This is a genomic window from Mesorhizobium monacense (genome assembly GCF_056781675.1).
Map to the genome: position 1 here is coordinate 4,333,127 of NZ_CM165567.1, position 56,615 is coordinate 4,389,741.

Genomic DNA, 56,615 nt, shown 5'->3' on the forward strand with positions numbered 1-56,615 from the left:
GCATCGGGTACGGATCTTGCCGGCTTCGATGCGCAGCTTGCATCGACGGCGATGTTCTTCGAGCCGGCCAAGGCGGTCGCTTTCACCAACGGCGCCGAACTGCCCAAAACCATGGATCTGGTCCGCAACTTCCTGTTCAGCCACGGCATCCTCGGCACCAATGCGCCGAGTGTCGACATGATCGGCATGAGCTTCCCTGACGGGTCCACGCTGGGCGACGCCAACAACGTCAAATTGCGTTTCGATCCGGCCTACATGGCCCTGGCGGCGGCTGGAACGCTCTAGGGGCGCGACATGCTGGCCAGAGGAACCGGCACCATGAATGCTGTGCCCGAGGCGGGGGCCGAAGTCGCGCGCCCGCCCCCGCGCAGGCGGAAAGCGCGGCTTCGCCTGATCAACGCGACGGTCTCGCGAGGCGGAGCCCTTTTCCTTGGTGCCTTGCCGTTTGCCGCCGTGGCGATCGCCTATCTCTTCGCGTCGGCGCAAAGACTGGCCGTCAATCCCAGCGACAAGTTGCTGCCCTCCCCGGCACAGATGTGGTCGGCCTTCTTCGATCTGGCGACGGTGCCGGACAAGCGGTCCGGCGACCTGATCCTGTGGGCCGACACTTTTGCCAGCCTGGTCAGGCTGTTCGCCGGCGTCGGCGTGGCCACGCTTGCCGCGCTCTGCCTTGGCGTCGCCATCGGCTTCATCCCCCGCGTCAGGGCTTTTCTGCTGCCCTTCGTCACCGTGGTCTGCGTCATCCCGCCACTGGCGCTGCTGCCGATCCTGTTCATCGCACTCGGCCTCGGCGAAACGGCCAAGATTACCTTGATCGCTCTCGGTGTCGCCCCGGTCATGGTGCGCGACATCGCCAACCGGGTGATGGAGCTGCCGCCCGAACTCGTCGCCAAGGCGCAGACGCTCGGCGCCAACAGCTGGACCATGGTGCTGCGGCTGGTGCTGCCGCAGGTCACGCCGCGCCTCATCACCTGCGTGCGGCTGGCACTCGGACCGGCCTGGCTGTTCCTGATCGCGGCGGAAGCCATCGCCTCGACCGAGGGGCTGGGCTACCGCATCTTCCTCGTCCGCCGCTATCTGTCGATGGACGTCATCCTGCCCTATGTCGCCTGGATCACGCTGCTTGCCGTCATCACCGACTGGCTGCTGGTGCGGCTCTCACACGCTATCTCGCCCTGGGCTCATCCGGTGCAGGGCAGATGAGCCGCATCGTCGTCCACGGACTGGAGAAAAGCTACGGCGACGTCCGCGTGCTGGAGCGGGTCAACGTCACCGCCGAGCCGGGCGAATTCCTGTCGCTGGTCGGCGCCAGCGGCTGCGGAAAATCGACCTTCCTGCGCATCCTGCTCGGCCAGGAACAGCAGAGCGGCGGCAAGGTCGTTGTCGGCGACCAGCCGATCGTGCCGGAGCCGACGCCGCAGCGCGGCATCGTCTTTCAGCGCTATTCGGTGTTTCCGCATCTGACCGCCCTGCAGAACCTGCTGCTGGTCGAGGATTTTCGCTCTGGCGGGCCGTTTGGCCGCGTCTTCGGCGCCAGTCGCAGGAGCGCCAGGCAAGAGGCCGAAACCATGCTGGAACGCGTCGGGCTCGCCCATGCCCGCGACCTATATCCCGCTTCGCTCTCGGGCGGCATGCAGCAGCGGCTGGCGATCGCGCAGACTTTGCTCGGCCGGCCGCAGATCCTGCTTCTCGACGAGCCGTTCGGCGCGCTCGATCCCGGCATTCGCGTCGAGATGCATGAGCTGCTCACCGAACTCTGGAACGAGCACGGCATGACCGTCGTCATGGTCACCCACGATATCGGCGAGGCCTTCAAGCTCGGCACCCGTGTGCTTGTCTTCGACAAGGTCCGGCACGACCCGCAGTTCCCGTCCGCCTATGGCGCGACGATCACCTACGATCTGAAGCTCGATCGCAAGAACCGGGCTTCCGCACGAGACGTGGCCAAAGTGGCCGCGATGGTCGGGACGACCCGACTGGATAGCGCAATAGCGACGACGGCGTCGTGAAGGAGGTTTTCATGCACACAGACAGTCCAGAACGCCGGCATCGCCGCGCCGGGCTCACCGACCGCCAGCCACGCCAGCGCTTCCACCATCCGAACTTCGAGATCCGCGACATGCAGGGCTGGAAATCGATCGAGGCGGAAGGAAAGCTGCCCGAGGATGGCTGGCGCAAGGAACAGAAATGGGCGCTGGATATGGGCCTGCCGGGATCGGATTCGATCATCGACAAGTCGATCCCGACATTCGCGCGCGGCGAGCTGCCGCATTTCGCCGGCATCAACACCTTCCTCAAGGCGCCCTATGTCGAGAACGTCCGCGACGTCGGCAGGTATGACGCGGCCGTCATGGGCATTCCTTTCGACAGCGGCACCACCTACCGGCCGGGAACCCGCTTCGGTCCGCAAGGTATCCGTCGTATCTCGGCGCTCTACACGCCTTACAATTACGAGCTCGGTGTCGACCTGCGCGAGCAGATGACGCTGTGCGACGCCGGCGACGTTTTCACGATTCCGGCCAATCTCGAAAAGAGCTTCGACCAGATCACCAAGGGCGTCAGCCACGTCGCCTCTTCCGGCGCGCTGCCGATCATGCTGGGCGGCGACCATTCGATTGGATTCCCCTGCGTACGCGGCATCGCCGACGTCACCTCCAAGCGCATCGGCATCATCCATTTCGATCGCCACATCGACATCCAGGAGAAGGATCTCGACGAGCGCATGCACACGACGCCCTGGTATTGGGCGACCAACCTGCCGAACGTCTCCGCCACCAATCTGGTGCAGCTCGGCATCGGCGGCTGGCAGGTGCCCCGCTACGGCGTTGCCGAGGCAAGGAAGCGCGGAACGAACGTGCTGACGATTTCCGACATCGAACAGATGGGGCTGGAGAAGGCGGCGGAGATCGCGCTCGAGCTCGCATGGAAGGACACCGACGCGGTCTACATCTCCTTCGATGTCGACAGCATCGATTGCGGTTTCGTGCCCGGCACGGGCTGGCCGGAGCCTGGCGGCTTCCTGCCGCGCGAAGCACTCAAGTTGCTTGGGCTTGTCTCGGCGCCCGGCATCTGCGGTCTGGAGGTGGTCGAAGTTTCGCCGCCCTACGACACTTCGGACATCACCGCGCTGTTCGGCGTACGCGTTGTCGTCGAGGCGCTCGGCTCGATGGTCGCCCACGGCAATCTCGGCAAGCACAAATCCATCATCGACAAGCCGACGAGCTTTTGACCATGCACGACGATCATCATCACCACGGCCATGACCATGGCGAGAGCCATCACCATCACGGGCCGAATGGTCACCACCACCATCCGCACCCTGTCGGCCACAACGGGCCGGCCGGCAAGCCGTTGCAATGGCAGACGCCGCATCTGCCGCACGACCATGCTCCCGAACCCACCGACCCGCGGACGACAGATCTCGATCTAGTGGAAGTCGCCTTTCTCGAAAGCTTTGCGCGGGCGCCAGATCCCTCCAGTTTCCTGCGACTGGCAGGAATTCCGTTCGTCGGCGAAACCGCCGAAGGCTTGCGGCTGCATCTGCTGCGTGTCGAGACGCAGGACATGGTCGATGTCGGCGCTGTCATGCCGCTGATCGGCGGTGCCGGTGTGACCTATCACCCGCTGCCCGCGAAACTGACATCGCACCGGCGCCGCCTGGCCTTCGTCTATCATGACGGCAAGGGACAAAGGCCCCTCGACTTCGGCGCGGCGCGGCTTTTGGCCGACAGATCCGGGGCCGCGCAAATCGCCATGCCTGGCTCCGGACAATGAGCATCACCCGTGAACCCATCACACTCCGTTTAAACAGGTCCAGAACGATGAACAGAACGTTTTCGCTTTTCGGTGGCCTTTCCCTGACAGCCACCGCAGTCCTCGCGCCGTCCTTGGCTTTCGCCCATAGCGGCGGCCTTCATGTCCACGGCTTTCTGAGCGGCGTTGAACACCCGCTCGCCGATATCGACCATCTGCTTGCCATGATGGCCGTCGGCACGATCGCCGCCCGGACAGGCGGCAGAGCCATCGTCTTCGTGCCATCGTGTTTTGTCGCGGCGATGATCGCCGGCGCACTGCTCGGCATCGCCGGGATCGGCTTGCCGTCGCTGGAGTCCGGCATCGCTTTGTCGCTGGTGGTCTTCGGCGCCATGACGGCGCTTGCCAGACCTTTGCCGCTTGCTGTCGCAGCTTTGCTGACTGCTCTCTTCGGGCTCTTCCACGGCAATGCCCACGGCCTCGAAATTCCCGAGACGGCGAGCGGCATCGCCTACGCGATCGGCTTCGTGGTCGCCACTTCGACACTGCATGCGACCGGCGTGCTCGCCGCCCTGACGCTTCGGCGCTGGCCGAGAGCCATCCGCACGGCAGGCGTCGGCACGTCGTTGGTCGGCGTGGCATTGGCGGCACAGGTCATCTGAGCGCCAGCCGACGCATCGGAGATGGAACAGGAGGCTAAGGCATGATCAAGCGTCTGACCGTTTGGCAGCGCATTCGAAGCATGCTGTACCAGATCCTGAAGGTGCGGGCTGAACGGCTCTGATCGCATCCGCTCGAGATCAAACCCGCGACCGGCTTCGTGCCGGCCGCGGATGTTCCTATGCGAACGGAGGCTCGCTTGGCCACAACGCTCGGCGACGCTGTCGCCACTATAGCAAAGAGCGGCCGCCGTGCGCAGGAAGCGGCCTAAGGAAGAACAGCGTATAAACCGCAGTCCTGTGCGCGTCCCGCAACAGTGGACGATTGTCGCGCGCAGGACGGAGGATCCCAACGGCCAAAAGTCATGCTGTTCGATGAGCCGACCTCGGCACTCGATCCCGAGCTTGTCGGCGAAGTCTTGCGCGTCATGCGTGCACTTGCCGAAGAAGGCAGGACGATGCTGGTGGTAACCCACGAGATGGGTTTCGCCAGGGATGTCTCCAGCAAGGTCGTATTCCTGCATAAGGGGCTGGTCGAGGATGAAGGACCGCCAGACGAACTCTTTACCGCCAGCCGATCGGACCGCTTCCGTCAGTTTCTGGCCGGCAGCAGCGGCTAGGCTAGCTAGACTTAGGTCAGTCGTGCTCGGGTCGTACGCGGCGTGGCCAGGAGCAGGCTCGTTTCGCTGCCCGTTATGCCGGCTATGAGTCGGATGCGGCGCAGCACAGCATCGAAATCTGTCAGTGAGGCGGTTCCGAGTTCGACCACCAGGTCCCAGCGGCCATTGGTGGTATGGATGGTCGAGACTTCCGGGAAGCCGCCCAGTGCCCGGACCACGCGGTCGGCGGCATGGCCCTCAATCTCAATTAGCATGATACCGCGGATGCGCTGATCGACGGCGTCGGCGCGCAGCACCACCGTGTAGCCGATGATGTCGCCGGACCGTTCCAGCCGCTCCATACGTGCCCGGACCGTGGCGCGCGAGACGCCGAGATCGACGGCGAGGTCCGACACGCTGCGACGCGCATCATGCCGCAGCAAGGTCACGAGCCGTTCGTCCAGTGCATCCATCGATGGGTTACCATTTTGGTCAATTTTGCTGCCATTACGATAGACAATGCTTTTCGGATTGCCAATTCTTTCTGTTCATATCGCCGGCTCGCCATGGTCCCCTCGCGGTCATTCGAACTTGGTCAGCGGGAAAAACAATGCGTTGCAGAATCGTCGGGGCGCCGGTGCAGGATGGCGCTGGCAGAATGGGATGCGAGATGGGGCCGAGTGCGCTGAGGACCGCCGGACTTGTTGAGGTGCTGTCCGGCCTCGGCCACGCTGTCGAGGATATGGGCGCCGTCCAGGCAATTCCGGCGAGGCGCGTCGTGCATGGCAACCTGGCGCTGAAGGCTCTGCCCGAGGTATCGGCCTGGACATTCGCCATTGCCGAAGCCGCCTACGCGGCGAGCGAGGACGCCATGCCGATCTTTCTCGGCGGCGACCATTCGATCTCGGCCGGGACCGTGTCCGGCATCGCCCGCCGCGCCACAGAGGCCAGGCGTCCGCTGTTTGTGCTTTGGCTCGACGCCCATCCGGACTTCCACACCCTCGACACCACCGCCAGCGGCAATCTGCACGGCGTTCCGCTCGCTTACGCCAGCGGGCAGCCCGGTTTTAGTGGCTATTTTCCGGACCTGCCGGCAGCGGTCGATCCGACGCGTATCTGCACCATGGGCCTGCGCAGTGTCGACCCGGCCGAGCGCAGCGCGCTCAACCAGGCGGGCGTGACGGTGCACGACATGCGCGCTATCGACGAGCATGGCATCGCGCCGCTGCTGCGTGCCTTCTTGGCGCGTGTGTCGGCGGAAGACGGGCTGCTGCATGTCAGCCTCGACGTCGACTTCCTTGACCCTTCCATTGCGCCGGCTGTCGGCACCACGGTTCCCGGTGGTGCGACGTTCCGCGAGGCGCATCTGGTGATGGAGATGCTGTCCGATAGTGGCCTCGTCTCCAGCCTCGACCTGGTCGAGTTGAACCCGTTCCTCGACGAGCGCGGCCGAACCGCGACGCTGATGGTCGACCTGACGGCGAGCCTGATGGGCCGCCGCATCATGGACCGCCCCACAAGGAGCTTTTGATCATGACCACAGCAAAGCTGAACATCGTCCCCTTCGTCAGCGTCGACCGCATGATGAAGCTGGTGAATGTCATCGGTGTCGAGCGCTTCCTGACCGAGCTCGCCGGCTACATCGAGGATGACTTCCGTCGCTGGGATCTGTTCGACAAGACGCCGCGCATCGCCTCGCATAGCCATGACGGCGTCATCGAGCTTATGCCGACGAGCGATGGGCGCCTCTATGGCTTCAAATATGTCAACGGCCACCCAAAGAACATGCGCCAGGGTTTGCAGACGGTAACGGCCTTCGGCGTGCTCGCCGATGTCGGCAGCGGCTACCCGATGCTGCTCACGGAGATGACCATCCTGACGGCGCTGCGCACCGCCGCCACATCCGCTGTCGCGGCCAAATATCTTGCGCCGAGCGGCGCGCGCACCATGGCCATCATCGGCAATGGCGCCCAATCGGAATTCCAGGCGATCGCTTTCAAGGCGCTGACCGGCGTCGATCGGCTCAGGCTCTACGACATCGACCGGTCAGCCTCACGGAAATGCGCGAAGAACTTGGCCGGCATGGGGTTCGACATCACCATCTGCGAAACCGGGCAGGAAGCGGTTGAAGGTGCCGGGATCATCACGACCGTCACCGCCGACAAGCAGTGCGCCACCATTCTCACCGACAACATGGTCGGCTCCGGCGTCCACATCAACGCCGTCGGCGGCGATTGCCCCGGCAAGACCGAACTCCACAAGGACATCCTGCTGCGCTCCGACATTTTTGTCGAGTTTCCGCCACAGACACGCATTGAAGGCGAGATCCAGCAGCTGGACCCCAACCATCCAGTGACCGAGCTCTGGCAAGTGATCGCCGCCAAGACCCAAGGCCGCCGGGACGCCAAGCAGATCACGCTGTTCGATTCAGTCGGCTTCGCGATCGAGGATTTTTCGGCGCTGCGATATGTGCGCGACCAGCTGCAAGCCACCGGCCTGTATGAGGAACTCGACTTACTCGCCGATCCCGACGAGCCACGCGACCTGTTCGGCATGCTGCTGAGGGCGGCCATGCAGCCGGCAGCGTGAAGAAGTGCGCCCTAAAAGCAGCTTCTCGTGTGCAAATCTACTGTCCTGGCCCAGTCGCTTTGCACCCTCAGCCACGCCTTCCCATCAATCAAGGGCACAGGCGCTATCGTAAGCCAAATGTCCGGATCGCGCCAGGAGCGGCTGTTTCGGACGCGGTCCCTTGAATGACCGTAGTGGGGCCGCGAGCTGACGGTCAGCTTCTAGGCTGAAGTCATCAGCAAGCGGACGTTCCGCTGGCGACCTCGTTGCGGACCTGAACAGCACAAACATTCTCTGTTGGCGGATGGCTCAAAGCCTAGCAGTCTGGCATCGCGTTGCTCGCCAACAGTGACGATCCGGTGTCTCCGTCGAGCGCAAAACGCTCGCAGCGCTCGCCGTCGGACTCATCGATGAAGCTCTCGATATGTTTGAAACCGAGCTTCGCCAATATCCGCAGCGACGCGAAATTGCGCACCGCCGCCTCGGCCGTCACCTGTTCAAGCGCCAGAGTTTCAAAGGCGTAGCGGAGGACTTCGCGCGCCGCCTCGCTGCCCAGTCCGCGCCCCCAATGCGCACGGGCTCTGGCCGAATTCCGCCTTACGCATTGAACTGAGGACTTCCCAGCCGACGTCGTTGAATCCGCCGATGATCGCCGCCATGATCACCATGCTGAAGCTGGCCATGGTCGCTTGGTCGGCTCGGGCCCGGCGGATCTTGTCGCAGCCAAGCTGGTGTTTTCTTCGCTGTGAGCACGTCGTAGCCGTGACTTATCCGGAATGCTCAGGCTGCTCCTGGATTAGATGTCAGTGGCTTTGGGACGGCCTTGATGCCGTTTTCCTGAAATGCCTGGTGTACGGCGAGCAAAACGGCGCGGCGGATCATGAAGTGTTTGCCCGCTTTCGCCATGAATTTGGCCCGGATAACCAGCGTGCCGTCCTCAACCTCGGCAATTCCCTGGCTCTTGAACGGGGCGAGCAGATCTCCAGCAAGTTCCGGGTCGGCCGAAATATCCTGGCCGATCTTCTTGAAAATCTTGCGGACTTTTTCGACATCGGTGTTGAATGCAACGCGAAAGGTCAGTTTCTCGATCATCCAGTCGCGGCTGAAATTCTGGATCTTGCCAATCTCGCCATAGGGAATTGTCGCCAAGGCACCGCGCTGATGGCGCAGGGAAACCGAGCGGACCGAGATTTTTTCTACGGTCCCCTTGGCGCCTGACGTTTCGATATATTCGCCGAAGCGGAATGCATCGTCGATCAGGAAAAACAGCCCGGAGACTAGGTCCTTCACCAGCGTCTGCGAGCCGAAGCCGATGGCCAGCCCGAACACACTCAAGCCGGCGATCAGCGGCCAGACATTGACCCCGATCGACACCAGAATCGAGAGAAGCGCCAAGGCCACAATGCTCGATTTGCCGACCGCGCTGATCAGCGGCACCAGCGTGCCCAGCCGTGAACGCGGCGCACCGAGCGCCTCCTCGTCACCACCTACGGCGGGTAACTCGGCGCGCAAGGCGCGAGTCGTACCCGTGCCGACCACGTTCCACAGAAACGCCGCCCCCAACATGATCAGCGCCAAACCGGATGCGCCCTTGGCGACCTCTCGCAGATCTATGCCGAACCCGGCAGCCAGCGGTGTCGCCCATAGCGTTCCCAGCATGGCAATCATGATCGCCACGACGGTGAAGCGGGCGGTCTGTCGCCCTGCCGCTGCCAAGATCGAGATGTCAGGAGACTCCAATCCGCGCTGCGCCCAGTTCCCGATCATCGCATCGAGATGCGGCGCGGCGAGAAACATCAACGCGGTCAGCAGAACGGCCGACCCACGAAGCGATGCTCCCAGGGTCAGCGCGGCCTGAGTGCTGAGAAAGGTGATTATCAGGAACGCGATCACGATTGCCGGCCACATTTTGGCGAGACGGGTGCGCCAGCGGCTTCTGGGGCGCGGACCCGCGACGGCGGCTGCCATTGTGCGTCTGTGCCGCCATACCGCCCATACAAACAGAAGGTAGATCGGAATTCCCAAGCCTGTTCGCAGCAGATCCCCCAAGGCGGGCCCGACGCTCCAGAGCCGCAACGTCGCGAACAGCGCAACGCCGATGATCGCCAATCCAATAGCAAGCGAGAGGTCGCGCACGAGCGCCGCCAGATGGACGGAGCGCTCCGCGAACTCGGTTCGCCGCGATGCCATCAAGAGTGATCTGACGGCGGCGAGGATGATGAGGCCGAGCACGGTCGCTACCGTCCAAAGGCGAAGGGTTTGCAAAGGCACGCCAGAACCGGCCAGCAGCCGCGCAGCAATGAAACCGATCACCAGCGCCACCACACTAGCCGCCACGCCCGCGAAGAATCTGCGCCATGCACTGCTTTTGGCACTCGCCTTCTTGAGCCACCGGGCGAGCAGGATGAACACGCCCGCGACGAGCGCGACAACCAACACAATCTCGAACAGGAGCACAAGGAGAGATGTTCCCCCGGCCGCAAGCGAGGCCTTCAGGTTTTCAAGCTCGACGGGGACGCTGGTCAAAGCGGCAAACCGCGCGAACAGTCCGGAGACGAAACGATCGGCGAGCTGTTCGAAGCCCCCAATCAACGAAGTAACGTCCGTTTCCGCCGTCGTGTCCACGATTTCCCCCTTCAGCGCCTCGGAAGCCAGTTCCGGCGGTCGCTCGTCGGCCGCTGTCTCGCTATCCAGCGCCCGACCGTCGAACAATTCAAGCTTTTTTGCCCGGCCCTTTGCCCCGCGCGGGTCCGAGCGCACTGAACTTGTCGGCCCGAGCGCAACGACCGCGCCGATGTCGTAGGTCTGATTTCCGCTGCCTATCAGGCGTTTTCTATGGCTTTCTTCTGCTCGACTTTGGGAAAGCCAACATCTCCTTCAGCTCTCTATTTGAACGCCTCAACGTAAGCAAGTACGCTGCCAAACGACAATGGCCCATTCGACGGTAGTGGTTTCATCGTAGCAGAGTGGGAGTGTTGAGAAAGTTTGCACGACATGCCATCGCTAGCTGGGAGGTATCGCAACCAGGAAGCCACTGGCCAGCAGATATTCATAAAGATGCCGTAGCGGGGGTGCTGGGCGCAACTGATCGGCAGTTATCCATTGCCGGCTACTGTCAACCTCCCATCCGCGTCCCAGCTCAGTTTCGAGCAGGGGAAGCAACTCCTCGCGAGGGCATGGATAGGCCAGCACACGTACGTTGGAGCCGAAAAGCCGCGCGATACCCTCGAGCAGGCGGCCTTCCAGTTGCTGGTATCTCACATCGTCGAAAATCCGTATTAACGCAGGCAGCGGCACGGCAAAACGCAACGGAGCCTGCGTATATCGACGCACAAATGTGGTGGCGCGGTACAACTGGCGATGCCGTGTCTTGATGGCCTGCACGATGCGATCGATTCCTCGACAGGGCATCTCCCATATTTCTCGCGCGGCATCGGTCCCGTATCTGCGAACCAATTGGTGCAACTCCAGTTCGCTGTCCGGGGGTCAAGAACCCGGCACTGCGGCCCGAAGAGCTTCCGCCAACAATGTTCTTTTCGATCAGCACGACGCTGAACCCCTTTTGCAGGAATTCCACCGCCGCACTTATGCCGCTCATCCCTCCGCCAACGATCAACACGTCGCACTTGATCGACCGATTTAGCGGCGGGCAATATTTGAACTGCTTGGTCAGTAAGGTCGTGAACCACCAGTTCTGGTTGATCATGAAATGGCCTCCGGCAGCGAGGTCGGAACTGGCGACAGGACGTTCGGTTTCAAATTGAGGCTAGTTGTTCAGTCCCGAGGTCAAGTGGATTGGATCGCGTCTAAACCGGTCTGGCTGTTTGGCCCATGCCGTGCAGATGGCTTCGTAAGATGTGAGGCCGTGAAGGGTCTTGAGGCGCCTGGCGAAGTTGTATCCGTCGAGGAAGGCAGCTAGGTGATTTTCGAGTTGGCGGTGGGTATCGTAGTGATACCGCCGGACGGTTGCCTCCTTCAGCGTTCGGTTCATCCGTTCGACCTGACCGTTGGTCCATGGGTGGTTGGGCTTGGTAAGACGGTGTTCGATGCCATGCCCCCAGCAGGCCCGGTCGAATGGATGGCCGCGCCAGCGCGCGGTAGGGCCATCCCGGTTCTTGGGCAGGTCAGCGAACTGGATGCCGTTGTCGGTGAGCACGGTGTGGATTTTGTAAGGGACTGCTTCGACCAATTCGTCGAGGAAAGCTCTGGCGGTGACAGTGGTCGCCTTCTGCATCAGCCGAGCGAATGCAAACTTCGAGGTCCGGTCCACCGCCACGAATAGGTAGAGCTTACCCTCTTCGGTTCGGACCTCGGCGATGTCGATGTGGAAATAGCCGATCGGGTAGCGCTTGAAGGGCTGTTTGGCTGGCTTGTCGCCGGCGACCTCGGGCAGGCGGCTGATCCCGTGGCGCTGAAAGCAACGGTGCAAGGACGACCGCGTCAAGTGCGGGATCGTCGCTTGCAGCGCATAGAGACAGTCATCCAGAGGCAGCAGCGTGTGCTTGCGGAAAGCGACGGCCATTGCCTCTTCCTCAGCCGTCAGAACGGTGGAGCGTACAGTCTTCGGGCCCATCGGCGCGTCGTGGACGAAGGTCCGCTTGCGCCACTTGGCGACGGTCTTCTGATTTAGGCCGTGCTGCGTGGCGAGTTCCTTGAGCGGAGCCTTCGATCGCTGTATCGCTGCTCGGATGGCGTACGTGGTCGTGGCGCTGCCGTGGAGTATCTGTCCCATAGCCTATCCCTCAATGAAGGATCAGCTTGACTGATTCCCCCACACTCTGGGACTAGACAGCTAGTCGCCTGTCAGCTGCCATTTGTCACCAGGATTGAATCGCTTTATGGCGCCAGCCACAGCTTCCGTTTTCGGGCCCAGGTCGGCCTCATAGACAATGCCTTGGTGATTGACCGCGAAGGTTTTGACGCCCGTCTCAGCATATTTCACAGGCCAGGCCAGAAGCGCGAAACCGGCGATCATGTTGCCGTTGATGACATAGTTATAGGCGCCGCCGGCGATATTCTTGCCCTGGCCGGTCAGGATGCGGAAGCGATAGCCAAAATAGCCATCGCCTTTCTTCGCCTTGTCGAGAGCTGCCTGGTTGATGAAGTCGCCTGCCGGACTGACGCCATGGGCTTCGTCGGACGGCCAGTATAGTCCGTCGGCCCGGCCCTCGCTGCTGGACAGCTTCTGCGCGTACTCCAGGACGCCATCGCCGTCGCGGTCTTCCGCGGCGTAATCACGCTGAGCGTCCACATAGGCGCGGACCGTTTCGATTGCAGCGATCTCATTTTCGCCGACGCGGCGGTTGATGATCTCTTCGATGCCAGCATAGGTATCGAACGCCCATTTGCCGTCTTTGCCCTTGGTGATAGGGAATGGCAGCGTCCATAGCTTGTCACCAATATTGAGTTCCTTGCGGTCGCCGAGATCGCGCACGATGACCGTCTTGGCAGCGCCCTGCTTGATCTGCGCGTAGGTATCCATCACGCCTTCGCTTGTCCGCAACTTCGCGGCATCCAGCCCAAGCAATGCCGCCAGTCCATCGAAATCGTCCTTCGCCAGGACCGCTTTGAACGCTTCCACCGCCGCTGAGGCATCATCGAAAACCGGTGGATCTTTTTCGGCCACATAGTCCGACAGGCTTTGCACCTCCTGCGCGCTGACAAAATTTGTAGAACCTGCGCCAATGCTCAAGATCATTCCGGCACCGAGCAGCGAACGCAGAACAAGACTCCGGACGCACGTTTTCATGGTCGGTTTCCTCTCGCCAAAGTTTTAACGCCTGCCACCGCCGCGCCCGCCACCGCCGCGCCCGCCACCGCCGCGCCCGCCACCGCCCTGCCTGCCACCGCTCGGCCTGACCATCTTGTGGCCGCCGCCGCCGCCGCCGCTGCGAATTCCGCCTCCCATGCTCCTCGCACCGCGGTTGGAGGCAACCTGCTGGCGTTTTCCGGAGCTGACGTTGCCAAGGCCCGAAGGCTTCCTCGGCCTGTTGTCCGCTCTCATTGCCGGCTTCGGCTTGCCAACCGGGCGATTGATTTTCCCTGACGCCTTGGCGGCAGGGCGGTCATTCTTTCGTGCCGAAGCAATTGGCTTGGTGTTGGTTGGCTTTTTGAAATCCGGCCTTGACCCCGGCGGCCGGTTTTTCAAACCCTCTCTGATTTCGCGTTGGCGAACGTCCTTCACCTTGCCGGACTTTCCGGCCAGTGTGCTCATCCGGTCCTTTTTGAGATCGGACGCCTTGTTGCGCATACTGTTGCGATCGTTCGTTTTGACCCGGTCGCGCATGCTCGTTTTGTCGAAGTTGGCGAACTGGTTCCTGTCGAAGTTTAGTTTCGAGCGGTCGACGTTCTTCCAATCGACGTCGTTGAGATTGATTTTGCCGTTTATGTTGTTGTTGAAGCAATTGTTGCAGTCGATATCGATATCGTTGCCGTCCCAGCGGCCGCCCCAAACACCCCAGTCGTCCCAATCCACTGCCGCGGCCCAGATTGCGCCAGTGACGACGCCCGCAAAATAGGGCGCGTTGGGATAGTAGTAGCTCGGGTAGGGGTCGGGATAATAGGAGATCGGAGCAACCGGATAATCGGTAGCATAGAGCATTTCCGGCTCATACCGTGGAACATAGATCGTGTCGGCGCTGGCGGATCGGATGACGACATTGTCGTTCTCCTCGACAACCTTGATCTTGTCGTCGGACTTGATCACGCCTTTGGCGACAGCCGTGTCGCGCAACTGCTGGATGGCGACCAGCACGTCTTTTTGCTGATATGTCAGTGCGTCGCCAAGCGCCTGGGTCCACTCCAGATCGTCGCTCATCATTTTGACGATTTCGGGATAGTTGAGCAGTGAGACGACGCTGCCGTCCCAACTTTCCTTCGGCTTCAAGCTTGCGTTCTTGGCGACCTGATCCAAGAACCGGCTCGCCTCCACGATCTGCAGTGGATAGAGCGACGCTTCGGAAATTACTGCGACAAGCTCGTCGGGGTAGAGTGCGATACGCGCTACCAGGACTTCAAGCTCATCCTCGTCGAGCGGTTCGGGAGCTTGGGTTGCCGCCGCGCCATCGGTGGCAGCGGCCTGATCCTGAGCAACCGCGAAAGAGGTCTGACCGGAGCACATCAAGATCGCGATCATCGCCACGGCGCCAGCATGCCAGCGCGGAAACTTGATCTCCATTGTCATCCTCCCAGGTTGCATCAACCCGGTTGTCAGCGACGTCTTGTCGCCGAGTCCAGGGCGATGTTCTTGCCTTGGTGCTATGTTGGCGCATTGCCTGCCGATGCGGAAGGTAAGTAACTGTATGCTACGCGCAGAACCGAGAGACCCTGCCAGCAGATCAGTCGACGTCGAGGCCATCTTTCGGATCGAATGTTCCCGTCAAACAGCAGTGTTCGAGGGCGCGGCGCAGACACCGGCTGGACCCGAACCGTGAGATTTCCTTGGGCGTCGAAGCAAAGCATCCGACCGGCGATTTCGACGGCGATCGGCTAGGCTTGTGCTCGGCTGCTTCGGCGAAGCCCGAGCGGTCACGGGCCTTCATGACAGTATCCTGTCTTCAGCGCTTCGCCTCGGTCCTGGCCAAAGCAACGCCGCCATGAAGATCGTATAGGCGATGGCCACCAGTATGTAGTTGACCCGCGTGGCAAAAGACTCCGCTGCCGATCCCGGAAGCGGCGAGACGCCCGTTCCGAACAGGATGAGGAAGATTGTAAGCGCGCCCGCGTAGAGCTTGGCGGCAGGGTTGCTCAGCGCGGCGCGGCCGCCAAACACCAAGCCGGCGAGCAGCACCAGCACAAACAGCGAGGGGGTGGTGGGACGAACCTGCAGCAATGCGAACGCAAAGGATGCAACCACGCCACCGAGGAGATTGACCACAACGAGGCCGAACGCCGCCCTTGCGCTCGCGATGACATCGAGCTGCGACAACAACGATGCAACGGTGATCGGAATGACGATTGCCGTGGCGAGGCCGTCCCGCGTCAGGCAAGCGAGCACGGCGATCAGCAGGATGGCGGTGTTGGCGACAGCGAAGCGCGTAGCGCGAGGGTTTGCAGCTGGAGCCGGGGCCTGAATATCGGCGCTGCCTCGGTCGGGTATGATCGCATGGGCGATCCACATCAGGATCGCGCCCGTGACCACACCCTGTACAAAGATCGACAGGATGGAATCGCCGAGATCGCGGTTGAGCACGGTCAGCAGCGGCACCATCACGCCGACCACCAGGACAAGAAAGATCGCCCCGCCGCCCTTGCCGTTCGCCTGCAGGTAGAAACAGACGAAATAGACGAGCCCGAGCAGAAGCAAAAGGACTGGTGGCCGATCACCTGTCAGTACCGCGACGGCCTGCAGAAGCGCGCCGGCGACAACAATGAGGATCGCCATTCCCAAGGCCTGTTTCAGCGGCAGCGGGCGGGAACTGGAGATCAGGAACTGAGCCGCGAACAATGGTCCCAGAAAGGGGATGATCGCCCCCGACAAAACCGACCACGTGAAGCCGACGGCTACGGCCAGCGCGATGCGCAGGCCCTTGCGCCTGGCATTGGCGTGCGCAAGCTCGCCATCAGCTGACATAGGTCAGGACCGACAACACGCGCATCCAGATGCGGCCGATCGCGTTCGTCACCGGATTGTCGCCGGTATAGATCACCACGTTCGCCTGCGAGCCGTAGCGCACGCCCTTCGGCCTGCCTTCGTCGAGGACCAGGCGGACCGGAAAGCTCTGTGGCGTTCTCACCCATCCGCTTTCGGTGGTAATCTTCGGCAGCCCCGTCTTGGGGTCGACACTTCCCTGGGCCACGCCCATCCCGACGCTCTCGACCGTCGCGCCGAAAACCTGGCCGGGCAAGAGGTCGAACAACACGTCCGCGTGGTTCCCGGCTGCGACGTTCTCGAGGCTGTTCTCCTTGAACGCCGCGGTGATCCACACCGTGCCGACGTCGATGAAGGTCATGGCACTCTGGCCGGCGCCGACCACGCCTCCGACGGAAAGCTGCAGGTTGGTGACGACGCCCTCGGCCGGCGCCAGAACCGTGGTGCGCAAGAGATCAAGCTGCGCGCGTTCAAGCGCGGCTAGCGACTCCTTCAGCTGCGGATTGTCGGCGCCGGCGGGCCCAAGCTCTTCCTGCGCCTCCTTGAGGTCCGCTTCCGCGGCGACGACCGAGGCATTTGCCTGGTCCACCGCCGCCTTCGCCTCGTCATACTTCGCCATGGCATAGACGCCGCGCTTGACCAACTCCATGGCCCGGTTGGCCTGCTCCTGGACGTTGTCGCGAACTGCCCTTGCTTCCACAAGGCGTGCCTGGACGGCATCGACGGAGGCTGTCGAAGCGCCGATCGTCTGGCCTACCCGGGCAAGCCGAGCTTCAGCCTCGGCGACGGCCAGTTGGTATTGCTGCGGATCGATGCGAAACAGCATCTGGCCGGGCATCACGCCGCTGTTATCGGCCACGCCCACTTCAATGACCCTTCCGGTGACCTCCGGCGCGATGCCGACGACATAGGCGCTGACGGTCGCCTGCGATGAAATAGGCGTGCGCCTTTCCATGAAGACCGCTACCACGAGCAGCAGGCAAGCCAGCAGCAGCACGGTAAGGGCAACCCTGCGCAGCGGGTTGCCCTTCGTCGCCTGCGTGTCAGTGCCGTCGGCAGCGTTGCCTTGAGAGGTCCCGGTTGCGTCGGACGCCATGGCATCTTCTCTCTGTCAGACTAAGCGGGCATCGCGCCGCCGACGGAATTTGCTTCCTAGTCAGTCTTCGGCCCAGGGGGGAACCCGGCGCACAGGCACGAGCAATCATGACCCTTACCACGCGGCCTGGTTTTCATTGGCGTAAGTGACCCCGCACCGTGCCTACACTATACACCTCTTTTGACGGTTCCAGCCAACTGGGGTGTTATTTACGTGGTAGCGCCGGCCAAATTCTCATGACAAGCAGACAAGCGATTTTCTGGATTGGAGACAGCCGCGAGGAGCTGAGCGGGCGCTGGCGCCGTGCAATGTAGGGCGGTTTGATAGGAGGCATCCCAGCGCGTTTGTTGGGTGGTCCGGCGCTTGTCTTGGCGGCGGCAGAATTTTCCCGATTCGCTAGACAATCCGTTTCGGATAGTCGACAGTTATTCAAGGCAGCGTTGGGGAGAATTTCCGATGGATTTCACAGTCATTGATGCCGCTCTCGTGACAAAACTTCTCCTGCTCCTGCTGATTGGCATGGGACCGAAGATCGCGCTGGTGCCATTTCTGGAAATGACCCAGAAGTTCGATGCCGAGACGAAGGTCTCGATAGGCCGCCAGATGGTTTTGACGGCTCTTGTCACGGCTCTGATCCTTCTTGCCACGGGCGCACTGCTGATGCGGCTGCTGCACATCACGGGCGGTGCGGTGGCGGTCGGCGGCGGCATCATCCTGGCGCTCCTCGCGATCAAGATGGCGTCTGGACCGACCGAAAAGCACAACGAGGATGATCTCGGATTGCCGGTAGACGTGGCAAAGATGGCCGTCTTTCCCCTTGCTGTCCCCTATCTGCTGAATCCCGTCGGCATCACGGTCATTATCATTGCCTCTGGCGAAGTCGTCTCGGTTGCCAGTGCTGCGCTGGTTGCGGGGCTCATCCTGCTCATCGCCGCATTTGACTATCTGGTGTTCACCAATATCGACGCGCTGGCGAAGCGAATGAAGCCGGCCAGTCTTATCGTCTCGGAGGTTGTCTTCGGCATTCTGCTGACCGCGGTTGCCGTCCAACTGGTCGTTAGCGGATTGGTCAATCTTGGGATCATCACCGCGAGCGCCGCACACTGAGTTGGCGCCTTCAAACGTCCGCGCGGGTACACCATAGGTTGGCGGCTTGCTCGATCTCGCAATGCCGCGGAAGCGCGCCCTCGGCATGAAGAGCTTCAACCTGCATCCTGCGCGCCGGCCGAATGCGTCGCGGACCTTTCGGTCGTGGCATGCTGGACCGCGGCGATGAACAGGGCCGTGGTAACCCCGAACATCATCAGCCCATTGGCGGCCTGAAGCGGCGCAAGTAGTCGCATGCGGCCGGTGAGAACCACGTCGCCATAGCCAAGCGAGGTGAAGGTGACGCCCGAAAAATATACCGCCGTTTCAAAGTCCTCGAAGGCACCCAGAGACCTGTAGAGCAGCGCCCAGAACACGACCTGGACGACGTTGCCGATCATAAGCACGATCATCAGTATCGAGAATTGCAGGAAGATCGACCGCCACGGATTGGGACCCAGCGGTTGTTTGGTGGCCCTGGCGAAGTAGCGTGCGGCGAACATCGATGCCAGAGCCTGCAGTGCAAGGCATACCGACATCGCCAGCAAGCCGACCACAAGAACCGTAATCACGGCGCCGGACCCTCAATCTGTGGCTCGCCTTCGACCGGGGGCTGGCTCAGCCATTCATTGAGCAGCACATAGCCAACGGCCAACAGCACCGGGCCCACAAACAGGCCGAGCAGGCCGTCGACGAGCATGCCGCCGATGACACCAATCAGAATTACCGGCATCGGCGCTTCCAGTCCGCGGCCGAGCATCAATGGCTTGAGGATATTGTCGCTGAGCCCGGCGAAAAGGCTCCAGACCGCAAAGATGATCGCAGGCGTGGTTGCTTCCGTCGAGAAGACATAAACCATGACAGGCAGGATCAGCAGCACCGCCGGCACCTGCACAATGGCCAGCAGAAGCGTTGCGAACGTCAAAAGTCCGGCTCCCGGAATGCCAATGGCGAAGAAGCCGATGCCGACGAGCAGCGCCTGGATCACCGCCACGCCGACCACGCCGAGTGCCACGCCGCGGATCGTGGCGGCGGTCAGCGTAACCAGGTGGGCCCCGCGCGCCGTGCTGCCGGTGACACGTTCCAACAGGCGCCTGGCGAATTCGGCGGCACCCTTGCCGTAGGCTATGAGCACCGCGGCGATCGCGAACGAAAGAATAAACGATAGCTCACCGGCAGCCAGTCCGCCGGCGAACGACATCAGCGATGCCGCAGGCCCGCTCAACATGTGGCCGTATTTGGCAAGTGCGGCCGGCATGTTGGCGGCGACGAGCGCCCAGGTCTCCGTCAGTTTCTGGCCGACCAGCGGGAGATCGGCGAGCCATGGCGGCGGCGGCGGCACCGTCAGGCTGTGGTTCTGCAAGCCCGAGACGAGCGAGAATATGGAAGACCCAAGCGACGTCACCACCGTGACCAACGGCACCAGCATCACCACAACGCTGACCAGTCCGATCAACAGCGCCGACCATCGATTGCCCAGCCGGACGGTCAGGCGGAGATGCAGTGGATTCAGCATTACCGCCAGGATCACCGACCACAACAGGATGCCGGCAAACGGCAATATGATCCGGCTGCAGGCGTAAACCAGCAAGGCCAACAGTCCGATTTGAAGTGCAGCATCGAGCATGGTCGAACGCGGATGCGCGTGATCGGAGTTAGGCTCGTTCAGGTTCATTATCTATGCCTCTCACTATCTATGCCTCGTTGCCTAGTCGTATATTGTCGCCAATTCCCGTCGCTGGAGCGATCACACGAGAATCCGACCCGAGCCTATCAGATGGGCTCAACCGATTTGACAGCGCCGTCCGTATCCACGAGGCAACTTGTCTTCTTGCCGCCGGCATCGAGCTCGACCTGATAGGTCTTGGAATCGATCTTGCTCGAGGAGACCGGAAGGATCTTGGCGCTGTCGACGCCGCTCGCCTTGGCGACCGCGCTGGCGCAAAGAAGCTGCAGATCCGCCGGAGCCGTCTCAACCTGCGTCCTCGACATCTGCTCCGGAGCAGGCGGCGGCGTGCTGACGCAAGCGCTCAAGCTCTGTGCCATGAATCCAAGAGCTACAACCAGGACCGATCTTCTCACTGCACGTTTTGCCGACATTGCTTGTCCCTCTCCGAATACCGCCTCACACGCCCTTGTAGAGGGCCGCCCCCTGCATGAGCACGATGACCTTGGCGCCGACCTTGACGCGGGCAGCGAAGTCGGTGATGTCGTCGTTCCGCATCCGGATACACCCTGATGACACGTCGAGTCCGATCGTCCAGGGCTCCGGTGTGCCGTGTATCCGGTAGATCGTGTCCTGATCGCCCTCGTAGAGGTAGAGCGCCCTGGCGCCGAGCGGATTGTCGGGGCCTCCCGGCATGCCCGCCGCATATTTGACCGCGTTCGGATCACGGGCGACCATTTCGGCAGGCGGTGTCCAGGTCGGCCATTCCGCCATGCGGCCGACGCGCACGATACCGGCCCATCCAAACCCTTCCCGACCGACGCCGATGCCGTAGCGCATGGCCTGCTGACCTGACTGCACAAGGTAGAGAAAATGCTTGTTGCCATCGATGATGATCGTGCCGGGGACCTCCGCGGTGCGGAACTTGACCATCTGCGGACGAAATGCCTCGGGCACCTCCTTGTGGGCGGCGTAGTATTTTCGCGCTTTCTTCTTGTCGTAATCGACCCACTTGTGGGTCTGCGGATCGAATACCTGCGTTTGAGCGGCATACGCCAGTGTCACGCCGATCGCGGTCAGGATGAGCGCTGCGCCAAGAACCAGGCGGCGACCAGCCATTCTGCGATTATTGCTTTTCGGAGTGATGGACCGGTTTGCGAGCGAAAGGGTCATGTTCGTCCCTATCCCTATTTCGACCAGGCGTTCAGCCGGTCTTGATGGTTTGCAACCCAGGCCTGCGCGTACTTGGCGGGATCCTGCCGATCAACCTGCAATGCGTAGCTCATCTCGGTGACCTCCTCTGGTGTGAAGTCGACATGGGAGAGGAAGGCCGCCACTTTCGGCAGGCGCTTCGCCGTCGATGACGCGAACCCGATGTAGAAATGCGATGCGTCCCACGCCACCGGTGCCTCCGATTTCGACAGCCAGTCAGGGTCGTCGCTCGGCATCACGATGTGCCACTTGGCGGGATCGTATTTCGGCTCGGTCAACTGAACGATATCATGGAGCTCGAAAATGTGATGCGGACTGTAGCAGTAGAATGCGATCGGTTGCCCGGTTGCCGCGGCCGCATCGACAGCGGCCATTGCCATGTCTTCCGGCATTTGAAGGAGCGTCATCGTTTTTTCGTAGCCGTAGCTCTTTGCCCGGATCTTCTCGATGCTCGTCGACGACCAGCCTAGTGCACCGATCCACATTTCGCCCATGCCATCGCCGTCGGTATCGAACACGGTCGCCTTTTTCGGATCGGCCAGATCTGAGATGTCCCTGATGCCGTATTTGTCAGCCGTCTCGCGCGTGACGCAGATGCCCTGCGTGGCCGACACACCCTTGGGGCTGAGGTCCACGGACTTGCGCCCGTCGACGTATTTCTTGACCAGTGAATCGAGATTGGGAAGCCAGACTTCCGGATAGACGTCGACCTCACCGGTATCCATTCCGGCGAATGCGGTCATGGAGCCCATCTCGCGCACGTCGGCGTCCAGATTGAGTTTTTCCTTTATGCCGTACTTGATGATGTTGGCCGCCGCTTGGCCCGACGGCCAGTTCGGCATTGCAATGAGGAGATCCGCCGCAAAGACCGGTGTATGGAGCGCGAGCATCGTCAATGCTGCTAGCGACACTTTCAGCATATGCTGCCGAAATCGACTGTCCATTTTCTCCCCCTTGCGTCGGGATTGAAATCAACCGCGGCGGCAACGAGAAAAACTCCCGATCTGCCGCGGCAAGCACCAGCCTGTAAAACCAAACGTCGTCAAAGACGACAAACTGCAGAACTGGCGCACCGCCGCCAAGACCGCTTTTGTGTGCCAGCCGACGGCGTTCCGTCCCGTTGTTGGTTCTTGTTGTCCCCGAGACTAGCGGACCGAACCGGCGGCGGAACGTAAGTTACGTGGAGGGCAGGGTAACTTTCTGACTGCAAGGCCGTTCGACGGCGGGTGGAATCTCGTCGCGGATGGCCATGCAAGGCTGGACGCCATCGGCGGCTCAATATCGAGCTGTGTCGACCAAAATCGGTCCAAAGGCGCCGCTGCCCGCGACGACGATCGCTAGTAACAATTGCCGGAATCCGCTTCCCTGGGCGAGCATGGGCGATAGGACCTGTTTGAGTGATACCTATACCTATTGCCGTAATAGCGGTCGCCATAATACCGGTCGCGGTAATACGGATCGACATAGTACCGGTCGCGGTAATAGGGATCGCCGTAGTAGGGTCCGCCGTAATACGGATCGTCGTAGAAGCCGCTTCCGTAATACCCGCCGTAGTAGCCGTTGTTGTTGGCGATCACGCTGCCGAGCAGCGCCCCGGCGACAAATGCACCGCCGGGGACCCAGAAGTCGTTGTGCCGGTGGTAGTTGCGGTGGCCGCGATAGCCCCTGTACCAGCCATCCCGAACCTGGATGACATCGGACTGCGCGCCTTGTGCCCTGGGCACGAAAATCGGCGCGGCATCAACCGGAACAGTGCTCGTAAGTGCAAAGGTTGCGACCAGGGAGGTCGCTATGCCTGACAGGAACCTCATGATCGAGTCCTCGCTGGTGGCAATTTGCCGTATGCGAAACGTCGTCATTAACTAAAGGAAACGTCGTCGATCCAAATTTGTTCCAGACGTGCCAATTGCCGGAAGCCGCTTCGCACGTTGGACAGGCAGGCAAGGCCGCCGACCATCGGAACCCTTGTAACGGACTGGATTTGGTCAGCCTGAATTATCTGGCGCGGCCAGAGGAATGGTCTTCTCTTGCCCCGCCCAACCGTTCTATTTCGAGCGAATAGCAAAACAGACTGAACAGAACCAGCAGGACTTCCAACAGCTTGACTGCTCCCTGTATGAAGGAAGGGAATTGATCGAGTTCCGGTACATGGCGGAAAAAGAAGACCGAAAACAAAGCGCCGCCAAAGAAAAAGCTGACCCGGCTGGCAAACAGGAACAGGTGCCTCACCAAGGCATTGCGGAATGGTGCGGGGACCGCAACCCAACGAAACCTGACCCAGTAACAGGCCTGCAGAACGAGCGCACCGCAAGCCACCGCGGCCTGGTGATAAGGACTGATGTCCTGTGGTTCTCCCAATTGGGTGATCACTTGCCGGAAGATAGGGAAAATCGTCAAATACAAGAACATCGCCGCAGCAGTCTCAACGACCATCAACATGACGTACCGGATGTTGTTGCTGGTCATGCTGCGCTATCCTCCAGGCAGGCATCGCCACTCCGACGTTTTCGCCGGCGCCAGCGAGGGGGTCAATCCTCCGCTAAATGTTCCTGCCTAGCATTCCGGAAGGACCAGTCCCATGATCGGTCCTTGCTGGACGACATCGAAGACGAAGCCGTCATTGCGGTAGTTGACGCCGAGCGCGCGGTAGCCGGCGACCGCCGAAAACCGTTCGTTGAAGCGGTAGCCCAGCGCGGCTGCGACATCCCAGTCGACATTGGCACCGCCTGCGCCAACCATGCCCCAGCCCGTCAGATAGACATCGGGCGTAAGCGAGTAATTCGCGCGAACGCCAACCAGGCCATCCACCCAGGTCGCTCCGTCGCTGCCGGAGGCACCGTCGAGGATGCCACCGTGGAAGTCGAGGTCCGTGTTTACGGACCAGACCCTCATTGCACCGACGAAATCGAGACGTCCGGCATCACTCTGGAGGATTGAATAGCCAGCTCCGACCAGCCCTGAAAATGTTTCGGAGGTGAGATCGACACTGGTTGCGACGACGCCGCTCGGCGTGCCGCTTTCTCCAGATATTTTCACATACTGGAGGTCGCCGAAAATGCTGTAGCCATCGCGGCGAAGTCGAGATTCTTCAGGATGTCGCTGAAATTCGCATCAACGTCGATCGGGGGCAGACCGAACTGCGCCACTTCCCCCGACATTCCAGCCGCCCAGAAATACGGCGCGACGGAGAACGTCCACCCTTGTTCGGTGACCACCGGCTTCAGGTCCGGCGTCACTGGTGCGACCGCATCCGCGGCTGGGTAAGCCAAAGGAGGGAAATAACGACACAACCCAAGGCTTTCATGTCAGGGTCCCCTCCTGTGTTCCACCACCCTATGCTTGATTTATTGCTCTGGGAAACGGGAGTGTTGGCATGTTTCCCGCGCTGTCGGCCCGGCACTCATGGCTGTTCACCGTGGCGGCCATGGGTTGATACCGGATTTGCGGGCGGCCTCGGTGTTCAGCACTGCTGCTCCTACCTCTCCAACCAAGCGATCCACCAGTTCCTGCCATTCGGCTCGTCTGGCTTCGCGCAATTCCAGCGGGGCCTCGTCGACCTTCGAAAGCGCAAACTCTGCATCCGCGAGTTCCTCGCAGATGTCGCGAAAGGTCTCACTTCGGTCCATCAGCCGATGGATCATAAATTCAAACTGGGGGTATCGGCGTACTGCCGCCGAGACCGCTCGGTGTCTGTCAGACGATCCGTCTTTTGTGTTCATGACGCCAGTTCATCGACCTGACGGAATCATATTGCAAAGAGAGGGCAGCAGAAGGTAAGTTACGTGGGCAAGCATGTAACCGCACAACAACAAGAACGCGGTTGCAAGGGATCAAGTGAAGACATGGCGATCCAGGCGGAAACGCCCGCACCGGGGGAGCGTGAGCTCCCCATCGAGGGTCGTCGCGCCCAACTTGCCCTTATCCTCGACAGTACGGACTTCGATGCCACCGGCCGCGAGCGCCGCTTCCTCAGCCATGTGGTGGAAGAGGCATTGTCGGGACGAGGCGACCGCATCAAGGCCTATTCGATCGCAGTCGAAGTGTTTGGTCGCGGCGAGTCGTTCGACCCGCAAACGGATCCGATCGTTCGCATCGAGGCTGGCCACCTCAGGCGCGCGCTCGAGCGCTATTATCTGACGGCCGGACACACAGACCCAATCCTGATCACGATTCCAAAGGGAGGGTATGCTCCTGTTTTCGCGCTTCGTTCGCAGCCTTCGTTGGCTGAGCCGCAAGTGGGCGTTGTTTCTCAAACAATCACCCACTCTCCGGCCCGATGGATTGCGTTCCTGCTGCCGGCGATGCTTGCAGCCATTCTCGCGGCTGGAGCGTCGGTGTTGGCGTGGTCGTGGACGTCTGTCAGGTCAAGCGTGCCAGAAACGCCCCGTGTGCTTGTTGAGTCTTTTGACGATCTGACCGGCAACGCAGCGGCGGCAGCCATTGCGAGCGGATTGAAGCAGGAAATTGTCAGCCAGCTTTCGAAGTTCCGGGATATTGTAGTCATGGAATCGGCGCCTAAGGACGGCGATACGTTGACCTCGCCACCGCGATTCGTCCTTGCCGGAAGCGTCAACCTGTCGGTCGATACCTTTCTGCTTCGGGTCAGGTTGATCAACCGAGCCAACGGTTCGGTTCTGTGGGCAGACAGCTATGATGGCCGGATGAAAGTCGCGGAACTTGTCGAAGCTCAGGCGGACATCGCGCGGAATGTATCGACGAGCTTGGCTCAAGCCTATGGCGTCATCTTCCAGGCGGATGCCAATCTCCATGTCGACAATCCGCCCGACGATTGGGTGGCATATTCTTGCACGCTGTCTTTCTACGCATATCGTGTGAACCTCAGCCCAGAAATCCGTGCATCCGTACGTACGTGCCTCGAGAAGGCCGTGGGGCGCTTCCCGAACTACGCCACCGCCTGGGGTCTTCTTTCGCTTGTCTACATCGATGACTATCGGTTCGAATTTCCAAGCGACCCCACATTGTCCGCCGCCGCGCTCGATCGCGCCCTGGCCGCCGCAAGGCAGGCGGTGGAAGTCGACCCTCTCAATGTAAGAGGGCTTCAGGGAGAAATGCTTGCGCTCTATTTCAGCAAGGAAATCAATCTGGCATTGGGAGTGGGCAAACGGGGTTTGGCCATCAACCCCAACGACACCGAGTTCATGGGTGAATACGGACAGCGCCTGGCAGTCTCCGGAAATTGGCGTGACGGCTGCGCGTTGATAACGGAGGCGCGCAAAAAAAATCCGTGGTCGTTAGGCTACTATGAGGTGGATTTGGCTCTTTGCTCTTATTTCAGCGGCGATTATCCGCAAGCGGTTATGTGGATGAAGAAATCGCCGGTTCGATCGAATCCGATCTATCATATTGTTGCGGCCGCCGTTCTGAGCGAAGGAGGTTACAAGATCGAGGCCGATCGCGAGCGCGCCTGGCTGGAGCAAAATCAACCGGCTTGGGCGAAGAACATGCGCCAAGTGGTTACGATGCGCCTAGCCCGTTCGCAAGACGTCGAAATTTTCATACGTTCACTGAGGAAAGCCGGCTTCAACGTGGCGGACTGACCGCCGTGACGTGTCGGCGGTTGTGCCACGCCGTGCAGCGCTGAAGCTGAGCCGCGTAATCCGCGCCCAGAGAAAGAAGGTGTTCTGCGCCTGGACAAAGCCCAAGCTCCTAACGCCGTGCCGGGGGGCCGGGCCCGGTTTCATGCCCAGAGGCGTATGTCGACCCCCGCGAAGGAGGCGATTACCGGGTCGCTCTCGCATTCGCCAGCTTCACCAGCCGCCGGTCACAATCCCCCAGGACGAAGCATTGTTTCTTTGGGGGACTCGCCGAAGAGCGAGCGATAGCTCGCTGCGAAACGACCAAGATGGTTGATCCCGATGTCCGTCGCCACCCGTGTGACACTTAGCCCATTCGCACGCGCAGTCGCCAGTTGCCGCCTGGCTTCATTGAGACGGAGCGCCTGCATAAATTCGCGCGGACTTACGGCGAAGGTGGTACGAAAGGCGTACTCCAACTGTCGGCGGCTGACGCCGACTTCCCTGCACAACCGAATGATCGGCATCTCTTCCCAAATGTGGGCGTGAATGAAATCCTGAGCCCTCCAGGCCTGGCGGAGATGTCGACGTGCAGACCGATCGATCCCGGGGTCACGATCGTCGGCGACCGCACAAGCTTCGGCCAGCGATCCCAGATATTCAGTGAACGCGATGGGAGGATGCTCCGAGTAACCCGGATCGCTTGCGGCTGCAACGAGGCGGTCGGCCATCAACACGATCTGGTTCCGGAACGTTCGAGCATCGCTTGTAGCGAGCCGAACGGCGCGGGCTTGATCGGCCGCCTGTTCGACGATCACCCCTGCGGCAACCGCCTGGATTTCCGCCCAGATCGCGGTCGAACAACGGCGCCCGCGTAGCTGAGGCCGGGCTTGACGGTTGCCGTCACCGTCGTCCCGGCTGGGATTGTCACGATCATGCCATCTTGGAGCGGAAGGCCGCAGATTGTCGACTCGCGGGCGCGCTCGACAGCCAAAACCACCACAGAGCCCCGATCCAGCCCGCCACTGGCTCGCAAGGCGCAGTTGAACTCGGCCATATCGATTGCCCACTTGCCGTGGGACTGGATTTGGCGGATGCGCGACGGCTGTCCCCCGGCCGAGAGCCTGTCGACCTTCACCAGCATTCCCGAGGCTGCATCGGCAAGCTGGTCTTGGCCAAGCTGCACATCCCGGTGTGAAGGCGATGAAGGCCAGGATGTCAAAAAATACCTCCTTTGCGCAAAATGGATAGCAGCACAGTTTTGTTGGGTGTAACTTTTGCACAAATTGCGCGAGATCAACTAGCGCGAAAATATCGCCAACGCATGGCGAGTGGGGGACTATGGAGAGAGAAGACGAAATTCAGAAGGGTGTGCCAAGGGCCGCCCTTGCCGGGACTTTGATGCGTCGTGGAGCCAGCGGCTTCTTCGGCGCGGCTGCGACCGTGTTGGCAAGCTTGGCGATAATGCCGAGCCTTCACGCCGCGGAAGGCGGCGCGAGCTTCTATCTGCTCGGCTCGCGCGGCCCTATGGCGGGTTTCACCCGCCGCCAGGCGTCTTCTTCCAGAATTAGTTTTACGTCTATTCCGGAAACGCAAGCGTCAATCTGGATCTCGGCGGAAAGCTCGTGGCCGACGTCGATGCCAAGATCCTTGTCAACCTGTCGACCGCTCTTTGGGTTACTCCCTGGCAGGTCATGGGCGGCAACCTTGCATTCACGGCGACTGTGCCGATCGGCGGACCTGACATTGAGGGTAGAATTGTCCCGAGTCCGTTTTCGACTTCCGACAGCATCACGACCTTTGGCGATCCGGTGCTTGGAACGTTTGTCGGCTGGCACAGCGGCAATTTTCACTGGCAGACCGGCGTGAGCGTGAATGTGCCGGTGGGCGACTACCACGAGGGCGATCTTGCCAACATGTCCTTCAACCACTGGGCCACGGACATATATGCATCAGGCACGTGGCTCAACCCCACTACGGGCCTTGAGCTCTCAGGCGCGGTGGGGATCACCTTCAATGGGAAGAATCCGGCAACCGACTACAAGAACGGAACGGAGTTCCACTTTGAAGGGGCGATCGACCAGCACTTCAGCGAGGCCTTTGATGTGGGCCTGGTGGGTTACTACTATGACCAGCTGACCGACGATACCGGGGCCGGCGCTCCCGCGGCGCTCGACAGATTCCAGGGCCGAGTGGCGGCCGTCGGCGGCACCGTCGGCTACACCTTCAAGGTCGGCAAGCTGCCTGTTTCGACTAGGTTCAAATACTTTCACGAGTTCGACGTCGAGAAACGTCTCGAAGGCGACTCGGCCTTTTTGCCGGGGGTTGCGGGGAAATGATCGGCGGCGGAAGACCAACATGCCGGGTTATGAGCAGAGTGGTATCAACTGCTTCAACAGGGACAAGGGGGAAAGATGAGTAGTAATCGAAACTTCCCGGCAGAGGCGGGTATCGGCAACAACATGACGCGACGGGACGCATTGATGGCCGGCACGGCGGCCGCAGTTTCACGGCTGGCTGCACCGATCGGCCTCTCTGGCGCGCTCGCCGGCCTCGCCGGCGTTCAGCCGGCGGCCGCCCAGCCGGCACGCCCCAACATCGTCTACATCATCTCCGACGACCAGGGTTGGAAGGACGTGGGCTTCCACGGTTCCGACATCAAGACGCCGAACATCGACAGGCTCGCCGCCGAAGGCGCGCGCTTGGAACAGTTCTATGTCCAACCGATGTGCACGCCCACCCGCGCGGCGCTGATGACGGGACGCTATCCGTTGCGCTACGGGCTGCAGATGGGCGTTATCCCGTCGGGTGGCAGCTACGGGCTTGCGACGGACGAGTATCTGCTGCCCCAGATGCTCAAGGACGCGGGATACAAGACAGCGATGGTGGGCAAGTGGCATCTGGGTCACGCGAAGACTGAATACTGGCCCCGTCAGCGGGGATTCGATTCCTTCTACGGCGCCCTGGTTGGCGAAATCGATCATTTCAAGCACGCTTCCCACGGAGTGAGGGACTGGTACCGCAACAACAAGCCGCTGAAGGAGCCCGGCTACGACAACACCCTGTTCGGCATGGAGGCCGCCAAGGTAATCGAAAAACACGACGGCAAGGCGCCACTATTCTTGTATCTCGCATTCACCGCACCGCATTCGCCCTACCAGGCGCCTGAAGAGCACGTCAAAAAATATGCTCATGTCGCCGATGAGCAGCGGCGGCTCTATTCCGCCATGGTTTCAGTCATGGACGAGGAAATCGGCCGAGTGGTTGCCGCGCTCGAGAAGAAGAAGATGCGCGACAATACCATCGTCGTCTTTCAGAGCGACAATGGCGGGGTCCGTTCCGCTATGTTCGCAGGCGAATCGGAGGTTGGCGGCAACCTCCCGGCCAACAACGGGCCGTATCGCGATGGCAAGGGTACGCTTTACGAAGGCGGCACGCGCGTCTGCGGCTTGGTGAACTGGCCGGGCAAGGTGAAGGCGGGTGACGTGGACGGCATGATACACGTCTCGGACATCTATCCGACTCTCGCCGCGCTTGTCGGGGCGAAACCGACCAAGAACAAGCCGCTCGACGGCATGAACGTCTGGGATACGATCAGCGAGGGCAAACCCTCGCCCCGCAGTGAGATGGTCTACAATGTTGACCCGACCGGCGGCGCAATCCGTGAAGGCGACATGAAGCTCATATGGTCGGCTGGCGTGTTGGAGCGAGTCGAGCTGTTCGATCTTGCCGCCGACAAATCCGAAAGCAATAATCTGGCCGACAAGAGTCCCGATAAAGTCAAGGAATTGAAAGGGAAAATCGTGGATCTCGCCAAACAAATGGCGCCGCCCCTGCTGATGGTGGAAGCGATCAAACTGACCTTCGGCGCACCGCCAATCTCGGCCGATCCGTCGTCGATGTTCAATGAGCTTGGAGATTAGCTGAGCCAGATCAAAGTCCGGAAATTCCATGGAACTGAAATCATGAATGACGCGGGCGCGGCTGTGCCATCTACAGAGGATTTGGAACGTGTCCGTCCCGTTCCTTGGCGCAGTCCGCAAGTTAAAAATATGGTGCAGGTTCCCAGCGGCGAATTCCTGATGGGTTCGGACCACCACTATCCGGAAGAGGCGCCGGCGCACCGTGTTGTCGTCGGCGGCTTCTGGATGGATCGCACGACCGTCACCAATGGTGAATTCAGGCACTTTGTGGAGGCTAGCGGTTACGTCACGCTGGCCGAGCGTCCGGCAAATGCCGCGGACTATCCCGGAGCCAGCGTTGGTTCATTGGCGCCGGCTTCAGCCTTGTTCGTCAAGCCTCCGCGCGGCATCGATCGCAGCAATCACTACAATTGGTGGGCCTACGTGCGCGGCGCGAATTGGCGACATCCGCGCGGGCCAGCCAGTAGCCTCAAGGGCCTTGAAACCCATCCTGTCGTCCATATCGCATACGAGGACGCGCAAGCCTATGCGAACTGGGCGGGAAAGGCGCTGCCGACCGAGGCCGAATGGGAGTTGGCCGCTCGCGGCGGGCTGGATGGCGCCGAGTTCGCATGGGGCGACGAACTAAACCCTGACGGCCAGCATATGGCCAACACGTACCAGGGTGAGTTCCCGTTCCGCAACGATTGCGAGGACGGCTACGAATGGACGGCGCCGGTCGGTTCCTTTCCGGCCAACGGCTATGGGCTCTACGACATGGCCGGCAATGTCTGGCAGTGGACAACTGACTGGTACCAGGAGCACCGCCGCATCGAGAGCCCTTGCTGCACAATGACCAATCCGCGTGGCGGTGAGCGTGAGGCGAGCTACGACCCGCTGACGCCCGACATCAGGATCCCGCGAAAGGTGACCAAGGGCGGGTCTTTCCTGTGCGCTCCCAGCTACTGCCGGCGTTACCGGCCGGCCGCGCGCATGGCGCAGCCTGTAGACACCTCCACATGCCACCTCGGTTTCCGTTGCATCGTCCGTGCAGCATGATGGCGGCAGGACAGGCACCTATCAATGATGCTCAATCTCAACGACTATCCCATGCCGGCGATCTTCGCGATCAGCATAATACTGATTCTGGGTGCGGGCGAAGTGGGCTGCTGGCTGGGCGAGCGAGCAGCGAGGGTGGGCGTGGTCGGCGTGCCAACACTGGAGGGCGCGATCCTTGGCCTGCTGCGATCGATACGTCGCTTCGACGAGCACGGCGTCGCGCCGTGCCTCGAAGCGCGATAGGGCCATCGAAAAGGTGAAACCGATCATCAGAGCGGCACCACAGCACTGCGCGCCCGCCTTCTACCGGCGCCGCACAACAGCGAGTCCTGAAGCTATTGCACGACTTTGTGCAGCTTAGGCTCGACCTCACCAGCAAGGCAGTTGCCTCCGTGAAGGAGCTCAACGACACCATCACCCGGTCCAACGCCATCCAAGAGACGCTCCGGCAGCAGGCGATGGCAGTTGCCGTGACGGACAATGCGATGGTGCCAACCGGGCTCTTCATGCAATCTCTCAACGAGACTATCGACGATCAGGAGAGGCGCCTTGTGGCACTGAACAATCGTCTACCTATGATTGTCGTGGTTGCCCTGCACAGTGTCTCCATGATTGCTATCGGCTTCGCTGGCTATGGGCGCGGGCTTCAGGGTGAGCCAGCATCCATGATCGATGCGGCGGCGGGCCTTGCCTTTCCCGACCTAAGCTCACCCAATTGAACGTCACGGCACGCCACTGACTCGCGATACGCTCCAAGGCGCGCAAGTGGGGGAACTGTCGTGGCCGGCGGTTGCGATCCACGCCGTGCTCGGCCTGCTTCTCGCTCTCGCATGGGTTGGGGTTGGGCGGCTCTAGGCGAACCGGGACCGTCACAAGCGACCGTTCAGAGCACAGAGCATACCCGATGTTACGGGCGGTCTCGCGCCTTGTCGATTAGCCTATGAAACGCTCGGCTGATGTTTTTGCCCGACCGCGATGAGGGACATCGTCACATAAGCAAGACCCAAACCTTCGTATGGGAGCGATCGAAATGTGGGCCGTGATGCCCGACGGATATTCGGTTGACGCTTTCGCGCAAGAACTCGAACTCGAGGCTGAGCTGATCTGCATCAACGCCGACAAAAACGAGAGCAGAAACAAAAAAGGCGACCGTTCAGGTAGTCTATTGGCCTGCCAGGTAACATCACTAGGGACGGTTGTCATCGAAGCAGTCGCGCAAAATTCGACGCCCCAGTTTCGCAACCAAATGAATCAAATCAAAACTTTCAACGAATGGAAACAAGACTATGCGCAGTTCAGTTTTTAGGTCCATTCTTCTGAGTGCGACCATTCTCGGCCTGTCGGCGCAAGCCTTTGCTGATGACGACATTGGTACACTTTCACCAGAGAAGGCGGCAAAGGTCTTTGCCGCGAAGCCTGTCTATTCGCCCTATGCCGGTCGAAATTTTCCTACCCGGCCGTTCTTCGGGGACACGCATCTTCACACTGCGGCTTCTTTCGATGCAGGCGCGTTCGGCGCGCGGCTGACACCGCGTGACGCCTATCGCTTTGCGCGCGGCGAGGAAATCACGGCGTCGAGCGGTCAGCCGGCCAAGCTGTCGCGGCCGCTAGACTTCCTGGTGGTGGCCGACCATTCAGACAACATGGGCATGTTCCCGGACCTGTTTGCCGGCAAGCCAGACGTTATTGCCGACCCTCAGGCCAAGACCTGGTACGATATGATCAAGTCAGGACAAGGCGGCGACGCCGCGATCCAGATCATCCAGGCCTTCAGCTCGGGATCGCTTCCGAAGAGCATGATATATGGACCTGAAACCCGCCCCTACAAGAACGCGTGGCAGGATACGATAAAAGCGGCGGAGGAATACAACGATCCGGGCCGTTTCACTGCTGTCATCGGCTATGAATGGACGTCCAACACGGCGGGCAACAATCTGCATCGCAACGTGATCTTCCGCGACAACGGCGACAAGGCCGACCAGATCGTGCCCTACACGACCTTGAAGCCCCTTGGCAGCGACAATCCGCGCGATCTGTGGAAATGGATGCAGGCCTATGAGGACAAGACGGGCGGCAGCGTGCTGGCCATCGCCCATAACGGCAACCTCTCCAATGGCCGTATGTTCCCGCTGATCGAATCCTTCACCAACAAGCCGGTGGACAAGGAATATGTGGAGCAGCGTGCCAAGTGGGAGCGGCTCTATGAGGCCACCCAGACCAAGGGCGATGGCGAAACCCACCCGACCCTTTCGCCCAACGACGAATTTGCCAATTTCGAACGGTGGGACTTTGGCAACCTTGATGGCAGCGTGGCGAAAACTCCCGATATGCTGGAGTTCGAATATGCGCGCTCAGCACTGCGGAATGGTCTCAAGCTCGAAGCCGAGCTCGGCACCAACCCCTACAAGTTCGGGCTGGTCGGCAGCACGGACGCGCATACCGGCCTCGCGGCCGTCGAAGAGGAGAACTTCTTCGGCAAGACCACGCCGCAGGAGCCGAGCCCGGAGCGCATGTTGAATACATTCTTCAGTAATCCAAAAACGAACATAAAGGTCATGGACTGGCAGGTCAGCGCTTCGGGTTATGCCGCGGTGTGGGCGACGGAAAACACCCGTGAAGCCCTCTGGGATGCCATGCAGCGCAAGGAAACCTATGCCACCACGGGACCGCGCATGGCCGTGCGCTTCTTCGGCGGTTGGGACTTCGAGCAGGCAGATGCCGAGACCCGCAATCCGGGCGCTATCGGCTATGCCAAAGGCGTGCCCATGGGCGGCGACTTGACGGCAGCACCGGAGGGCAAGGTACCGACGTTCCTCGTGGCTGCACTTAAAGATCCGATCGGCGCCAATCTCGATCGCTACCAGATCGTCAAGGGGTGGCTTGATGACAAGGATCAAACTCATGAGCAGGTCTATGACGTAGCTTGGGGTGGCGACCGCAAGTTCGGCGCAGATGACAAGCTCCCATCGGTTGGCAGCACGGTGGATGTCGAAAACGCTACGTGGAAGAACACCATAGGCGCCTCGGAATTGATTGCGGTCTGGAAAGATCCCGACTTCAATCCAAAGCAGAAGGCTTTCTACTACGGTCGCGTCATCGAGATCCCGACGCCGCGCTGGACAGCCTACGACGCCAAGCGCTTTGGCACGAAGCCACTGGAGGGGACACCGATGACGGTGACGGAGCGCGCCTACACTTCGCCTATCTGGTACACGCCTTGAAGTCGCCCTGGAGTTGACCTGAAAGTTCGGTGCGGCCGCCTTGTTGACCGCCGCACCACCTTGCTTGTCCTTTGCCAGCGGAGCCAATCATCTTGCTGAAACGTTTGCTGAGAGAGCCATTGGCGCACTTCATCATTCTGGCTCTGGCCATCTTCGCGATGTATGGCCTGCTCAGCCGCGGGGGAGCGCAAGCGCCGGACCGCATCATCGTCACGGCGCCCAAGATCGAACAACTGACTGCTGTCTTCGGCAAGACCTGGCAGCGACCGCCGACGGCCGAGGAATTCAAGGGACTGGTCGACGACTACGTCAAGGAAGAGATCAACGTCCGCGAGGCACTGGCATTGGGGCTGGACAAAGATGACGCCGTCATCCGCCGCCGCCTAAGCCTGAAGATGGGGTTTATGAACGCCTCCTTCGTCGATGCACAGTCGCCGGCCAGCGGGGAGCTTGATGCCTATCTGAAGGCTCACCCTACCAAATTCGAGATCGAACCGATGCTGGCCTTCGAACAGGTTTTCCTCAACCCAGACCAGCATGGCGACAAGACCGGTCAGGACGCGGCCTCCATATTGAATACATTGACGGAAAATCCCGCAACCGATCCGACGATGTTGGGTGACGTGTCGTTGCTTCCCGCAGAGCTGCCGCTGACAACCAAATCATCCATAGGCCAGACTTTTGGCACGGACTTCGCCGAAGCGCTGGACAAGGCAACGCCGGGCCAGTGGACGGGTCCCATTACATCAAGTTTCGGACTTCACGTGATCAAGCTGTCGGAGCGCAGGCCGGGCCGTCTGCCCGCGCTTGACGAGGTGCGCGATGACGTGGCGCGCGAGTGGGCGAATGACAAACGCAAGGAATTCGAAGAGCACCGACTTGAGGAGTTGCTGAAGCGGTATGCGGTAACGATCGAGTACCCCGCAAAATCGGGCGCCACCCCATGATTCGCTTCGCAGCGCTATTGACGGTTCTTTTGCAGCTGTTCCAATCCGCACCTGCAACAGCGCATGAGGTGCGACCCGCTTATCTCGACATTCGGGAGACGGAACCCGATGTGTTTGTAGTGGTATGGAAAGTGCCGGCCCTAGGCGACAGGCGGCTTAGCCTCTATGCGCGTTTGCCGGAAACGTGCAGGGCGAAGAACGGGCCGACGAGATCTATCGACGGCGGCGTCTATTCTGAGGTCTGGACCGCCGCTTGCGACGGCGGCCTCAAGGGCCATGAGATCACCATCGACGGTTTGCGCTCAACCCTGACCGACGCCCTGATCCATATTGCCTACCGCGATGGGACGACGGAGATTGCCCGCCTCAAACCAGATATGCCGACCGCTGTCGTAAAGGGCGCTCAGACCAGCTTCGAGGTGGCGCAAACCTATTTCCGGTTGGGTGTCGATCACATCCTGTCCGGCATCGACCACCTTCTATTCGTGCTGGCTCTCATGTTGCTGATCCACAATCGATGGATGCTCTTGAAGACAATCACTGCCTTTACGATTGCCCACAGTATCACGCTTGCAGGGGCGGCATTGGGCTACTTCAGCCTACCGCAGCAACCGGTAGAAGCCACCATTGCGCTTAGCATTGTCTTCGTGGCCAGTGAACTCACCAAAATCAAGCCAGGAGAAAGGCGACTGTCCGAAAGCTATCCTTGGATTGTGGCCTTCGCTTTCGGTCTTCTTCATGGCTTTGGCTTTGCTGGTGCGCTTAAGGAGATCGGCCTTCCGCAGGTGGATGTGCCGCTCGCTCTTCTCACCTTCAATCTGGGCGTTGAAGCGGGCCAGATGCTTTTTGTAGCGGCGGTGCTAATCGCCTTTAGGATCGTTACCACCCTGATCACCATGCCGGTTGTGCCTGCACGGACCGCTGCAGCCTATTTGATAGGCACAATGGCTGCGGGCTGGCTCATCACACGAGTTGTCAGCTTTGTGGCCTAGATCGGACGAACCTAGAGCAGGGGATTGGAACTCGGTTTCTAAGCTGGCGGGTTGATAGCCAGAGCTTCGGGAATACAGAACATACCAGATGCTACGGGCCGTCTCGCGTCTTGTCGATTAGCCTATGAAACGCTCGGCTGGTGTCTTTGCCCGACCGCCATGAGGGGCAACGTCACATGAGCAAAACCCCAACCTTCGCATGGGAGCGATTCATGACAAAGAAACTTGGTGTTTTTGGTGGGGCGATCCTGATCAGCGTTCTCGCCCAAACCGGCGTCACCCGCGCGCAAACCATCAGCTACGCCGATGCGATGACTTTGCTTACCCATGACTGTGGCGCCGATGTCAAGAAATTCTGCAAAGGCCTCAATCTCGGCAACGGGCAAATCCAGAACTGCCTCGCGCAGCATCAGGCGAAGGTCTCACCCACCTGCACCTCGACCATGGCCGGCGTGATCGCCTCGATCCAGCTACGACTGGCAGCGCAGGAAAGCGTCACCAAGATCTGTGCGCGTGACGCGGCCCGGGCGTGTAGAGGGGTAGTGCCGGGCAAAGCGCACATACTTGGATGCCTCTTGAAGGCGACGCGTATCGTCGGCGCGAAATGCAGTCAGGCTATCACCGATGCCGGATGGCGGTGACCCCATGTTGAGACCTGGAGAAAGATAAATGTCTATTCGTCGATTTCGCAATACCTTGGCGCTGGCCGCTCTGCTGGCCGCTGCCAGCGACGCCGGGGCTCAGCAGTTGAGTGAACATCAACTTGTCGACACCCTGGGACAAGTCGCCTCAGTTGCACCGGCCGTCGATGTAGCGGTGCTTACGCAAGAATTGGCCGCCAATCCGGGCAAGGGGATTGCCGGTCTGCCCCACTGGAGCCAACTGGCGACCCTCCCGCAGTTCTTTGTCGAGATCAACTTCGAGAACAACTCGGTAGCGATCGAACCCGAGTCCTATAGGACGATCGGCTTGATCGCTGACGCACTCCACCATCCGCTGCTGCGTCAATACAAATTTCTTGTCGTTGGGCACACCAATGCCACAGGCGATGCCAAACACAATCTTGACCTCAGCGCACGGCGCGCTGAAGCCATTGCGGAAGCGCTGAGCACGACTTTTTCGGTGGAGCCGACTCGCCTGTTCTCGGTCGGAGTGGGATCAGAGATGCCGGTCGATCCCGCAAACCCGAAGGCGGCGGACAACCGTCGGGTTCAATTGCTCAATATCGGGCTGATCAAATAGCTCGGATTCGGGAGGAACCCTTCAAGGCCGCTGCCCCTGAGGCACCGTCATGCGACGTCCGCACGAAGATCTATTTGGAAGCTGCTGCCATATTGGCTAAGCTGCGAATACGTTTATGTTGTGGCTATGGTGTAAGACCGATCGCATCGGACATGAAGTAAAAAACGGAATTAGAGGGGACTTCGATATGGCAATCATCCGAGCTCTCGTGCCAGCTTTGGCGGCGATAGCGACAGCGCTGTTTGCGGTGCCAGCGATCGCTGCGGACGCTGCGACGCAACTTCCTGAAGCCGCGCCGGCGCCAGTCTGGACCTTCACCGCAGAGCCCTATTTCTGGATGGCAGGCATGAACGGCAGGGTCGGCGTCAGGGGCCTGGAGCCGGCGGATATCGATGTCGATTTCAGCCAGATTTTCGACCACATCGATTGGTCTCCCCCGCCGGTCATGTTTGCCGGTGAGGCGCGCAATGGCCGCTACGCTCTTTTCACCGACTTTATCTACCTGGGACTCGAGGCCGATGGCACGTCGGCCGGCCCGTTGGCTCTTTCGGCCGAAGTGAACATGAACACGGTGGTGTGGACCTTCGGCGGCTCCTATCGGGTCGTCGACACTGGCACCGCGACCTTGGACGTTCTGGCTGGAGGACGGCTCTGGTACCTAGATACGGATTTGACGATTACAGGCCCTCTGTCCGTGAGGGAGGCCAGCGGTAGCAAGACTTGGGTCGACCCCCTGGTTGGTGTGGCCGGCAATGTTGCTCTGGGCAACGGATTCGGGCTCCATGGCGAGGCGGATGTCGGTGGCTTCGGTGTCGGCGCCGACATCGATTGGCAAGTGCAGGGCACCCTTCAGTACCGGTATAGTGATTCGGTCACGCTGGAAGCGGGCTATCGCTATCTTGCCGTTGACTACGACGACGACGGATTTGTGTTTGACATAGCAATGCAGGGGCCAATCATCGGCGCCAGATTTCGGTTCTGATCGGATCTGAGCCGGGGATTCAAAGATAGATCGCGGCCTCGTCTTTGAGAGAAGGAGGTAGGATCATCGCGAAGTTCGCTCGGGCAGTTCCGTGCTGATCAATTCGCCCCTGGTAGCGCGGGCGGCCTTCGCACCGAGGATGCATAGTTCCGCTGGTGGCCAGAAGCTCCCTGCCTGTGCGGGCACCAGCTCACCACCAACTCGCTCGCGATGAAGATTTATTTCAGCCTATTTGCCGGCGATGTATGTTTGTTGTCGCGGCGCCAAAGAGCCAAAGCACCGATGCTCCTCGCGATTGCGGCCCGCGCCACCAGATCCATCTGCCTGTCGGTATTGCTGCTAGTTTCGGTGACGGTAGCCTCTTCCGCCGAGTCGCCTGGCTTTGTGGGCTCTGCCACTTGCGACGGCTGCCATGCGGCCGAGACAAAAGCGTGGTCGGCGTCCGATCACAGCTGGGCCTTGAGGGTGCCCACCGCGGAAAGCGTCCTCGGTGATTTCAAGGACGCACGATTCGAGCATAAGGGGGTGACGTCACGGTTCTTTCAGAAGGACGGACGCTATTTCGTCGAAACCGATGCGGCAGAGGGAAAGCTCGAGACTTTTGAGATCAAGTATGTCGTCGGTGTCGCGCCTCTGCAGCAATACCTGGTCGAACTCGACCGCGGCAGACTGCAGGCGCTCGATATCACTTGGGATACGGTTGCCAAACGCTGGTTCCACCTGTACCCAAATGAGGAGGTTGGCGCCGGCAACGGACTGCACTGGTCGGGGGCCTACAAGAACTGGCAGGCGCGCTGCGCGGTCTGCCACCAGACTGACTTTCGCAAGAACTATGACCCCCAGGCGCGTAGCTACCATAGCGAATGGAGCGAACTGACGGTTGGCTGTGAAGCATGTCACGGACCGGGCGAGGCTCACGTCGCCTGGGCGCAACGGGCTCCTGCCGCGACTACCTCGCAGTTCGCCGGTCTCGACCCTCATGGCTGGCTGCATCCAAGCGGAATCGGCAAACAGGCTAGCGAGGCAGACATGTGCGGCCCGTGCCATTCGCGGCGTCAGGCGCTGGGGCCCGACAGTGCGCCGCCGCAGGCTTCCTTTGGTGATCACTACGCGCTGTCGCTGCTGGAAGACAGACTCTATTTCCCCGACGGACAGCAGCATGACGAAGTCTATATTCTCGGCTCCTTCCTTCAGTCGAAAATGCATGAGAAGGGCGTCAGCTGCACCAATTGCCACGACCCGCATTCGGGCGACCTGGTGGCGAGCGGAAATGCGGTCTGCACGCAGTGTCACAACCAGACCGGTCGCGCGGAGTTTCCGACCCTCAAGCTTCGCGTGTTCGATGCGCCATCCCATCATCATCATACCCCAGGAAGCGAGGCAGCACAGTGCGTCAGCTGCCACATGCCCAAGCGCAACTACATGATGATCGATGGGCGGCGCGATCATTTCTTCCGGGTACCCGATCCATTGCTGTCACAAAAGACTGGCTCGCCGGATGCATGTCTTTCCTGCCATTCCGGTCAGACGGCAGAATGGGCTGCCGGCGAGATCAGGCAATGGGCGCCGGACCGCGTGTCGCCCGCCTCAACTTACGGCGAGGTATTCGCCAGCGCGCGCCGCGCAGGCGTGGACCGCGGCACTATGGAACAATTGGTGGCTCTCGCACGCGACTCCGCTCAGCCTGCCATCGCCCGTGCCACCGCACTTCACGAGATGGCTGACGTGGCAGACGGCGCAACTGCGGCGTCGCTCGCCGCCTTGCTTTCCGACAAGAGTGAACTGGTGCGAGAAGCGGCGATCCGACTGTGGCGCAGCGCACCAGCCGCAGACCGCGTCGGAAGGCTTCAGCCGCTTCTCGGCGATCCTGTCGCTTCGGTTCGCATAGCCGCCGCCTTGGAACTTGCCAATGTCGCGCCTCAAGACCTGCCAGCCGAGCGGCGCGCGGCCCTGGAGGCAGCACTCGGCGAACTGAGGTCCTCGATGGCCGCCAACGCCGATTTTCCGGAAGGCCAGCTCGCTATCGGCGGGCTGGCCCTGGCGACGCGCAACTGGGACGCCGCCCAGGCAGCATTCGCGGAGGCGACGCTGATGGATCCGCAGCTTGTCGATGCCTGGCTGATGCGAGCGCGCATCGCGGATGCGTTGGGTGATCCCGCCGAAGCTACAGCCATCCTCAGATCGGCCTATGGCAGGAATGCTGGCGACACCCGGATCGCGACCGATCTGGCGGCTCTGCTTGCCAACCAGGGTCAGGATGGCGCTGCGGTCCTGCGCGAGGCGGTAACCGCGCACCCGGAGGATCAGAACGTGCGGATCGCACTTGCCGGAGCGCTGCTCCGTACCGGGGATCTCGCGGCCGCCGGAACGGAAATCGACGTGTTGCGCTCATTATCGCCCGACCGCGCCGAAGTGCTGGTTCTCCAGGCGCTGCGGCAGCTCCTCTCAGGCGATGTCCTTAGCGCGCGCGAAACTGTCCGGAAGATATCGGAGCTCCATCCACATCTGGCACTCCCGTCGCAACTCGAGGCGTTGTCGCGAATGCGGTGAGGAACAGCCCCCGCATGCTCAATCGCGAACGGGCATCCCAAGTCGCGGTGCTACAGGCATGGCAGGCTCTGGGATCACAGGCGCCCGGGCCCGCGCAAGCCCACGCCGACACCGTGGAAGCCTACACCCACGCCACCGCCGGCCCCGATCCAGTCGATGAAGAGAACCGTTTCCTCGCCGCTTGCCGGCAATTTGCCCTCGATGATCTTGTAGCCGTAGACGAGGTCGTGACCGTCGACCTTTGGGTCTGTAATCTCAATCACAGCAACCGTGTTGTTGGGTTGGCCCGGCTCATAAACGGACAGCGTGGCATTGGGTGGATCCTTACCGAAATTGTCCTTTCCCGCCTTGGAAGTCCATTCCTCAAGATAGGCGGCCATCTTAATGTGCCCGGCAATCCTTTCCGGCCGGTCGGAGAAGTAAAGCGTGTGCGGGCTGGCATTCACAAGACGCATGGTTTTCGCGGATTCGTCCACCTTGAGCCCCTCCGACACCTGAACGAACATCAGCTGGACCTTGGCTTCCTCGGCGTTCGCCTCCGCTGCGAAAGCAAGCGGCAATCCCATGCCGGCGATAGCCGCCAAGGCGGGAATTAGGTTCCGGCGGGTTTGGTCCACACATTTGTTGTCTTCAAAACCATTCATTTTCGTCCTCCCGTTTGATTGGTTTGCGATTCCCCATGGTCACTGCGACGCACTTCGAGCGCTTCGATCGTTCCCTACTTCACGTTGGGACATGTCAAGGAGCTGCTTAGCGCGGCGTGGTGAGAGCGCATGTAGTTTCTGTAGGCGCAGGTCACATTGCGGACCCCGGCTCATCGGACCGGACCAGGGGACGTACTGGACTCGCGTAAACCGACAACGCACCATGCGGCAAACAGCAGATGTATCAGGATTGCCGGCCAGAGCAGGACGCCGGTCAGCTTCAGGGTCACGCCGGCATAGGCGAGGACGATCGCGCCAAGAGCGTAATAGATCGTCAAGCCGACGAGTTGCGCCCGTTGGGCAGCGCCGCGACCGGCACCTTTCGACAACCAGCTTGCGACGCCGATGCAAAGAAGCGCTACCCCTGCCAGGCGCGCGAAGACAAGCGCCACTGGTGATGGCTCCGCCGAACCGAGCAGGAGATCTGACACAACAGCAGGCACCGCTATGCACGCGATGCCTGTTGCGGCCTCGCCGACCCCTGACACTCGGAGGAGCAAAGTGCTGTTCGAAGCAAACATCGGTGGACCATTCCTCCCAGATCGATCAGTTTCCAGCGCCCGTTTGACCGCTTCCAGTGTGCAGCGCCGAGCGGGCGTCCGCCAGCAAGACGGCGCTGCCGTCAGGCTGCTGCGACACCTTTTTTATTGGCGCGTTCTTGTAGGTACCGTCGAGCGCCGCTTCCTCCGGCCAGTAGTTGCGGATGGTAATGTTGAACGAACCTTCGGAACAGGCTGCAGTTTGGCTCCTTGTCGTTGAGCGGCATCCGGGGGGCGCCGGCAAGCTCCGCACCGAGTAGCAACTGCCCAACCAGCGCAGGAACGATCACCAGCGCAACGCCTGTCGCCGCCTCGGCAATGGCGGCGGCAGGGAGCACCCATTTCAGCGCCGTGCCAGGCATCGGGACCGCTCAGGGGCTACTTGGGCGGCTTGGTAGCCTCCGCCCCAAGCTTGAAGGTGAGCTTGTCGATCGTGCCGGTGAACTTGAACGGGGCATCGTAGCGATACTCCAGCAAAGCGACCCCGGTTCGCGTGTCCGCCCCGATGTCGAAGGTCTCGTCTTCCGGGAAGGTGACTGGGATGCCATTCTCCATCGTGTTCGTGGCAGCCTCCTTTCCATCCACGGAAAGTACGCCCGTGCCGCCGCTGCCGATGGTGTCACCGTTCAGCTTGTAGTCGAAGACGATGGTGTGCTTGCCGGGCTCCAGTTCTGGCCCCTCCCACATTGTGCGCTTGAGGTCGAGCAGGTTGTACATGAACACGACCTTGCCTCGCCCGACGCCGAAGTCGCCCTTGCTCAGGAACAGTCCGTAGCCGCCGAAGCGCCCACCTTCGGTGACGATCATGCCTTCGGCACCCAACAGGGTGTCAGGAATTTCGACCTCGGCGGTGATGGTAAAGGACTTGTTCAGGATGCTCGGCGCGGCGCTGGCCGGGGTGCCGATCAGCTCGCCCGAATAGGTGAACTCGGTCCGGCCCGCCGTGAGGTTGGGTCGCGGCGAGTTCCAGCGGGCCAACGTCGAATTGTCAAGCGGTAGCACGTTGTACTTCTTTGCCTCGGAATAGAAGAGATCCTGCAGCTCCTTGAGCTTATCGGGCATCTTGGCCGCCAGATCGTCGTTCTGGGTCGGATCGTCGTTGACGTTGTAGAGCTCCCACTTGTAGCCGGTGATCACGTCCGGAGGCGTGGCCGTGCTCAGTTCCCACGGAAGAGTCGCTGGCGTCGTCGCGGCCACCCAACCGTCGTTGTAGATCGCGCGATTGCCGAGCATCTCGAAGTACTGGGTCGTGTGCCTGGTCGGGGCATCGGCGTTCGCCTTGTCCCAGGTATAGGCCATGCTCATGCCTTCAATCGGGCTCTGTTTGATGCCGTCGATCGCATCGGGCGCCGGTATGCCGGTCGCGTCGAGGATGGTCGGCACCATGTCGATGACGTGCGAGAATTGCCGGCGTATGCCGCCCACATCCGTGATGTGGCCTGGCCAGGACATGACCACGCCCTGCGACGTTCCGCCGAAGTGCGACGGCACCTGCTTCACCCACTTGAACGGTGTGTCCATCGCCCATGCCCAGCCAGCGGCGAAATGTGGGAACGTCCGTTCCGATCCCCAGAACGGGTACCAAAGATACTGATCCTTGACCGGCACCGATACGCCATTGAAAGTCGTGAACTCGTTCGGTGTTCCGTTGATCATGCCTTCGGCGCTCGCGCCATTGTCGCCGCCGATGTAGATGATCAAGGTGTTGTCGAGTTCGCCGAGGTCATCGACCGCCTGGATGATCCGTCCGATCTCATTGTCGGCATAGGCAAGGTAGGCCCCGTACACGTCAGCTTGCTTTGTGAAGAGCTTCTTCTCCTCAAAGCTAAGGGAATCCCATTGGGGCAGTCCCTTCGGCCACTCAGTCAGGGTGGCGTTCTCGGGCATGATGCCCAGCCGCTTCTGGTTGGCGAAGATCGTCTCGCGCAGCTTGTTCCACCCGTCGTCGAAAAGGTGCATGTCGCCGATCTTCTTGATCCACTCCGGCGTCGGATGGTGCGGCGAATGGGTGGCGCCCGGTACATAGTAGACAAACCAGGGCTTTCCAGGGGCGACTTCTTTGAGCTGCTTGATGTGCTGAATTGCATCGTCGGCCATCGCGGTCTCGAGGTTCCAGCTGGGGTTCCCCTCGAACGGATAGATGGCAGTGGTGTTGCGGTAGAGGTTCGGCTGCCACTGGCTGGCGTCGCCACCGACGAAGCCGTAGAAGTACTCGAAGCCCATTCCGGTCGGCCATTGATCGAACGGGCCGGCTTGGCTCGACTGATAGCCGGGCGTGTTATGGTCCTTGCCGAACCAGGACGTGGCGTAGCCGTTATCCTTGAGAATCTTGCCGATGGTGCCCTTTTCCAGCGGGATGATCGAGTCGTAGCCCGGGAACCCGGTCACAATCTCGCCGACCACGCCAAAGCCGACAGAATGATGGTTGCGGCCGGTGATCAGTGCAGCCCGCGTCGGCGAGCACAGCGAGGTCGAATGGAAATTGGTGTAGCGCAAGCCCTCCTTGGCTATGCGATCCATGGCGGGTGTCGGGATGACACCACCGAAGGTGCTCGGCGCGCCGAAGCCCTGGTCATCCGTCATGATCAGCAGCACGTTCGGCGCACCCTTCGGCGGCACGACGCGCGGCGGCCACCACGGCGTCGACTCCGAGGCCTTCTCCTTGATCACACCGCCGAATTTCGACTCGGGCGGCGGAAGTTGTTTCCCGTCGATCGTGGTCGTCGCGCCCGGCGAACCAGGTTCGCCGGTCACCTGTTGGGCACTTGCTTGAGTGAAAGGAGCTGTAGTCAAACTCAAGGTGAAGAGAAGCAGATAGCCAATTCTCGTCATTGCCACGTTCTCCCATATCTGCCCGAATTGGAGCCGCCCTGGGCAATACCAATTAGTAGCGCGTCGGTGAGTGACTTCCCTGCGGAACGCACCTCAAGGTTTCAGTGGCGTAACCATCGCGTCGATCGATACCGACTTGACCGGCGACTGCTTTTCCCAAGCGTGCGATTTGAATAAATAATGTAAACGATCCAGCCCATATACGCGCGTAGCATCTGGTATCTTCGGTGCGGCAAGGGTTGGCCCGCCCTGACAAGGCCTGAACCAACCATTGATGTGCATAGATTCGGCCTCGGCGAGGATGATTGCGGCTACATCCAACGTTGCGATGATCTCCTGGACCTCGTCTTTGCCAACAGAGGTACTGGGCTCGTACTTTGGTGCATGCGTATTCTCACAAGCTAGCTGTTTCGGCACTGGTAAGGTCGAGACAGCAAGCGGAGTTCCCCGTCGCAAGTAGGGCTGTCCGGGGAAAGTTGTTCATAGGCGAAGGCCGGTTGATACGAAGAAGTTTCGTTGCCCAAACAGGCATCGGGCGACGAGGTCGGTGAAGCGCAGGGTCGGAATGGCGGTGCGGCAGGCGCGGCTGGTGATGCGCTGCAGCCAAAGGCGATCATGGCGGCGAAGAGCTGCAGGCGGGTCGCATTGTCGCTGGGACGCCTCTCAGGCAGCTCACGGCGGCGACACTTGTGGATCGGCAGCTTGTCGATGTATGGTTGATGCGGGCGCGCGCGGATGCCGGCGTGACACGCGCCTCGGCTTGGTCTCGTGTTGGTGCCGTCGGGCCGGGACCGCCACTGCCCCCCGTCGTGTTATCTTCGCGCACACAAAGCCAGCTACACGCGACCTGCTGTTGCGTCACGTATCAACGCCGGACTGCTTTCAAGCGGGCATTCGCCTTGGACGACTTCGAAACGGGAGGAGAGCTTGGGAAATTGTTTCGTGAGTCTGTCCAAAGTCAGGCGTATCAGCAACGTTTTGTTGGCGTCTGCGTTGTTTGGCCTGGTGTGCGGATGTGCGTCCCGACCAACCAACGTGCTGCTGCCAGTGGCCGATACGTCGCCTTCGTCCAGTAGGGTGGAGATGTTGGTGGCGACGACCCGCAGTCGTTCCTCCAATCCGGCCGAGATGTATACGGGTGAGCGAGGACTAGCCCCGTCGTTTGCGGATATTACGGTGTCGATCCCTCCGACATCGGCGCGCAAGGTCGGCGAGGTCGCGTGGCCCAAGAAGCTGCCATCAAACCCGGCTAAGGATTTCGCGGTTCTGAAAGCCCAAGAATTATCGGTGGAGGGCGCGAAGGCGTGGTTACAAGCCTCAGTGAGAAAGAGCCCGGACCACAGCGTCCTGGTCTTCATCCATGGCTTCAACAACCGCTTCGAAGACTCCCTATATCGCTTTGCGCAGATCGCCCACGATACGGGCACCGACAGCGCTCCGATCTTGGTAACGTGGCCGTCCCGAGGCAGTGCGCTGGCCTACGGCTATGACCGGGAAAGCACCAATTACACCCGGGATGCGGTTGAGAAGCTGTTCCAGTATCTCGCTCACGATCCCGAAGTAAAAGAGGTTTCGATCCTAGCCCATTCGATGGGCAACTGGCTTGCGTTGGAAGCCTTGCGCCAGATGGCCATCCGCAACGGCGGGCTGCCGGCGAAATTCAAGAACGTCATGCTGGCTGCGCCAGACGTCGATGTCGACGTGTTTCGCACGCAGATTGCCGACATGGGCAAGCAGCACCCCCAGTTCACCCTTTTTGTTTCGCAGGATGACCGCGCGCTGGCGATTTCAAAACGGGTCTGGGGCGATATCCCGCGGCTCGGATCGATCAACCCGGAGCAGACCCCCTACAAAGAGGAATTCGCGACAAACAATGTAACCGTCATCGACCTGACCAAAGTCAAATCCGGAGACAAGTTAAACCATGGCAAGTTCGCCGAGTCACCCCAGATCGTGCAATTGATAGGGGCGCGGATGGCCAGCGGCCAGAATCTCACCGACAGCAGGGTTGGCCTGGGCGACACGATCATTCAGGCAACGACCGGAGCAGCAGCTGCGGCGGGCAGCGCAGCTGGGTTGGTGATTTCGGCACCCTTAGCGGTGGTCGATCAGAATACGCGCGACAACTACGGCAACCACGTCAACGCTCTCGCGGGTTCTCAGAACAGCCAGAAAGCGAAGGCTGGCAAGAATTGCGTTGTCTCCTCTCCGACTGGGAAAGATTGCAAGAAATAACCATTCGTCGAAACCAAAGCGGCAGTACTAAAGCCGATGAAAGGTAGACCATGCGCATCCGCAGGAACGCTGCCGTCCGGCTGAAAGGGGAATGAATGCGTCGCGTCGCGCAAATCTCACTTGCCATCATCCTTTCACTAGCCGTTGCAATCTTGACTGCCTGGGCCGGACTTGCCATGTGGTACCGCCTGCCTGTGGAACAGCTTGGTCGGGCTGTAGCCTGTGCCCTTTTCGTCCTGTTCGGCTGCGGCATCGTCGTCGCGCTCTTCAGCTATTTTCGCATCAAGGCGTTTGTGCTGTTCCTCGCCGCGTTTGCCGCGGTTCTGGTTTGGTGGAGCACGATCAAGCCTGTGGGCGAAGCCGACTGGGCGCCAGATGTCGCCCGTCAGGTAACTGGCACCCACGACGGAAATCTGTTGACCCTAAAAGATGTGCGCGCCTTCGAATGGCGTAGCGACACTGATTTCACCGAGCTCTGGACAACCAGGACCTACGATCTCTCCAGCGTCCAGACCGTCGACCTCTTCATGTCTTATTGGTCTGGAACCAAAATCGCTCATGTCATCATCAGCTTCGGCTTTGCAGGAGGTGACTATCTTGCTTGGTCCATCGAGGTGCGGCGAAGTAACGGTGGCAAGTTTTCGCCCATAGCGGACCTGTTCAAGAGCAATCCTCTGGTCATTATCGCGGCTGACGAGCGAGACGTGATCGGCGTCAGGTCGAATGTTCGGGGAGAGGACGTCCAGATCTATCGACTAAGGGCGTCGCCGGACGCAGCCCGGACGCTCCTTCTGGAATATCTCTCTGACGCAAATGCGCTTTCCGCGACTCCAGAATTCTACAATTCCATTACCACCAACTGCACGACCACAATCGTCAAGATGATGAGAGCGGTTGGTGACGTGGTCCCTCTCGACTGGCGCCTCATCGTCAACGGCTATCTTCCCGACTATGCCTATGCACGGGGTGCACTCGACACCCGCTTGCCATTGTCGACTCTTAGGGAGTTGGCCCACATAGACGACCGTGCGCGGAAGTCAGGCATTTCGGCCGATTTTTCGAGGTTGATCCGGGTTGGTGTGCCGTCTCCGGCTCGGAGTGAGTAGGGGACAGGCGTATTGATCGAATGCACGCGCTACGTGTGATGCCTCCGCAACAAGGCGGATGCGCTCGCCGTAGGCATCGGCGCGCAGGCCCTCGCGTCGAGAAGGTCGAGCGCGAGGTGAAGGCGCGCTCCGCTGTCACTGCCATAGAGAGCCTACGCCGCCGCCGGGATATCTGCTCCGAGCTTGCACAGGGCTCGTCGTACGGGGCATTTTGGCACCTTCGCACTACAGATCAGCTGAATATGCCGCACGACGGTTACAATTGTCCTCGGCGCCGCTGCCGAGCGGGGCGGGTCATTGCTTGAGGCACTTGAGGCCCATTGCCATTGCCTTGAAAGTGCCCTTCAGATCGACGACAAAGGTCCCCTTGGTTTCCGGAAACACGATCATTTCATATTGCTTCGCCACGTCGCGCTTGAAATTCGGGTCCTCTGTCAAGATGTAGCCGCCAGAATATCCGCCCTTGAGTTCGCCGCTCAAGCTAGTGGCCACACCCTCATAGAGATGGCCGGCGATGGAGACGAAGATTTCCGACTTGTTCCCATCCTGGAGGCCGATATCCACCTTCGTGAACACGCCGAGATACCCGACCTCCTGATTTGCGGTAACGCCCATTTGCACCGAACTTGGCCCATCTTGGCGCACGATCAAGCAATCTCCGCGGGTTTGATTTGCATAGACCGTCCAGCCCTCGATGTCGTCCCCGTACCGGACAAGCACATCGCTGGCTTTGGGAAGGGGATTTTGATCTTGTGCGTAGGCTGCCGTCGCAGACGAAAGTGCTACTGATGTTGCCGCGACGAGTGTCATGAAGGATCGCATTTTAATTCCCCGTGTTTGCAGGTTTAATTGTTCTATAGGTGTGGTCACGATATTTCAGATTTGTACATCGATATTCGTCCGGCGGCCGACCGCAATCGCGACCGGCCGCCGGATTGCGCCAAGGCTTACTGCCCCGCGTGCTGCTTGATAGCTGCCTCGATCTGCGCTTTCACCGCATCGAGGTTGAAGCTGGCGCCCTTCTGCATCGGCGGATACTCAATGGCCGTCATGGCCAGCTTCGACACCACCTGTTGAACGAACACGAAGCGCCAGAACTCATACTGGAACCAGGAGAAGTAGTTTTGCGAGCCGGTTTTCGTCCCGCTGTCCGGCCAGCCCGTGCGCTCGAAAGGATCGAGACGAAGATTGATCAGGTATGGCACGTCAGGGCGGGTCTTCTCACCCAGCCAGCCGCCGGGTTGGTCGATGAAGCGATACTTGAAGTCGTCGACACGCACTGCGCCAAGCGAGCTCTCGCCAAAGTAGTAGATTTCGTGGCGGGCTGAAGGCCCTTTGCCGGTGATCATGTCCATCTGGTTATAGCCGTCGAGATGGATCTTGTAGGTCCGCCCGGCGAGTTCCTTGCCCGTCAGCAGCTCCGAGCCGATGTTGGGATCGCCCGCCGCGGCGACGAAAGTCGGGAACCAGTCGAGCCCCGAAATGATGCCGTTCGACACTGCGCCCGAGGGGACATGACCAGGCCAGCGAAGCAGCGCCGGCGCCCGGAAGCCACCCTCCATGACTGTGCCTTTGGATTGCGCGAACGGAGTCTGACCGCCATCGGGCCAGGTGAAGACTTCGGTGCCGTTGTCGGTGGTGAACACGACGATGGTGTTGTCGTCCACGCCCATGTCCTTGAGCTTCTGCATGGTGGCGCCGACGATGTCGTCGAGCTGAGCCATGCCGGCTTCGTGAATGGTCCAGCCATTCTCCGAATTGCGCAGCGCCTCATACTTCGGCGACAGGTGTGTCACGATGTGCATGCGCGTCGGGTTGAGCCAGAGGAAGAACGGCTTGCCGTCCGCCTTGGCCTTGTCCACGAACTTGAAGGCGAGATCCTGGATTTCGTCGTCCACGGTCTCCATCCGCTTGGGATAGAGCGTGCCGGCATCCTCGATCTTTTGCTTGCCGACCTTGCCCCAGCGCGGCATCACCGTCGGATCATCCACGTCCGTGGCCCAGGAATGGACCATGTTGCGCGGGCCGACCGTGTCGAGCAGCTCCTGCGGGTAAGCGGGGTGCGCAGGGTCCTCCATTGCGTCGAGGTGATAGAGGTAGCCGAAGAACTCGTCGAAGCCGTGCACGGTCGGCAGGAACTCATTGAGGTCGCCGAGGTGGTTCTTGCCGAACTGCCCGGTCGCGTAGCCCATCGACTTGAGCGCCGTTGCGATGGTTACCGCTTCAGCCGGGATACCGACCGGCGAGCCAGCTTGGCCAACCGTGGTCATGCCGGTGCGGATCGGCAGTTCGCCAGTGACGAAGTTTGCACGGCCGGCCGTGCAACTTGCCTCGGCGTAATAGTCAGTGAACAGCATGCCTTCGGCTGCGATCTTGTCGAGGTTCGGCGTGCGCCCGGCCATCATGCCGCGGTTGTAGGCGCCGATGTTCCAGATGCCGATGTCGTCGCCCATGATGACGACGATGTTGGGTTTCTGGTCCTGCGCGGTTGCCGGCATGCTTGCGGCCGTAAAGGAAGCAAGGGCGAGCGGCAGCCCAAGCGAGATATTCCTGATCATACTCACGATGAACGTTCCTTCCGGCTGCCCGAAACGGGCCGGCAGCCTATGCCCATTTGCAATCGCCTCACTAGCTTCCGAAACATTAGGGGATTGCCCTGTCGTTGGGCCCGTAGCATCGGGTATGTTCTGTAGTAGGAGCGTCTTGTGTAACGTTCGCAGTTGGGTGCCGGGCACACAGCAGAGCGCAAGTATCGGCGTTCCCTTCCGGCACGCCATGCTGCCATTCCAATGGTCGTTAGATCTGTCGCGAAAACCAGGCGCGGGCGAGCAGCAGGCCCAGCGCGGCATGGATCGCAACCGCTGGCCACAGCAGTTTTCCCGCTTGGGCACCTTCGATCCCGAGATAGGCAAGGTAAATGGCCGTCAGGACGTTGTAGGTCAGCATGGCCGCCAGGGCCGAGTTCTTGCCGTGTTGGCGGCGGTCGACCCAGCTACCGACGCCCAGCGCAAGCAGCGCGACGCCGGCGACGCGGCAGACGGCTAACCCCGCACCAGACAGGCTTTCATCGAGCAGCAACCAGCCGACATGCTCGGAACGATGATCAGGGCGGCTGTGACTACTAGGGTGCGACGAGTGAGTTCGAGGACACCATACTTCGCGAACATGTGGAGCCTCGCTGTCTTTGATGAAGTTCCCAGGCTCTGCTGCCAGGAATATGGCGGCCCCGGTTTTGCGCAGGGCCGCCGTCGCAGGATCAGTTTCCGGTTGGCAAAGCCAGGTTGAACCCTTCCTTGCCCAGCTGATCTCGCAACCATTCGAATTTCTGATAGTTGGAGAGCGTAATTGGGCCGTTATAGCCCATGCTCTGCAACTTCCGAGGCGGGTATTTTATATAGGTCTTCATCAGTTCCGTTATGGCCGCCGATATGCTCACCATCGTCCATGTGTGCTCGGTATAGTTGTTCATGAAAATGTCGTAGCGCTCCTGCGGATCCTGCCACAAATCGAACACCTGGGGGACGATGGCCACGTAGGACTCGGCGCCCTTCCAACCCAGGTTCGAGTCGACTGCCAGGCCGCCGGTTGCCTGTCCGTTGTCACCACGCAGGTTGAACACTGCCTTGTAGTTGCCGACCCGGGCTGCGCCCGGAGACAGCTCGTCTTCGGTGAAGTAGAACCACGACTTGCGCGGCGACTTGCCCGCGCCTGTCAGCACCGGCGTCATGTCGAAGCTGTCGAAAATAATCGGCTTACCTTCGCGGTCGTTCTCCGGCAGTTTCACTCCGGCGGCGGAAGCAAAGGTCGCCATGAGGTCGAGGCCCCCGATGATTTCATGGTTCTTGGACCCCGGCTGAGTTTTGCCCGGCCAGACGGCGATTGCGGGAACGCGGTTGCCGCCCTCACGCACTGTGCCCTTGGTGCCGCGGAACGGCGTGTATCCGGCATCCGGGTAGACGTCCTGCCAGGCACCGTTGTCGGTCGTGTAGAAAACGAGGGTGTTCTTGTCCATGCCGGTTTCACGTAGCTTGTCCATGATCCGGCCGATACGGGTGTCGAGTTCCACCACCGAGTCCGCATATTTGGACTTGGACATCGACTTATGCTCGAACTCCGGCGCCGGCATATTCGGCTGGTGAACCTTCATGAAGTTCACATTGATGAAGAATGGTTCGTTGGGTTTCTTGGCGGCTTCATCGAGGAATTCCTCCGCCGCCTTCTCGACATAGCCGTCGAAGAAAGGAATGCCGACGACGCCTTCCTTGCCGTCGATCACAGGTGTGTCGACATACTGGCCATTGATTTTGAAGTCTTCCGTCACGTCGCCACCGGCCTTGCCGGACAATGCGCCTTTTGTCACCTTCTCGAACATGGCTCGGAGGTCTGGATCCATGTCAGGGAACCACGTCGGGTCGGCATAGGTGTAGGCGTTGAGGTGATAGAGCCCGGCATATTTCATCTCGTCATAGCCCTGGGCGCTAGGCAGCGCGTAGTCCGCCTCGCCCAGATGCCATTTGCCGGTGAAATAGGTGTGATAGCCGCCTTGCTTCAGAACCGACGCCAGCGTCCATTCCGCTGCCGGCAAGCCGCCGCCCTGACCTTGGAAAGCAACCGTGGTCATGCCGCTACGGTTCGGGATACGCCCCGTCTGCATCGCGGCCCGGCCAGGCGTGCAGCTCGGCTGGGCATAGAATGAGAAGAAGGTCATGCCCTCCGCTGCCAGCTTGTCGATGCTGGGAGTCGGCATGCCTCGTCCCTCGCCGCCGCCGTAGGGGCCAAGATCGCCATAGCCGGTGTCGTCGGACACGATAAACAGGATATTCGGCTTTTGCTGATCTTGCGCGGTTGCCGGCATGCTTGCGGCCGTAAAGGAAGCAAGGGCGAGCGGCAGCCCAAGCGAGATATTCCTGATCATACTCACGATGAACGTTCCTCCCGGCTGCCCGAAACGGGCCGGCAGCCTTTGCCCATTTGCAATCGCCTCACTAGCTTCCGAAACATTAGGGGATTGCCCTGTCGTTGGGCCCGTAGCATCGGGTATGTTCTGTAGTAGGAGCGTCTTGTGTAACGTTCGCAGTTGGGTGCCGGGCACACAGCAGAGCGCAAGTATCGGCGTTCCCTTCCGGCACGCCATGCTGCCATTCCAATGGTCGTTAGATCTGTCGCGAAAACCAGGCGCGGGCGAGCAGCAGGCCCAGCACGGCATGGATCGCAACCGCTGGCCACAGCAGTTTTCCCGCTTGGGCACCTTCGATCCCGAGATAGGCAAGGTAAATGGCCGTCAGGACGTTGTAGGTCAGCATAGCCGCCAGGGCCGAGTTCTTGCCATGTTGCTGGCGGCCGACCCAGCCACCCACGCCCAGCGCAAGCAGTGCGACGCCGGCGACGCGGCCGACGGCTAACCCCGCGCCGGACAGGCTTTCGTCGAGCAGCAACCAGCCGACCGTGCTCGGAACGACAATCAGGGCGATGCCGGTGGCAGCCTCTATGATGGCGGCCACCGCAAGCAACCGCGCAACCGGCATGTCGGCAGAGCGCACTTTTAGCAATAGTATACGCCAACCGCGCAGCGTCGTACCGTGCGGCGTGCCACCCCGGCGACGCTGACAGGCGTTAGCGGACGTCCGACCCTGGCCTCAGCGGTCGAGATCAGGTCATAGGCGCCGGGAACCGTTGGCCTTTCCGAGGCTCCGAGTCCGATAAACCCGATGGTTCCGGCGAGCAGAATAATTCTCAGTTTCCTTGTCGTGGTCATTGTGCACCTTCTGGTGAAAACTGTGCGGGAAGTTCATCGGTGTCGGTCAGTTCCTTTGCCTCTACCTTTTTGGCGTCGGTCCCGTTCTTGAAGCCGAAATCATCGGCCGCGACGTCGCTCCCTGTCTTCCAGTCCCTAACTTGGACGCTGTATTGCGGCCCCTGATCGACGTCCTTGCTGGTGATGACATAACGGCAGGGATAGGGGTGCTCGCCCTGTGCGATCCAGATCTGCCAATCGACCTCCTTGGCCCGAAACGCCAGGTGGTCGCATTCGGTGCCGCCGATCACGCCGCTGCCGAGGTCCTTCACGTCGCTCACGTCACGCATCAGCTCCTCGTAGACGTTCGACATAAGCAGGTCAGCACCGGGGACGGGCCGATGGAACTTATCCCGCAATTCGTCGACCAGATGGTCCAGGGTGCCGGGCACCTCGGCCTGCGTGTAGAGGTTGGCGTCTTTGCCCAGCAGCGTGAGGGTCTTGCCGTCGAAGATCATCTCGACATTGGCGAAACCGCCACTGCGCGTGGCACGGATCTTGTCGGGCCGGTTGAGGTGGACCGTCCCCGAACTGGCAAACAGAAGTTTCTGGTGATCCTTGGTGACGACCTCGAAGTTGGTGTCGTATCCAAAGGAAATGGAGCTCTCGGCCGCCATGTAGTCGGACATCGCCTTGAGCATGCTCTTGGCCTCTGCGTCATCCGCTGTCGCAGGCGCTCCCCAGCCGATCGCCAAGATCATCGCCGCTGTAGATGCGGCGGCGAGTCTCCTTGATTTTCGTGGTATTTTTTTCATCTGAGTGCCTCCTTCAAGGTTGCTTCGGCACTATAGTCGGGGAAGCGGAGGAGCACCCGTAACATCGGGTAGGTTCTGGTATGGTCGCTACTTTTATGGCGCGGCGGCCTGCCAGCGCGACAGCGCAGACCGACGCTCAGAGCCGCACTTACCCGCGCGACTACATATCAGATGTTATGGCAGGCACTGAGGAGCCTGACGGCGCGTCCGGCGGCACGGGCAAGCCTGCCTTGCGAAGGCTCGCGATAATGCGCGCCCGATCCCCCACCTGAATGTTGCGCTTCACGAGTTCGGCCTCAATGTTGGGGATGAACGCTGGGCTCATCTTCATAAACATTTCTCCCTCCCGGGTTGCTTCCGCCATCATCCCCGCCTTTGCATAGATGGCGGTCGCTACCACATGGTAGATTGGGAGTTTCTGGAGATTGGCCTGCCGGATCTCGGCCACGGCTTTTTGGTCCTCATGTTGCATATAGGCCGCGAGCGCGAGCACCGTGTGGTAGTACCCGCCGGCCCCCGGATTCCGGTCAAGAGCTAGCTGCACGAGCTCCGCCCCACGCTGCCATTGCCCTCCGAGTGCCAGTCGTGTGCCGAATTCGCCGAGGAACTCGGTGTCGTTGGGATTGAGGGCTAGCGCCCGTTCCCCGATTTCCATCAACTCAGCCAATTGCTGATTGAAGAACAAGGCCGTCATCAAGGCCTGAAGTGCGCGCATATTGTCCGAGTTCAGCTCGACCGCCCGACGCGCTGCAGCGAGTGCACGTTGAACCGACGTGGGCGCGCCTTTTCGCCCATTGAAGCCAAACCGGTCCTCGTCGACGTAAGCAATTGACAGCATCGACCAGGCGGTAGCGTAGGATGGAAAGTGCGCGACGGCGCTCTCGAGGCAGTCGCGGACCGCAGCATGCCGTTCGACACTCAGCTCGGTGCGATAGGCGTAAAACTGAAGCGTGCAACGGTAGGCATCGAGATCATCGGGCGGACCGTTCGCG

The 56,615-nt window shown here is 60.6% G+C and carries 58 protein-coding genes and 3 pseudogenes (2 of these 61 running past the window's edge); 26 read left to right on the forward strand and 35 right to left on the reverse strand.

Annotated elements, in window-relative coordinates:
- The 7 genes and pseudogenes from AC1RUK_RS20905 to AC1RUK_RS20935 form a co-directional block, all read left to right on the forward strand.
- Positions 1–285, forward strand: partial view of a putative urea ABC transporter substrate-binding protein gene (locus tag AC1RUK_RS20905; protein WP_481840096.1) — the final stretch only. 780 nt of this gene lie to the left of the window's left edge; only the last 285 of its 1,065 coding nucleotides appear in the window; its start codon lies beyond the left edge, outside the window; it ends in the stop codon at positions 283–285.
- A gap of 9 nt (positions 286–294) precedes the next feature.
- Positions 295–1,203: an ABC transporter permease gene (locus AC1RUK_RS20910; protein ID WP_481839136.1), complete on the forward strand. Its 909-nt coding sequence runs from the start codon at positions 295–297 to the stop codon at positions 1,201–1,203.
- The gene (locus AC1RUK_RS20915) at positions 1,200–2,009 is read left to right on the forward strand and encodes an ABC transporter ATP-binding protein (RefSeq protein WP_481839135.1); all 810 of its coding nucleotides are present in this window, start codon (positions 1,200–1,202) and stop codon (positions 2,007–2,009) included. The genes AC1RUK_RS20910 and AC1RUK_RS20915 overlap by 4 nt, the downstream gene beginning before the upstream one ends.
- An 11-nt stretch (positions 2,010–2,020) precedes the next feature.
- Complete coding sequence (locus AC1RUK_RS20920) at positions 2,021–3,229, forward strand: agmatinase family protein (protein ID WP_481839134.1); 1,209 nt, start codon at positions 2,021–2,023, stop codon at positions 3,227–3,229.
- Between the two features lie 2 nt (positions 3,230–3,231).
- Entirely contained in the window at positions 3,232–3,774 is a 543-nt protein-coding gene (locus AC1RUK_RS20925; protein ID WP_481839133.1) for a hypothetical protein, read from the forward strand.
- Positions 3,775–3,821: 47 nt separating this feature from the next.
- On the forward strand, positions 3,822–4,415 hold the full coding sequence (locus AC1RUK_RS20930) for a HupE/UreJ family protein (RefSeq protein ID WP_481839132.1): 594 nt from the start codon (positions 3,822–3,824) through the stop codon (positions 4,413–4,415).
- A 344-nt stretch (positions 4,416–4,759) separates the two neighbouring features.
- Positions 4,760–5,032 (forward strand): annotated as a pseudogene (locus tag AC1RUK_RS20935) (AAA family ATPase); the annotation flags it as partial.
- Positions 5,033–5,043: 11 nt separating this feature from the next.
- Here the strand turns inward: AC1RUK_RS20935 and AC1RUK_RS20940 are convergent.
- Positions 5,044–5,484: an Lrp/AsnC family transcriptional regulator gene (locus AC1RUK_RS20940; RefSeq protein WP_031261243.1), complete on the reverse strand. Its 441-nt coding sequence runs from the start codon at positions 5,482–5,484 to the stop codon at positions 5,044–5,046.
- A gap of 137 nt (positions 5,485–5,621) precedes the next feature.
- On the opposite strand from AC1RUK_RS20940, the gene rocF reads away from it, so the two are divergent.
- Both rocF and ocd read left to right on the forward strand, forming a co-directional pair.
- Complete coding sequence (rocF, locus tag AC1RUK_RS20945; RefSeq protein WP_481839131.1) at positions 5,622–6,542, forward strand: arginase; 921 nt, start codon at positions 5,622–5,624, stop codon at positions 6,540–6,542.
- A 2-nt stretch (positions 6,543–6,544) separates the two neighbouring features.
- A complete protein-coding gene (ocd, locus tag AC1RUK_RS20950; protein ID WP_481839130.1) occupies positions 6,545–7,600 on the forward strand; it encodes an ornithine cyclodeaminase in 1,056 nt (351 codons plus the stop codon).
- A gap of 295 nt (positions 7,601–7,895) precedes the next feature.
- Here the strand turns inward: ocd and AC1RUK_RS20955 are convergent, their stop codons facing one another.
- The 10 genes and pseudogenes from AC1RUK_RS20955 to AC1RUK_RS21000 form a co-directional block, all read right to left on the reverse strand.
- Positions 7,896–8,135, reverse strand: a complete 240-nt coding sequence (locus AC1RUK_RS20955; RefSeq protein ID WP_481839442.1) for a GNAT family N-acetyltransferase — start codon at positions 8,133–8,135, stop codon at positions 7,896–7,898.
- 224 nt (positions 8,136–8,359) lie between these two features.
- A complete protein-coding gene (locus AC1RUK_RS20960; RefSeq protein WP_481839129.1) occupies positions 8,360–10,339 on the reverse strand; it encodes a mechanosensitive ion channel family protein in 1,980 nt (659 codons plus the stop codon).
- A 243-nt stretch (positions 10,340–10,582) separates the two neighbouring features.
- A complete protein-coding gene (locus tag AC1RUK_RS20965) occupies positions 10,583–10,963 on the reverse strand; it encodes a hypothetical protein (protein ID WP_481839631.1) in 381 nt (126 codons plus the stop codon).
- 22 nt (positions 10,964–10,985) lie between these two features.
- Positions 10,986–11,285, reverse strand: a pseudogene (locus AC1RUK_RS20970) (FAD-dependent oxidoreductase); the annotation flags it as partial.
- A 60-nt stretch (positions 11,286–11,345) separates the two neighbouring features.
- A complete protein-coding gene (locus AC1RUK_RS20975; RefSeq protein ID WP_481839128.1) occupies positions 11,346–12,311 on the reverse strand; it encodes an IS481 family transposase in 966 nt (321 codons plus the stop codon).
- 60 nt (positions 12,312–12,371) lie between these two features.
- On the reverse strand, positions 12,372–13,328 hold the full coding sequence (locus AC1RUK_RS20980; RefSeq protein ID WP_481839127.1) for a DUF2950 domain-containing protein: 957 nt from the start codon (positions 13,326–13,328) through the stop codon (positions 12,372–12,374).
- Positions 13,329–13,352: 24 nt separating this feature from the next.
- A complete protein-coding gene (locus tag AC1RUK_RS20985; RefSeq protein WP_481839126.1) occupies positions 13,353–14,756 on the reverse strand; it encodes a DUF3300 domain-containing protein in 1,404 nt (467 codons plus the stop codon).
- A gap of 160 nt (positions 14,757–14,916) precedes the next feature.
- Positions 14,917–15,120, reverse strand: a complete 204-nt coding sequence (locus AC1RUK_RS20990; RefSeq protein ID WP_481840097.1) for a hypothetical protein — start codon at positions 15,118–15,120, stop codon at positions 14,917–14,919.
- Positions 15,117–16,151, reverse strand: coding sequence for a DUF2955 domain-containing protein (locus AC1RUK_RS20995; RefSeq protein ID WP_481839125.1), 1,035 nt, complete (start codon positions 16,149–16,151; stop codon positions 15,117–15,119). Before AC1RUK_RS20995 ends, AC1RUK_RS20990 begins: the two co-directional genes overlap by 4 nt.
- Entirely contained in the window at positions 16,141–17,265 is a 1,125-nt protein-coding gene (locus AC1RUK_RS21000) for an HlyD family secretion protein (protein ID WP_481839124.1), read from the reverse strand. The genes AC1RUK_RS20995 and AC1RUK_RS21000 overlap by 11 nt, the downstream gene beginning before the upstream one ends.
- A 456-nt stretch (positions 17,266–17,721) precedes the next feature.
- On the opposite strand from AC1RUK_RS21000, the gene AC1RUK_RS21005 reads away from it, so the two are divergent.
- Positions 17,722–18,372 carry a MarC family protein gene (locus AC1RUK_RS21005; protein ID WP_481839123.1) on the forward strand — a complete coding sequence of 217 codons (651 nt, stop codon included), beginning with the start codon at positions 17,722–17,724 and terminating at the stop codon, positions 18,370–18,372.
- A 95-nt stretch (positions 18,373–18,467) separates the two neighbouring features.
- Here the strand turns inward: AC1RUK_RS21005 and AC1RUK_RS21010 are convergent, their stop codons facing one another.
- From AC1RUK_RS21010 to AC1RUK_RS21050, 9 genes and pseudogenes are all read right to left on the reverse strand, one after another.
- A complete protein-coding gene (locus AC1RUK_RS21010) occupies positions 18,468–18,923 on the reverse strand; it encodes a potassium channel family protein (RefSeq protein ID WP_481839122.1) in 456 nt (151 codons plus the stop codon).
- Positions 18,920–20,026: an AI-2E family transporter gene (locus tag AC1RUK_RS21015; RefSeq protein WP_481839121.1), complete on the reverse strand. Its 1,107-nt coding sequence runs from the start codon at positions 20,024–20,026 to the stop codon at positions 18,920–18,922. Before AC1RUK_RS21015 ends, AC1RUK_RS21010 begins: the two co-directional genes overlap by 4 nt.
- A gap of 98 nt (positions 20,027–20,124) precedes the next feature.
- Complete coding sequence (locus AC1RUK_RS21020) at positions 20,125–20,343, reverse strand: hypothetical protein (protein WP_481839120.1); 219 nt, start codon at positions 20,341–20,343, stop codon at positions 20,125–20,127.
- Positions 20,344–20,476: 133 nt separating this feature from the next.
- Complete coding sequence (locus tag AC1RUK_RS21025) at positions 20,477–21,136, reverse strand: L,D-transpeptidase (protein WP_481839119.1); 660 nt, start codon at positions 21,134–21,136, stop codon at positions 20,477–20,479.
- 68 nt (positions 21,137–21,204) lie between these two features.
- Entirely contained in the window at positions 21,205–22,149 is a 945-nt protein-coding gene (locus AC1RUK_RS21030; RefSeq protein WP_481839118.1) for an ABC transporter substrate-binding protein, read from the reverse strand.
- 417 nt (positions 22,150–22,566) lie between these two features.
- Positions 22,567–23,040 (reverse strand): BA14K family protein, encoded by a 474-nt coding sequence (locus AC1RUK_RS21035; RefSeq protein WP_481839117.1) that lies wholly within the window; start codon positions 23,038–23,040, stop codon positions 22,567–22,569.
- Between the two features lie 184 nt (positions 23,041–23,224).
- Positions 23,225–23,695, reverse strand: coding sequence for a hypothetical protein (locus AC1RUK_RS21040; protein ID WP_481839116.1), 471 nt, complete (start codon positions 23,693–23,695; stop codon positions 23,225–23,227).
- Positions 23,696–23,782: 87 nt separating this feature from the next.
- Positions 23,783–24,519, reverse strand: a pseudogene (locus AC1RUK_RS21045) (hypothetical protein).
- Between the two features lie 120 nt (positions 24,520–24,639).
- Positions 24,640–24,948, reverse strand: coding sequence for a hypothetical protein (locus AC1RUK_RS21050; RefSeq protein ID WP_481839115.1), 309 nt, complete (start codon positions 24,946–24,948; stop codon positions 24,640–24,642).
- 63 nt (positions 24,949–25,011) lie between these two features.
- Between AC1RUK_RS21050 and AC1RUK_RS21055 the strand changes: the two genes are divergently transcribed.
- On the forward strand, positions 25,012–26,787 hold the full coding sequence (locus tag AC1RUK_RS21055) for a hypothetical protein (RefSeq protein WP_481839114.1): 1,776 nt from the start codon (positions 25,012–25,014) through the stop codon (positions 26,785–26,787).
- Between the two features lie 224 nt (positions 26,788–27,011).
- Here AC1RUK_RS21055 and AC1RUK_RS21060 read toward each other — a convergent pair whose 3' ends face one another.
- Positions 27,012–27,581, reverse strand: coding sequence for a helix-turn-helix domain-containing protein (locus AC1RUK_RS21060; RefSeq protein WP_481839113.1), 570 nt, complete (start codon positions 27,579–27,581; stop codon positions 27,012–27,014).
- Positions 27,578–27,907: a hypothetical protein gene (locus tag AC1RUK_RS21065; protein ID WP_481839112.1), complete on the reverse strand. Its 330-nt coding sequence runs from the start codon at positions 27,905–27,907 to the stop codon at positions 27,578–27,580. Before AC1RUK_RS21065 ends, AC1RUK_RS21060 begins: the two co-directional genes overlap by 4 nt.
- A gap of 481 nt (positions 27,908–28,388) precedes the next feature.
- On the opposite strand from AC1RUK_RS21065, the gene AC1RUK_RS21070 reads away from it, so the two are divergent.
- From AC1RUK_RS21070 to AC1RUK_RS21130, 13 genes are all read left to right on the forward strand, one after another.
- Positions 28,389–29,102, forward strand: a complete 714-nt coding sequence (locus tag AC1RUK_RS21070) for a SphA family protein (RefSeq protein WP_481839111.1) — start codon at positions 28,389–28,391, stop codon at positions 29,100–29,102.
- 75 nt (positions 29,103–29,177) lie between these two features.
- Positions 29,178–30,686, forward strand: coding sequence for an arylsulfatase B (locus AC1RUK_RS21075; protein ID WP_481840098.1), 1,509 nt, complete (start codon positions 29,178–29,180; stop codon positions 30,684–30,686).
- Between the two features lie 129 nt (positions 30,687–30,815).
- Positions 30,816–31,724, forward strand: coding sequence for a formylglycine-generating enzyme family protein (locus AC1RUK_RS21080; protein ID WP_481839109.1), 909 nt, complete (start codon positions 30,816–30,818; stop codon positions 31,722–31,724).
- A 24-nt stretch (positions 31,725–31,748) separates the two neighbouring features.
- Entirely contained in the window at positions 31,749–31,967 is a 219-nt protein-coding gene (locus AC1RUK_RS21085) for a hypothetical protein (protein ID WP_481839108.1), read from the forward strand.
- A 149-nt stretch (positions 31,968–32,116) separates the two neighbouring features.
- The gene (locus AC1RUK_RS21090; RefSeq protein WP_481839107.1) at positions 32,117–32,443 is read left to right on the forward strand and encodes a hypothetical protein; all 327 of its coding nucleotides are present in this window, start codon (positions 32,117–32,119) and stop codon (positions 32,441–32,443) included.
- 311 nt (positions 32,444–32,754) lie between these two features.
- On the forward strand, positions 32,755–33,030 hold the full coding sequence (locus AC1RUK_RS21095; protein WP_481840099.1) for a hypothetical protein: 276 nt from the start codon (positions 32,755–32,757) through the stop codon (positions 33,028–33,030).
- On the forward strand, positions 33,011–34,945 hold the full coding sequence (locus AC1RUK_RS21100) for a DUF3604 domain-containing protein (protein ID WP_481839106.1): 1,935 nt from the start codon (positions 33,011–33,013) through the stop codon (positions 34,943–34,945). Before AC1RUK_RS21095 ends, AC1RUK_RS21100 begins: the two co-directional genes overlap by 20 nt.
- Before the next feature lie 92 nt (positions 34,946–35,037).
- Positions 35,038–35,892, forward strand: a complete 855-nt coding sequence (locus AC1RUK_RS21105; protein WP_481839105.1) for a peptidylprolyl isomerase — start codon at positions 35,038–35,040, stop codon at positions 35,890–35,892.
- Positions 35,889–36,884: a HupE/UreJ family protein gene (locus tag AC1RUK_RS21110; protein ID WP_481839104.1), complete on the forward strand. Its 996-nt coding sequence runs from the start codon at positions 35,889–35,891 to the stop codon at positions 36,882–36,884. The genes AC1RUK_RS21105 and AC1RUK_RS21110 overlap by 4 nt, the downstream gene beginning before the upstream one ends.
- Positions 36,885–37,096: 212 nt before the next feature.
- Entirely contained in the window at positions 37,097–37,525 is a 429-nt protein-coding gene (locus tag AC1RUK_RS21115; RefSeq protein ID WP_481839441.1) for a hypothetical protein, read from the forward strand.
- A gap of 28 nt (positions 37,526–37,553) precedes the next feature.
- Positions 37,554–38,126, forward strand: a complete 573-nt coding sequence (locus AC1RUK_RS21120; RefSeq protein ID WP_481839103.1) for an OmpA family protein — start codon at positions 37,554–37,556, stop codon at positions 38,124–38,126.
- Between the two features lie 187 nt (positions 38,127–38,313).
- On the forward strand, positions 38,314–39,108 hold the full coding sequence (locus tag AC1RUK_RS21125) for a porin family protein (protein WP_481839102.1): 795 nt from the start codon (positions 38,314–38,316) through the stop codon (positions 39,106–39,108).
- 210 nt (positions 39,109–39,318) lie between these two features.
- On the forward strand, positions 39,319–41,658 hold the full coding sequence (locus AC1RUK_RS21130; RefSeq protein ID WP_481839101.1) for a tetratricopeptide repeat protein: 2,340 nt from the start codon (positions 39,319–39,321) through the stop codon (positions 41,656–41,658).
- A 74-nt stretch (positions 41,659–41,732) separates the two neighbouring features.
- On the opposite strand, the gene AC1RUK_RS21135 is transcribed toward AC1RUK_RS21130, so the two are convergent.
- From AC1RUK_RS21135 to AC1RUK_RS21155, 5 genes are all read right to left on the reverse strand, one after another.
- Positions 41,733–42,302 (reverse strand): hypothetical protein, encoded by a 570-nt coding sequence (locus AC1RUK_RS21135; RefSeq protein WP_436171161.1) that lies wholly within the window; start codon positions 42,300–42,302, stop codon positions 41,733–41,735.
- A gap of 170 nt (positions 42,303–42,472) precedes the next feature.
- Positions 42,473–42,754 (reverse strand): hypothetical protein, encoded by a 282-nt coding sequence (locus AC1RUK_RS21140; RefSeq protein ID WP_481839100.1) that lies wholly within the window; start codon positions 42,752–42,754, stop codon positions 42,473–42,475.
- Positions 42,755–42,984: 230 nt separating this feature from the next.
- Positions 42,985–43,263, reverse strand: a complete 279-nt coding sequence (locus tag AC1RUK_RS21145; protein WP_481839099.1) for a hypothetical protein — start codon at positions 43,261–43,263, stop codon at positions 42,985–42,987.
- 16 nt (positions 43,264–43,279) lie between these two features.
- Positions 43,280–45,733, reverse strand: a complete 2,454-nt coding sequence (locus tag AC1RUK_RS21150; RefSeq protein WP_481839098.1) for an arylsulfatase — start codon at positions 45,731–45,733, stop codon at positions 43,280–43,282.
- A gap of 93 nt (positions 45,734–45,826) precedes the next feature.
- Positions 45,827–46,054 carry a hypothetical protein gene (locus tag AC1RUK_RS21155; protein WP_481839097.1) on the reverse strand — a complete coding sequence of 76 codons (228 nt, stop codon included), beginning with the start codon at positions 46,052–46,054 and terminating at the stop codon, positions 45,827–45,829.
- Between the two features lie 645 nt (positions 46,055–46,699).
- On the opposite strand from AC1RUK_RS21155, the gene AC1RUK_RS21160 reads away from it, so the two are divergent.
- Together AC1RUK_RS21160 and AC1RUK_RS21165 are read left to right on the forward strand one after the other, a co-directional pair.
- Positions 46,700–47,968 (forward strand): alpha/beta hydrolase, encoded by a 1,269-nt coding sequence (locus AC1RUK_RS21160; protein ID WP_481839440.1) that lies wholly within the window; start codon positions 46,700–46,702, stop codon positions 47,966–47,968.
- Positions 47,969–48,063: 95 nt separating this feature from the next.
- The gene (locus AC1RUK_RS21165) at positions 48,064–49,074 is read left to right on the forward strand and encodes an Lnb N-terminal periplasmic domain-containing protein (protein WP_481839096.1); all 1,011 of its coding nucleotides are present in this window, start codon (positions 48,064–48,066) and stop codon (positions 49,072–49,074) included.
- A 294-nt stretch (positions 49,075–49,368) separates the two neighbouring features.
- Here AC1RUK_RS21165 and AC1RUK_RS21170 read toward each other — a convergent pair whose 3' ends face one another.
- From AC1RUK_RS21170 to AC1RUK_RS21205, 8 genes are all read right to left on the reverse strand, one after another.
- Positions 49,369–49,896, reverse strand: a complete 528-nt coding sequence (locus tag AC1RUK_RS21170; RefSeq protein ID WP_436171893.1) for a hypothetical protein — start codon at positions 49,894–49,896, stop codon at positions 49,369–49,371.
- Positions 49,897–50,021: 125 nt separating this feature from the next.
- Positions 50,022–51,572 (reverse strand): arylsulfatase, encoded by a 1,551-nt coding sequence (locus tag AC1RUK_RS21175; RefSeq protein WP_436171892.1) that lies wholly within the window; start codon positions 51,570–51,572, stop codon positions 50,022–50,024.
- 298 nt (positions 51,573–51,870) lie between these two features.
- A complete protein-coding gene (locus tag AC1RUK_RS21180) occupies positions 51,871–52,152 on the reverse strand; it encodes a hypothetical protein (RefSeq protein WP_481839095.1) in 282 nt (93 codons plus the stop codon).
- Between the two features lie 178 nt (positions 52,153–52,330).
- Entirely contained in the window at positions 52,331–53,989 is a 1,659-nt protein-coding gene (locus AC1RUK_RS21185; RefSeq protein ID WP_481839094.1) for an arylsulfatase, read from the reverse strand.
- A gap of 238 nt (positions 53,990–54,227) precedes the next feature.
- The gene (locus AC1RUK_RS21190) at positions 54,228–54,575 is read right to left on the reverse strand and encodes a hypothetical protein (protein ID WP_481839093.1); all 348 of its coding nucleotides are present in this window, start codon (positions 54,573–54,575) and stop codon (positions 54,228–54,230) included.
- A 41-nt stretch (positions 54,576–54,616) separates the two neighbouring features.
- Positions 54,617–54,829: a hypothetical protein gene (locus AC1RUK_RS21195; RefSeq protein ID WP_436171156.1), complete on the reverse strand. Its 213-nt coding sequence runs from the start codon at positions 54,827–54,829 to the stop codon at positions 54,617–54,619.
- A complete protein-coding gene (locus tag AC1RUK_RS21200; protein ID WP_481839092.1) occupies positions 54,826–55,623 on the reverse strand; it encodes a DUF2092 domain-containing protein in 798 nt (265 codons plus the stop codon). Before AC1RUK_RS21200 ends, AC1RUK_RS21195 begins: the two co-directional genes overlap by 4 nt.
- Before the next feature lie 160 nt (positions 55,624–55,783).
- Positions 55,784–56,615, reverse strand: the end of a protein-coding gene (locus AC1RUK_RS21205) for an adenylate cyclase (RefSeq protein WP_481840100.1). Its footprint extends 992 nt past the window's final position; the window shows 832 of its 1,824 coding nt (coding positions 993–1,824); its start codon lies off the right edge, out of view; its stop codon occupies positions 55,784–55,786.

Bases quoted from the DNA above. Each gene is read 5' to 3' on its own strand.
- AC1RUK_RS20925 (WP_481839133.1), top strand. From the start codon at position 3,232: ATGCACGACGATCATCATCACCACGGCCATGACCATGGCGAGAGCCAT.
- AC1RUK_RS21150 (WP_481839098.1), bottom strand. From the start codon at position 45,733: ATGACGAGAATTGGCTATCTGCTTCTCTTCACCTTGAGTTTGACTACA.
- AC1RUK_RS20980 (WP_481839127.1), bottom strand. From the start codon at position 13,328: ATGAAAACGTGCGTCCGGAGTCTTGTTCTGCGTTCGCTGCTCGGTGCC.
- AC1RUK_RS21120 (WP_481839103.1), top strand. From the start codon at position 37,554: ATGTCTATTCGTCGATTTCGCAATACCTTGGCGCTGGCCGCTCTGCTG.
- AC1RUK_RS21110 (WP_481839104.1), top strand. From the start codon at position 35,889: ATGATTCGCTTCGCAGCGCTATTGACGGTTCTTTTGCAGCTGTTCCAA.
- AC1RUK_RS21175 (WP_436171892.1), bottom strand. From the start codon at position 51,572: ATGCCGGCAACCGCGCAGGACCAGAAACCCAACATCGTCGTCATCATG.
- AC1RUK_RS21170 (WP_436171893.1), bottom strand. From the start codon at position 49,896: ATGCGATCCTTCATGACACTCGTCGCGGCAACATCAGTAGCACTTTCG.
- AC1RUK_RS21145 (WP_481839099.1), bottom strand. From the start codon at position 43,263: ATGCCTGGCACGGCGCTGAAATGGGTGCTCCCTGCCGCCGCCATTGCC.
- AC1RUK_RS21165 (WP_481839096.1), top strand. From the start codon at position 48,064: ATGCGTCGCGTCGCGCAAATCTCACTTGCCATCATCCTTTCACTAGCC.
- AC1RUK_RS21015 (WP_481839121.1), bottom strand. From the start codon at position 20,026: ATGAACCTGAACGAGCCTAACTCCGATCACGCGCATCCGCGTTCGACC.
- AC1RUK_RS20995 (WP_481839125.1), bottom strand. From the start codon at position 16,151: ATGTCAGCTGATGGCGAGCTTGCGCACGCCAATGCCAGGCGCAAGGGC.
- AC1RUK_RS20975 (WP_481839128.1), bottom strand. From the start codon at position 12,311: ATGGGACAGATACTCCACGGCAGCGCCACGACCACGTACGCCATCCGA.
- AC1RUK_RS21200 (WP_481839092.1), bottom strand. From the start codon at position 55,623: ATGAAAAAAATACCACGAAAATCAAGGAGACTCGCCGCCGCATCTACA.
- AC1RUK_RS20985 (WP_481839126.1), bottom strand. From the start codon at position 14,756: ATGGAGATCAAGTTTCCGCGCTGGCATGCTGGCGCCGTGGCGATGATC.
- AC1RUK_RS21065 (WP_481839112.1), bottom strand. From the start codon at position 27,907: ATGCTGGTGAAGGTCGACAGGCTCTCGGCCGGGGGACAGCCGTCGCGC.
- AC1RUK_RS21125 (WP_481839102.1), top strand. From the start codon at position 38,314: ATGGCAATCATCCGAGCTCTCGTGCCAGCTTTGGCGGCGATAGCGACA.
- AC1RUK_RS21005 (WP_481839123.1), top strand. From the start codon at position 17,722: ATGGATTTCACAGTCATTGATGCCGCTCTCGTGACAAAACTTCTCCTG.
- AC1RUK_RS21195 (WP_436171156.1), bottom strand. From the start codon at position 54,829: ATGACCACGACAAGGAAACTGAGAATTATTCTGCTCGCCGGAACCATC.
- AC1RUK_RS21095 (WP_481840099.1), top strand. From the start codon at position 32,755: ATGTGGGCCGTGATGCCCGACGGATATTCGGTTGACGCTTTCGCGCAA.
- AC1RUK_RS21025 (WP_481839119.1), bottom strand. From the start codon at position 21,136: ATGGCTGGTCGCCGCCTGGTTCTTGGCGCAGCGCTCATCCTGACCGCG.
- ocd (WP_481839130.1), top strand. From the start codon at position 6,545: ATGACCACAGCAAAGCTGAACATCGTCCCCTTCGTCAGCGTCGACCGC.
- AC1RUK_RS21185 (WP_481839094.1), bottom strand. From the start codon at position 53,989: ATGATCAGGAATATCTCGCTTGGGCTGCCGCTCGCCCTTGCTTCCTTT.
- AC1RUK_RS20915 (WP_481839135.1), top strand. From the start codon at position 1,200: ATGAGCCGCATCGTCGTCCACGGACTGGAGAAAAGCTACGGCGACGTC.
- AC1RUK_RS21080 (WP_481839109.1), top strand. From the start codon at position 30,816: ATGGTGCAGGTTCCCAGCGGCGAATTCCTGATGGGTTCGGACCACCAC.
- AC1RUK_RS21130 (WP_481839101.1), top strand. From the start codon at position 39,319: ATGAAGATTTATTTCAGCCTATTTGCCGGCGATGTATGTTTGTTGTCG.
- AC1RUK_RS20920 (WP_481839134.1), top strand. From the start codon at position 2,021: ATGCACACAGACAGTCCAGAACGCCGGCATCGCCGCGCCGGGCTCACC.
- AC1RUK_RS21115 (WP_481839441.1), top strand. From the start codon at position 37,097: ATGACAAAGAAACTTGGTGTTTTTGGTGGGGCGATCCTGATCAGCGTT.
- AC1RUK_RS21000 (WP_481839124.1), bottom strand. From the start codon at position 17,265: ATGGCGTCCGACGCAACCGGGACCTCTCAAGGCAACGCTGCCGACGGC.
- rocF (WP_481839131.1), top strand. From the start codon at position 5,622: ATGCGTTGCAGAATCGTCGGGGCGCCGGTGCAGGATGGCGCTGGCAGA.
- AC1RUK_RS21085 (WP_481839108.1), top strand. From the start codon at position 31,749: ATGATGCTCAATCTCAACGACTATCCCATGCCGGCGATCTTCGCGATC.
- AC1RUK_RS21035 (WP_481839117.1), bottom strand. From the start codon at position 23,040: ATGAGGTTCCTGTCAGGCATAGCGACCTCCCTGGTCGCAACCTTTGCA.
- AC1RUK_RS21100 (WP_481839106.1), top strand. From the start codon at position 33,011: ATGCGCAGTTCAGTTTTTAGGTCCATTCTTCTGAGTGCGACCATTCTC.
- AC1RUK_RS20940 (WP_031261243.1), bottom strand. From the start codon at position 5,484: ATGGATGCACTGGACGAACGGCTCGTGACCTTGCTGCGGCATGATGCG.
- AC1RUK_RS21030 (WP_481839118.1), bottom strand. From the start codon at position 22,149: ATGCTGAAAGTGTCGCTAGCAGCATTGACGATGCTCGCGCTCCATACA.
- AC1RUK_RS21020 (WP_481839120.1), bottom strand. From the start codon at position 20,343: ATGTCGAGGACGCAGGTTGAGACGGCTCCGGCGGATCTGCAGCTTCTT.
- AC1RUK_RS20930 (WP_481839132.1), top strand. From the start codon at position 3,822: ATGAACAGAACGTTTTCGCTTTTCGGTGGCCTTTCCCTGACAGCCACC.
- AC1RUK_RS21135 (WP_436171161.1), bottom strand. From the start codon at position 42,302: ATGAATGGTTTTGAAGACAACAAATGTGTGGACCAAACCCGCCGGAAC.
- AC1RUK_RS21040 (WP_481839116.1), bottom strand. From the start codon at position 23,695: ATGACCAGCAACAACATCCGGTACGTCATGTTGATGGTCGTTGAGACT.
- AC1RUK_RS21075 (WP_481840098.1), top strand. From the start codon at position 29,178: ATGAGTAGTAATCGAAACTTCCCGGCAGAGGCGGGTATCGGCAACAAC.
- AC1RUK_RS20990 (WP_481840097.1), bottom strand. From the start codon at position 15,120: ATGAAGGCCCGTGACCGCTCGGGCTTCGCCGAAGCAGCCGAGCACAAG.
- AC1RUK_RS20910 (WP_481839136.1), top strand. From the start codon at position 295: ATGCTGGCCAGAGGAACCGGCACCATGAATGCTGTGCCCGAGGCGGGG.
- AC1RUK_RS21050 (WP_481839115.1), bottom strand. From the start codon at position 24,948: ATGAACACAAAAGACGGATCGTCTGACAGACACCGAGCGGTCTCGGCG.